General features: G+C 48.8%; 50 protein-coding genes (2 of these 50 only partly in view). 11 read left to right on the forward strand and 39 right to left on the reverse strand.

Annotated features, from left to right (window positions below; all coding sequences use genetic code 11):
* On the forward strand, positions 1–255 hold the final stretch of the coding sequence (locus tag AB3N00_RS14375; protein WP_413035093.1) for a TetR/AcrR family transcriptional regulator. 315 nt of this gene lie to the left of the window's left edge; 255 of the gene's 570 nt are visible here — the last part of the coding sequence; its start codon lies off the left edge, out of view; its stop codon occupies positions 253–255.
* Between the two features lie 91 nt (positions 256–346).
* Here the strand turns inward: AB3N00_RS14375 and AB3N00_RS14380 are convergent, their stop codons facing one another.
* Both AB3N00_RS14380 and AB3N00_RS14385 read right to left on the reverse strand, forming a co-directional pair.
* Complete coding sequence (locus AB3N00_RS14380) at positions 347–1,132, reverse strand: sirohydrochlorin chelatase (protein WP_413035094.1); 786 nt, start codon at positions 1,130–1,132, stop codon at positions 347–349.
* Position 1,133: 1 nt separating this feature from the next.
* Complete coding sequence (locus tag AB3N00_RS14385; protein WP_017690665.1) at positions 1,134–1,424, reverse strand: YerC/YecD family TrpR-related protein; 291 nt, start codon at positions 1,422–1,424, stop codon at positions 1,134–1,136.
* A gap of 457 nt (positions 1,425–1,881) precedes the next feature.
* Here AB3N00_RS14385 and AB3N00_RS14390 point away from each other — a divergent pair, with 457 nt between their 5' ends.
* From AB3N00_RS14390 to AB3N00_RS14405, 4 genes are all read left to right on the forward strand, one after another.
* Positions 1,882–2,520 carry a tyrosine protein kinase gene (locus AB3N00_RS14390; RefSeq protein WP_413035095.1) on the forward strand — a complete coding sequence of 213 codons (639 nt, stop codon included), beginning with the start codon at positions 1,882–1,884 and terminating at the stop codon, positions 2,518–2,520.
* Between the two features lie 191 nt (positions 2,521–2,711).
* Positions 2,712–3,800: a DNA alkylation repair protein gene (locus AB3N00_RS14395; protein WP_413035096.1), complete on the forward strand. Its 1,089-nt coding sequence runs from the start codon at positions 2,712–2,714 to the stop codon at positions 3,798–3,800.
* A 257-nt stretch (positions 3,801–4,057) separates the two neighbouring features.
* A complete protein-coding gene (locus AB3N00_RS14400; RefSeq protein WP_413035097.1) occupies positions 4,058–4,786 on the forward strand; it encodes an SDR family oxidoreductase in 729 nt (242 codons plus the stop codon).
* On the forward strand, positions 4,767–5,246 hold the full coding sequence (locus tag AB3N00_RS14405) for a MerR family transcriptional regulator (RefSeq protein ID WP_413035098.1): 480 nt from the start codon (positions 4,767–4,769) through the stop codon (positions 5,244–5,246). Before AB3N00_RS14400 ends, AB3N00_RS14405 begins: the two co-directional genes overlap by 20 nt.
* A gap of 114 nt (positions 5,247–5,360) precedes the next feature.
* On the opposite strand, the gene corA is transcribed toward AB3N00_RS14405, so the two are convergent.
* From corA to AB3N00_RS14425, 4 genes are all read right to left on the reverse strand, one after another.
* A complete protein-coding gene (corA, locus tag AB3N00_RS14410; RefSeq protein ID WP_413035099.1) occupies positions 5,361–6,320 on the reverse strand; it encodes a magnesium/cobalt transporter CorA in 960 nt (319 codons plus the stop codon).
* Between the two features lie 360 nt (positions 6,321–6,680).
* Positions 6,681–7,670 carry an inorganic phosphate transporter gene (locus AB3N00_RS14415; RefSeq protein ID WP_095288483.1) on the reverse strand — a complete coding sequence of 330 codons (990 nt, stop codon included), beginning with the start codon at positions 7,668–7,670 and terminating at the stop codon, positions 6,681–6,683.
* 14 nt (positions 7,671–7,684) lie between these two features.
* Positions 7,685–8,299 (reverse strand): DUF47 domain-containing protein, encoded by a 615-nt coding sequence (locus tag AB3N00_RS14420; RefSeq protein ID WP_095288482.1) that lies wholly within the window; start codon positions 8,297–8,299, stop codon positions 7,685–7,687.
* A gap of 271 nt (positions 8,300–8,570) precedes the next feature.
* Positions 8,571–9,638, reverse strand: coding sequence for a DUF3048 domain-containing protein (locus tag AB3N00_RS14425; RefSeq protein WP_413035100.1), 1,068 nt, complete (start codon positions 9,636–9,638; stop codon positions 8,571–8,573).
* Between the two features lie 342 nt (positions 9,639–9,980).
* Here AB3N00_RS14425 and AB3N00_RS14430 point away from each other — a divergent pair, with 342 nt between their 5' ends.
* Positions 9,981–10,520, forward strand: coding sequence for a DoxX family protein (locus tag AB3N00_RS14430; RefSeq protein WP_413035101.1), 540 nt, complete (start codon positions 9,981–9,983; stop codon positions 10,518–10,520).
* 129 nt (positions 10,521–10,649) lie between these two features.
* Positions 10,650–10,862: a hypothetical protein gene (locus AB3N00_RS14435; protein WP_175394062.1), complete on the forward strand. Its 213-nt coding sequence runs from the start codon at positions 10,650–10,652 to the stop codon at positions 10,860–10,862.
* A 153-nt stretch (positions 10,863–11,015) separates the two neighbouring features.
* Here the strand turns inward: AB3N00_RS14435 and AB3N00_RS14440 are convergent, their stop codons facing one another.
* Positions 11,016–11,801, reverse strand: a complete 786-nt coding sequence (locus AB3N00_RS14440) for a DODA-type extradiol aromatic ring-opening family dioxygenase (protein WP_413035102.1) — start codon at positions 11,799–11,801, stop codon at positions 11,016–11,018.
* Between the two features lie 169 nt (positions 11,802–11,970).
* The gene (locus tag AB3N00_RS14445) at positions 11,971–12,801 is read right to left on the reverse strand and encodes an alpha/beta hydrolase (RefSeq protein WP_413035103.1); all 831 of its coding nucleotides are present in this window, start codon (positions 12,799–12,801) and stop codon (positions 11,971–11,973) included.
* 383 nt (positions 12,802–13,184) lie between these two features.
* On the opposite strand from AB3N00_RS14445, the gene AB3N00_RS14450 reads away from it, so the two are divergent.
* Together AB3N00_RS14450 and AB3N00_RS14455 are read left to right on the forward strand one after the other, a co-directional pair.
* On the forward strand, positions 13,185–13,883 hold the full coding sequence (locus tag AB3N00_RS14450) for a response regulator transcription factor (protein WP_413035104.1): 699 nt from the start codon (positions 13,185–13,187) through the stop codon (positions 13,881–13,883).
* Complete coding sequence (locus AB3N00_RS14455) at positions 13,880–15,370, forward strand: ATP-binding protein (protein WP_413035105.1); 1,491 nt, start codon at positions 13,880–13,882, stop codon at positions 15,368–15,370. Before AB3N00_RS14450 ends, AB3N00_RS14455 begins: the two co-directional genes overlap by 4 nt.
* Here AB3N00_RS14455 and AB3N00_RS14460 read toward each other — a convergent pair.
* Positions 15,361–15,606, reverse strand: a complete 246-nt coding sequence (locus AB3N00_RS14460; RefSeq protein ID WP_175394057.1) for a hypothetical protein — start codon at positions 15,604–15,606, stop codon at positions 15,361–15,363. The two genes, AB3N00_RS14455 and AB3N00_RS14460, sit on opposite strands and share 10 nt — an antisense overlap.
* 417 nt (positions 15,607–16,023) lie before the next feature.
* Between AB3N00_RS14460 and AB3N00_RS14465 the strand changes: the two genes are divergently transcribed.
* Positions 16,024–16,830: a hypothetical protein gene (locus AB3N00_RS14465; RefSeq protein ID WP_413035106.1), complete on the forward strand. Its 807-nt coding sequence runs from the start codon at positions 16,024–16,026 to the stop codon at positions 16,828–16,830.
* A 139-nt stretch (positions 16,831–16,969) separates the two neighbouring features.
* On the opposite strand, the gene AB3N00_RS14470 is transcribed toward AB3N00_RS14465, so the two are convergent.
* The 22 genes from AB3N00_RS14470 to purM form a co-directional block, all read right to left on the reverse strand.
* Complete coding sequence (locus tag AB3N00_RS14470) at positions 16,970–17,875, reverse strand: helix-turn-helix domain-containing protein (protein WP_413035107.1); 906 nt, start codon at positions 17,873–17,875, stop codon at positions 16,970–16,972.
* 177 nt (positions 17,876–18,052) lie between these two features.
* Positions 18,053–21,265, reverse strand: a complete 3,213-nt coding sequence (locus AB3N00_RS14475) for a stalk domain-containing protein (RefSeq protein ID WP_413035108.1) — start codon at positions 21,263–21,265, stop codon at positions 18,053–18,055.
* 533 nt (positions 21,266–21,798) lie between these two features.
* On the reverse strand, positions 21,799–25,056 hold the full coding sequence (locus AB3N00_RS14480) for a hypothetical protein (protein ID WP_413035109.1): 3,258 nt from the start codon (positions 25,054–25,056) through the stop codon (positions 21,799–21,801).
* Positions 25,057–25,081: 25 nt separating this feature from the next.
* Positions 25,082–26,089: a zinc-dependent alcohol dehydrogenase gene (locus tag AB3N00_RS14485; protein WP_413035110.1), complete on the reverse strand. Its 1,008-nt coding sequence runs from the start codon at positions 26,087–26,089 to the stop codon at positions 25,082–25,084.
* 26 nt (positions 26,090–26,115) lie between these two features.
* Positions 26,116–26,979 (reverse strand): carbohydrate ABC transporter permease, encoded by an 864-nt coding sequence (locus tag AB3N00_RS14490; RefSeq protein WP_413035111.1) that lies wholly within the window; start codon positions 26,977–26,979, stop codon positions 26,116–26,118.
* Entirely contained in the window at positions 26,973–27,950 is a 978-nt protein-coding gene (locus AB3N00_RS14495) for an ABC transporter permease (RefSeq protein WP_413035112.1), read from the reverse strand. The genes AB3N00_RS14490 and AB3N00_RS14495 overlap by 7 nt, the downstream gene beginning before the upstream one ends.
* An 88-nt stretch (positions 27,951–28,038) precedes the next feature.
* On the reverse strand, positions 28,039–29,628 hold the full coding sequence (locus tag AB3N00_RS14500) for an extracellular solute-binding protein (RefSeq protein ID WP_413035113.1): 1,590 nt from the start codon (positions 29,626–29,628) through the stop codon (positions 28,039–28,041).
* A 70-nt stretch (positions 29,629–29,698) separates the two neighbouring features.
* Positions 29,699–30,571 carry a Gfo/Idh/MocA family protein gene (locus AB3N00_RS14505; RefSeq protein WP_413035114.1) on the reverse strand — a complete coding sequence of 291 codons (873 nt, stop codon included), beginning with the start codon at positions 30,569–30,571 and terminating at the stop codon, positions 29,699–29,701.
* Complete coding sequence (locus AB3N00_RS14510; protein ID WP_413035115.1) at positions 30,568–31,659, reverse strand: dihydrodipicolinate synthase family protein; 1,092 nt, start codon at positions 31,657–31,659, stop codon at positions 30,568–30,570. The genes AB3N00_RS14505 and AB3N00_RS14510 overlap by 4 nt, the downstream gene beginning before the upstream one ends.
* A complete protein-coding gene (locus AB3N00_RS14515; RefSeq protein ID WP_413035116.1) occupies positions 31,659–32,675 on the reverse strand; it encodes an NAD-dependent epimerase/dehydratase family protein in 1,017 nt (338 codons plus the stop codon). The genes AB3N00_RS14510 and AB3N00_RS14515 overlap by 1 nt, the downstream gene beginning before the upstream one ends.
* A 181-nt stretch (positions 32,676–32,856) precedes the next feature.
* On the reverse strand, positions 32,857–34,227 hold the full coding sequence (locus AB3N00_RS14520) for an extracellular solute-binding protein (protein WP_413035117.1): 1,371 nt from the start codon (positions 34,225–34,227) through the stop codon (positions 32,857–32,859).
* A gap of 305 nt (positions 34,228–34,532) precedes the next feature.
* Positions 34,533–35,141: a GNAT family N-acetyltransferase gene (locus tag AB3N00_RS14525; RefSeq protein ID WP_413035118.1), complete on the reverse strand. Its 609-nt coding sequence runs from the start codon at positions 35,139–35,141 to the stop codon at positions 34,533–34,535.
* Entirely contained in the window at positions 35,141–36,433 is a 1,293-nt protein-coding gene (ilvA, locus tag AB3N00_RS14530) for a threonine ammonia-lyase IlvA (protein ID WP_413035119.1), read from the reverse strand. The genes AB3N00_RS14525 and ilvA overlap by 1 nt, the downstream gene beginning before the upstream one ends.
* 62 nt (positions 36,434–36,495) lie before the next feature.
* Positions 36,496–37,386: an alpha/beta fold hydrolase gene (locus AB3N00_RS14535; protein ID WP_413035120.1), complete on the reverse strand. Its 891-nt coding sequence runs from the start codon at positions 37,384–37,386 to the stop codon at positions 36,496–36,498.
* 310 nt (positions 37,387–37,696) lie between these two features.
* Positions 37,697–38,302 carry an alpha/beta hydrolase gene (locus AB3N00_RS14540; RefSeq protein WP_413035283.1) on the reverse strand — a complete coding sequence of 202 codons (606 nt, stop codon included), beginning with the start codon at positions 38,300–38,302 and terminating at the stop codon, positions 37,697–37,699.
* Positions 38,303–38,316: 14 nt separating this feature from the next.
* A complete protein-coding gene (locus AB3N00_RS14545) occupies positions 38,317–39,267 on the reverse strand; it encodes a ring-cleaving dioxygenase (protein ID WP_413035121.1) in 951 nt (316 codons plus the stop codon).
* 254 nt (positions 39,268–39,521) lie between these two features.
* Complete coding sequence (locus AB3N00_RS14550; RefSeq protein ID WP_413035122.1) at positions 39,522–40,604, reverse strand: hemolysin family protein; 1,083 nt, start codon at positions 40,602–40,604, stop codon at positions 39,522–39,524.
* A gap of 176 nt (positions 40,605–40,780) precedes the next feature.
* Positions 40,781–42,121, reverse strand: coding sequence for a hemolysin family protein (locus AB3N00_RS14555; protein ID WP_413035123.1), 1,341 nt, complete (start codon positions 42,119–42,121; stop codon positions 40,781–40,783).
* A 698-nt stretch (positions 42,122–42,819) separates the two neighbouring features.
* On the reverse strand, positions 42,820–44,085 hold the full coding sequence (gene purD, locus AB3N00_RS14560; protein ID WP_413035124.1) for a phosphoribosylamine--glycine ligase: 1,266 nt from the start codon (positions 44,083–44,085) through the stop codon (positions 42,820–42,822).
* Between the two features lie 121 nt (positions 44,086–44,206).
* Positions 44,207–45,754, reverse strand: a complete 1,548-nt coding sequence (purH, locus tag AB3N00_RS14565; RefSeq protein WP_413035125.1) for a bifunctional phosphoribosylaminoimidazolecarboxamide formyltransferase/IMP cyclohydrolase — start codon at positions 45,752–45,754, stop codon at positions 44,207–44,209.
* Between the two features lie 336 nt (positions 45,755–46,090).
* Complete coding sequence (gene purN, locus AB3N00_RS14570; protein WP_413035126.1) at positions 46,091–46,708, reverse strand: phosphoribosylglycinamide formyltransferase; 618 nt, start codon at positions 46,706–46,708, stop codon at positions 46,091–46,093.
* Entirely contained in the window at positions 46,708–47,748 is a 1,041-nt protein-coding gene (gene purM / locus AB3N00_RS14575; protein WP_413035127.1) for a phosphoribosylformylglycinamidine cyclo-ligase, read from the reverse strand. The genes purN and purM overlap by 1 nt, the downstream gene beginning before the upstream one ends.
* Before the next feature lie 204 nt (positions 47,749–47,952).
* On the opposite strand from purM, the gene AB3N00_RS14580 reads away from it, so the two are divergent.
* Complete coding sequence (locus AB3N00_RS14580) at positions 47,953–48,111, forward strand: hypothetical protein (protein WP_413035128.1); 159 nt, start codon at positions 47,953–47,955, stop codon at positions 48,109–48,111.
* Between the two features lie 404 nt (positions 48,112–48,515).
* Here AB3N00_RS14580 and purF read toward each other — a convergent pair whose 3' ends face one another.
* The 8 genes from purF to purE form a co-directional block, all read right to left on the reverse strand.
* Complete coding sequence (gene purF, locus AB3N00_RS14585; protein ID WP_413035129.1) at positions 48,516–49,994, reverse strand: amidophosphoribosyltransferase; 1,479 nt, start codon at positions 49,992–49,994, stop codon at positions 48,516–48,518.
* Positions 49,979–52,222 carry a phosphoribosylformylglycinamidine synthase subunit PurL gene (purL, locus tag AB3N00_RS14590; RefSeq protein WP_413035130.1) on the reverse strand — a complete coding sequence of 748 codons (2,244 nt, stop codon included), beginning with the start codon at positions 52,220–52,222 and terminating at the stop codon, positions 49,979–49,981. The genes purF and purL overlap by 16 nt, the downstream gene beginning before the upstream one ends.
* Positions 52,200–52,889: a phosphoribosylformylglycinamidine synthase subunit PurQ gene (gene purQ / locus AB3N00_RS14595; RefSeq protein WP_413035131.1), complete on the reverse strand. Its 690-nt coding sequence runs from the start codon at positions 52,887–52,889 to the stop codon at positions 52,200–52,202. The genes purL and purQ overlap by 23 nt, the downstream gene beginning before the upstream one ends.
* Positions 52,890–52,893: 4 nt before the next feature.
* The gene (purS, locus tag AB3N00_RS14600) at positions 52,894–53,139 is read right to left on the reverse strand and encodes a phosphoribosylformylglycinamidine synthase subunit PurS (protein ID WP_175394040.1); all 246 of its coding nucleotides are present in this window, start codon (positions 53,137–53,139) and stop codon (positions 52,894–52,896) included.
* 551 nt (positions 53,140–53,690) lie between these two features.
* Positions 53,691–54,563 carry a phosphoribosylaminoimidazolesuccinocarboxamide synthase gene (locus AB3N00_RS14605; RefSeq protein ID WP_413035132.1) on the reverse strand — a complete coding sequence of 291 codons (873 nt, stop codon included), beginning with the start codon at positions 54,561–54,563 and terminating at the stop codon, positions 53,691–53,693.
* 233 nt (positions 54,564–54,796) lie between these two features.
* Positions 54,797–56,095 (reverse strand): adenylosuccinate lyase, encoded by a 1,299-nt coding sequence (purB, locus tag AB3N00_RS14610; protein ID WP_413035133.1) that lies wholly within the window; start codon positions 56,093–56,095, stop codon positions 54,797–54,799.
* On the reverse strand, positions 56,092–57,288 hold the full coding sequence (gene purK / locus AB3N00_RS14615) for a 5-(carboxyamino)imidazole ribonucleotide synthase (RefSeq protein WP_413035134.1): 1,197 nt from the start codon (positions 57,286–57,288) through the stop codon (positions 56,092–56,094). The genes purB and purK overlap by 4 nt, the downstream gene beginning before the upstream one ends.
* Positions 57,285–57,671, reverse strand: the 3' portion of a protein-coding gene (purE, locus tag AB3N00_RS14620) for a 5-(carboxyamino)imidazole ribonucleotide mutase (RefSeq protein ID WP_413035135.1). The gene runs 99 nt beyond the window's last position; the window shows 387 of its 486 coding nt (coding positions 100–486); its start codon lies off the right edge, out of view — the gene reads right to left on this strand; it ends in the stop codon at positions 57,285–57,287. The genes purK and purE overlap by 4 nt, the downstream gene beginning before the upstream one ends.

Consider the following 57,671-nt stretch of genomic DNA (forward strand, 5'->3'; position numbering starts at 1 on the left):
AAAGGGATTCCCGCATTTCGAAGCAAGCTGATGACACTTATGATTCAAGGCGTCGAGGAACAAATGGATGTGTGCGGCGTTCAGGAAAGCATGAGCAAAGAAGTCACTGTACAGTTTCTTGCTTCTGCTGCCGTGGGTCTCCTGGAATGGTGGATTATGAATGCCATGCCTTATTCTGCGGAGGATATGGTGGATCAGTTGATCGCGCTGCTGGAGCTCCATTTGAGCCTGCCTTCGTTGGTGGCAAAAGGTTAAGTACCTCCATAAAATGATTCCTAACAAACAGAAAAACCACGTCCAAGGACGTGGTTTCATTGTCTATACATTTAAAGTGCTAAGTCTCTTCTCAAGAAGAGGCCTTACCCTCATTACATTTTGCCAACAAAAATTGAATTTGACGCTCCAGCCAGTGCCCAAGCAATGGATGCGGCAGCAGCGTTTCACCACTGTACGCATAATCCAGTTCCTTCAACCTGCCCGGAATGACGTTCATCGTAAAATAACCGGCACTCAAAAACAGTGGCGCCACAATTACGCGGCTTCCCTGCTCCTGGCTCCAGTACTTCGCCTTGTCATACACACTCTCCGGATTGAGGAGTGCATAATCCGTATGGGCTACGCCACTAACCTCCTGCACTCGCTGTGCGAGCGAAGAAATGCCTGTTTCCCATCGCTGACGGAATCCATCGTGAATGCTCCCATGCCCTACAAGCAGAATCGTCTCCTGCTCCGGCTCTTGAGAGAGCGATTTGACTTTATCCCACACCATTACGGCAATATCCGGATCGTTATCCACAGGATAACCGAAGTGTACTTTTGCATTGACCCGAAATGGTTCCAGATCTGTTTCCCGTTCCGGTGCTTTCTTCGCCCCGATAGCATACTCAATTTCATCCACATGTGTACTGCCGGACGAAACGAAAAGGGGGACGACCAGAACATCGGTTACACCCTGTGCCTCCAGTCGGTCGATACCGTCCTGGATCAGGCGTCCCTCCACAAGTTCAAGAAATGAAGCCTCAACAGGCAATGGGTCAGGAAGAGTGAGCCGGGAGACCGCGTCATCGACGGATTCTACCCAGGTCTGCTCCTGAGAACCGTGACTAATGATGAGTACACCCGGTTTCTTCATCTTAGCGACCCAGACGTTCCAATGTCATTTTATATCCATCATTGCCGTAATTCAGGCAGCGTTTCACACGAGAGATCGTGGCCGTACTTGCCCCTGTCTCCGCTTCGATCTGATTATACGTATTGCCTTTGCCAAGCATGCGTGCTACTTCCAGCCGCTGGGACATGGATTGGATCTCGTTTACCGTGCAGAGGTCATCAAAAAAGACGTAGCACTCCTCAATATCTTTCAGAGTGAGAATGGCCTCGAACAGTTGTTCAATACTTTTATCATTTAGCTTTTTCAGCTGCATTTCATCATCATCCCCTAGCGGTTACTGTGTACCTTCATTGTACTCACCCTGAGTTGGTATTTCAAGCGTTAACGATTTCACGCACTACAGAATAAAAATACATGTTACCGCTTCCATCAGGTACTATTGTCCTCCATGCGTGGACAACATCCGATATTACTGCGATTTTTCCCATTTTTCACCTGTATATTCCCGATTACTTATGTAGGGATTTAGCCCTCCTAATTGTTACAATTTTGTGTACAAGCTTCTCTTTTACTATGAATAAAAACCTCACTTGTCCCCTGCGCCCAAATCCGCAAATATCCCGTTTTCCATGACACCCGCCTACGCCGTCTCTCCGCGAATGACATACAGTATAGCAAAAGGGAGTTCCAACTCGGTCTGTTATGCCCATTATCCTGACAGCTGAAGGAACGCAATTCCGAAATCCAACATAGAAGGAACGTGATCGTTCATGCCACAGCATTATTATCATCGCCAGCCTGCACCACGGCAGCGTCCGTCTTCCTATTCGCACAGACAGGCGCACACTTCTGCCTATATGCCTCCCGGTGCAGTACAGCGTTCATTGAATGAAACCCAGGTTCAGCCGCTGTATCCGGGCGTAGAGCCCTATTATCCGGGCTACGGTGAAGTGGAGGCCTCTGCACTTGTACCTTATGGGCAAGGCGCACCCGGCGGAAACTTTTTGGGTGGTGGTGCCCCTGTTGTTTCTCCAGTTCCGGTTGAGGCTCCTGCTGCTTCAGGAGGTTCCGGGTTCTCGCTGGCCAATCTCGGTGAACTGAAAGGAATGATCGACCGCTTCGGCGGAATCGACGGCATCATGAATGGCATTGGAAAAATGCAAAAGGTCGTTGGCGGCATTCAACAAATGGCCCCGATGATGAAGCTTGTTATGGGCATCCTGCCTTTTGGAAAAGGAAAAGGCAAGAACAGCAGCCCTGCAGAGACCGACTATGAGGAATATACACCGCCTCGCCGTCCGCGCAAGCGCCGCAAAAAGGTGACAGCCACCCCACGCCGCCGCAGCAGTAACTCGACTCGGCGCAAAACCAGTTCCACCAAGCGTCGTCCCAAAAGCAGCAAACATTAAGACTTCACCAGGCACCTCCCTTTATAGAAGGAAGGTGCCTTAACCTTGTATGTTATGCTGCAATCCCTATTATTGCCCTAAACCTTTCATCATTCTGTCTTCCTCTCTAAAAAGAAGAACTTTTTCCAGGAACTTATGTTCTTATTTCTGTAAATTGAGGTATACTGGGTAGTAGATAAAGGAGGCGGATTATGGAACTGTTTAAGGACAAATATACGCCCGCATTGATCGATCGAACCGGAGAACTGCTGCACCAATTCTACCCCGCTCTGGACAAGGCACATTTTCGCGACCTCGTGTTTGCCGAAGGCTGGGAGCAAGCGGAATTCAAGGCACGTATTCGCCGTATTACACTTGCGCTTACGGAAGTACTGCCTGATTCCTATGAAGAGGCCCTGCATGTGCTTGAACAGGCGGCGCCCCAGCTGCGCGGGGTTGAGTATTTGTTTGTACCTGATTTTATTGAAGTGAACGGTCTAGCACCGGAGCACTATGAATTATCCATGAAGTACCTGACGGTCTTCACACCTTATTCCAGCTCGGAGTTTGCGGTACGCCCGTTTATTGAACGTTATCCCATCGAAACGATGAAACAGATGATGGAATGGACAAGCAGTGAGAACGAGCATATTCGCAGGCTTGCCAGCGAAGGCAGTCGCCCTCGTTTGCCATGGGGTTCCAAGCTGCGAAGTTTGATTGCCGACCCAACACCTGCACTTCCCATTCTCCATGCGTTGAAGCAGGACGAGTCCCTCTATGTACGGAAAAGTGTAGCGAACCATCTGAACGATATCTCGAAAGATCATCCTGATCTGGTTCTGGACCTCGCCTCTACATGGCATGGTCAGCATCCGCATACCGACTGGATTGTACGTCATGCCAGCCGTTCCCTGTTGAAAAAAGGACATCCCAAAGCACTGGCTCTCTTCGGCTATACCGAACAGGACGCCGTACATATCGAGCATCTTCAGCTTGCACGGGATACGATTGCAATCGGTGAAGAGCTGGAATTCACGTTCGATGTGGTTAATGAGAGCGGTCAGCCTCAGATGCTGCGCATCGAATATGAGATCGGATATATGAAGTCAAATGGCAAGCAGGCACCGAAACGGTTCAAATGCTCCGATAAAACGTATCCTGCCGGGAGCAGCAAGGTAGCTACGAAGCAATCGTTCAAGGTAATTACAACAAGACGTTATTATGCCGGGTTGCACACGATAACGATTGTGGTCAATGGACAACCCACCTCCTCGGCAACTTTCGTTCTGGAACAAACATAGTACAAGATCATATTGTTATTAAAAGCCCGCAGATAAAAAGATATTCACATGTGGATGAATAATAATATTCCCCTTTAACCGAAGCACATGTCTGTTACAGACGCGCTTCGGTTATTTATTTTCCCCTTCCCCTTCATCCTCCCTGTCTTCATCATGCCCTCCAAAATCCCCTGTTGACTTGGAGCACACTCCAAGTTGTACCATTCGGAGATCATCACCCACATGCTTAACAATACTAGTGAAAAGAGGAATGACCGATGAAAACCAAAAAAAACGCCCTCATCACGGGAGCAAACAAAGGAATCGGCTTCGAAACGGCTCGGCAGTTGGGAAATATGGGTTATGTTGTTCTCCTCGGAACGAGGGACATACGCAAAGGTGAGGAAGCGGCACAGAGACTAATACAAGAGGAAATTGAAGCCTATGGAATCGAGCTTGATGTTACGGACCCAAAAAGCATAGAGACAGCTGTAAGTCACATTGAACATAGATTTGGCTCGCTCGACATTCTGATCAACAACGCAGGAATCTCTGTGGGCGGAGCTGCCCCACCAAGCTTAATCGCTATGGATGATATACGAGAAACCTATAATACAAACTTCTTCGGCATGATCTCCGTAACCCAGGCTATGTTGCCATTAATTCAGCAATCCCCTGCTGGACGAATCGTTAACCTGACAAGCGGTCTGGGCTCACTCGCCTATAATAGTGATCCCGAACATGAACATGCCCAATTTAATCTGCTCGCCTACAACAGCAGCAAAGCAGCCGTTAACATGTTTACTGTTACTCTTGCCAAGGAATTCAGAGATACGCCGCTCAAAATAAACGCTGTCGATCCTGGCTTTACTGCAACCGATCTGAACGGTTTTACAGGAATCAATACCGTGCAGCAAGCAGCGGCTACGGTTCTGGAGCTGGCTGTTCTCGGGGACGATGGCCCAACAGGAGGATTCTATGGGAATAATGGAGAAATACCTTGGTAAATTCATTACTGAGGAGTTGGATCAATTGTATGACAAATCGTATGACATACCGGACATCGTTACGTCCATTCGAGAAGCTGCTCTACTTACAGGCCTGACCGAAGATACGATCCGTTATTATGAAAAGGTAGGTCTGCTCCCCTATGCAGAACGCAAAACAAACGGCCATCGGCAATATAGCAAAGACCAGATTCTCGGCATTATCTTTTTGACAAGATTAAAAGCCACCGGGATGACAATTGAACAGATGAAACATTTCCGCGAGCTGTCTGAGCATGGTGCCGATACCCTTGAAACCAGATACGCCATTCTGGAGGAACATCAGCGTAAGATACAGCAAGATATAGCTAACTTGAATGAGACATCAAAGATTATAGCCTATAAACTCCAGCATTACCGGGAACTTTCGGAACATCCCGATCTTGAAGATACGAACTGTGATACCAAACCAAGAGCGTAATCCAATTTTGCAGACACCAAACGATGATCTTTTTTACGCAGCTGTAGCTGACAAAAAAAGTCATCGTTTGGTTACATCTTATTTATCCTTAGACCTTCTGTACAAGTAAATCTTCTACTTAAACCAGCCACGCTTCACAAACCACGCCACCATGCTTCCGCCAAGCACAAACATCAGAAGCAGCACCGCACCATATCCAAACTTCCACTGAAGCTCCGGCATATAGGCAAAATTCATGCCATAGATTCCGGCGATTAGCGTCAGCGGCATAAACACCGTCGTTATGACCGTAAGTGTCTTCATAATGGTGTTCATCCGGTTGGAATTCAACGAAATGTAACTGTCCCGCAAGTCTGCGGTCATCTCCCGATCCGCCTCAATCATATCCGTCAGCTTCAGCAGGTGATCATAGATATCTGTAAAATACGCGGTATGCTCCCCTGTCCGCTGCACATGTTGGGAGTTGATTACCCGGTAGAGCAAATCACGCATGGGCACTACGGTTCGTCTAAGCTTCAGCAGCCGGCTGCGCAGGTCAAACACTTGATTCATCAAGTCCTCTACCGACTCCTGACTGCCCCGGTTCTCCAGTTCAGCCAGTTCATCCTCAATCGCAAACAGCGACGGGAAATAGTGATCGACCAGCTTGTCCATCACCGTATACGCAGCGGCCACCGGTCCACGCGCCCAGATCGTTCGTTCATGAGCATGATGCAAAATCCGTTCCCAAGCTTCATCCACCTCTTCCAATACACCATGGTGAAAGGAAACAAGGAAGTTCGAACCGAGAAACAGGTCTACCTCCTCGGCTTCCAGTGTGGTAGGATTCAGCGCATGCAGCACAAGAAACTGCAAATTGTCGTAATAATCCAGCTTCGGGCGCTGCAGCACATGCAGACAATCCTCGATCGCCAAGGGATGAAAATGAAAATATGTATCCAGCAAACGGCTTTCGTCCTCCGAAGGCTGGTTGAAATCTGCCCAGACCCAGGCATAATCCTGCAGATCCAGCTGTGTCAGGGGTACATTAATGGAGACTTGATGATCTCGTGTAATGGCGAGTGTACGAATCATAAATTAGACCACGTCCTTGTCTTATATCCTTTACGCTATTGTATAACTTAATCCTCGAACCGTCTCCTATAACCGCCTCACAGCCTAATTGTCCACAGAGTTACCTGCGACAGGGACAACAAAAAAAGCCAACCCTGTTGGCTTCTCTCATTTCCTATCCACAGTTCCCTGTATCCACAGGATAATCTTACTTTTGGTTTATCATTCCACGGATGGCTATCCACATATCCAGCCTGTCCACACGTTCATGCACAGGCTTCTCTAGTTTATGATTGAAAAATTGTCCACATATCCCGATATTCACACAGTTATGAACAGATGTGCATGTCGGTCCCGAATACGCCTTCGGGATAACTTTTCTTAGAAAATGATCCAGTACAGCAAACCTGCCAGTACAGCGGTAATCGGAATTGTAATGAACCATGTAATAATGATCCGTCCGGCCAAGCCCCATTTTACAGCGGAGAAACGCTTAGCAGAACCTACACCCAGAATGGCAGATGTAATCGCGTGCGTGGTACTCACTGGAAGATGCAGCAATGTTGCCGTGAATATAACGGAAGCCGCGGATAAATCGGCAGCAAAACCGTTAATCGGTTCAATTTTGAAAATTTTGGTCCCCATCGTTTTGATGATTTTCCAACCACCAATGGAAGTACCCAGTGCCATCGCCGTTGCCGCCGAGATTTTAACCCACAGCGGAACTTCAAGATGATCCTGTACTCCTGCTGCTACGAGAGCAAAAGTGATAATACCCATGGCCTTCTGAGCGTCATTGGTACCATGTGTAAACGCCTGCAGTGCAGCCGTGAAAATCTGTACTGTACGGAAGCCTTTGTTCACGGTATGCGGACTGCGTTTGGCAAAAATATATTTGAGAATGGTCATGACCACATAACCTATGGCAAATGCAATCAGCGGGGATAACAAAAGCCCTTCGACGATCTCAATAAATCCGCCCCATTTGACTTTATCGGAACCTGCACCGACGAATACTGCCCCGGCAAGTGCTCCGATCAATGCATGTGAGGAAGATGAAGGAATACCAAACCACCAGGTCACGAGGTTCCAGATAATCGCGGCAATCAAGGTGACTATGACGACCTCTATCCCGTTATCCAGCTTCGTGGGGTCAGTAACACTTCCTCCAATCGTCTTCGCCACTCCCGTAAACATCATCGCACCGACAAAGTTCATGACCGCTGCAAGAATGATGGCCCGGCGCGGAGTTAGCGCCCGAGTGGACACCGAAGTCGCAATGGCATTGGCTGTGTCATGGAAACCATTGATGAAGTCAAACGCCAGTGCAAGGAAGACGACTATACCTAATACCCAAATCGTTGTTTCCATTATTCTCTGGCTCCTTAAGAATTACGCATAATGATGGATTCCAGCATGTTAGCTACGTCTTCACAAGCATCTGTTGTCGTCTCAAGACGCTCGTAAATTTCCTTGCGCTTGATCAACTCAATCGGATCAGACACGGTAGCAAAGAGATGCTTGATGCACATGCGCAATACTTCATCGCCCTGGTTTTCCAGATCGTTCAGACGAATCGTATATTCGCGGATCGCCAGCAATTTTTTCTGGGACAGCAAATGGATCGCTTTTTGAATTTCGTATGCCGATTGGCGCAAAATCTCAGCGAACTGCACGATGAACTCATCGGGGTCAGTCAGTTGGTACATATAGAAACGGGAAGCGGTTGCTTCAAGCCCGTCCAATACGTCATCAAGTGTTGTTGTCAATTCCATGATGTCATCACGCTCGATCGGCGTAATAAATGTTTTGTTGAGCTCCATAATGATCGTATGCACATAGTCATCGCACTTGGACTCGTATTTTTTCATTTCATTGGTAAACAGAGTTACATCCTGAAGGTTGGAAACATGCTCTGAGAAATAGTCAGCCGCTTGTACGACAGTATCCGCCATATTCTCTAATGTTTCGAAAAATATATCCTTCTTCTTTATCTTCATCGTCCTATCCCCTTTACGAGAAATTGCTGATAACCTTGAAACATGAAATGACAACCTTTGATATCTTATCATATTTGTTTCATGGTTTGTACAAAAGGTGCGATCCTTTTTTATATTCTTATCACATTAATCTGAAATGAATCTTAATTATTTGGAATCGATGGAAAAATGATGCTCAGATTTTACACTGCGTTTACAATTCATGAACTGACAGGATTCGACTGTCATTTTGTTCAGCATAATAATGAAGCAAGGCGAAGGAGTCTTCGTCTTAATTTTGGACCTCAATATGGCTTGCAAAGTCGGGTTGATTCGGAACGATACTGATAAAGGTTTGGCCGGGAACCAGAGCCGCCTCTGTCCCATTTTGCACAAAACGAATAATATCGCCCGGTTTCTTCACCCACTGTCCACGAATCATCTTGCCTTTCTGAAACAGTATCGCTTCTCCGCCCTGGTCCACATTAACGGATAGCCTGCCAACGTTGTCGAGCACCTTGTGGTCCGCACCCGCTACAATAATGTTCGCTGCTCCAATCTGCTCCCCATTATCCTGATCCTGATCGGGCTTCCCATTCACCAGTCTCATATATCGTCCGCTAACTTCATCATAATCATACGTCACCCGATAACTATCCAATAAATAATGAATATCAAATAGCGTTCCGGGTTCTCCTGCTGAGGTGGAACCTTCCTCATTATAGATATAGACGGGAGACTCGCTATCGTGGCTGTAGCCCTTGATGTCCGCTCCCTCTCTAAGCTTGTCCGCCGACGTGTACAGATTATGTGGTGCCTTGCGATCCGATGAACGCCAGAAATACGGGCCACTATTCGAGATTTCGTCCATGTGCTGCTTCTGCTGCTTTTGCAAAATGGAATAGGCATCCGGGCTGCCGCCCGCATGTACAAGCACACCATCATAGCTCTCGCCCAGTTCAATCAGATACGGACGAATGCTGCGCACAGGTCCTACAGTTTCTGCACCGCCCTGACTTTGGAAAATGGCAATAAACCGGGTAATTCCACCCTCTGCGAGCACCTCAATAATGATATCGGCGGAGCTCAGGCCGGACTGGGGCCGGGCCGCAGGCGCATTGTTTATCATGACCGCGAGCGGTCTCTGTGTAATGGCCTCGTCAACTGGCAGTCCAGTCAGCGGTGCGGTGTACAGTGGAGCAGCCAGTTCTTCCGGTTCTTGTTCTTCCTGTACAGGCGCAGGAACAGATTCCGGCTTCGGCGGCTGCGCTGCCTCCTTATTTTGACAAGCTACAAGACTTATGGCGAGAATCAGCAATGATGCAGCAGATGCTGCTTTATTCCATTTCAATGACTTCAATCGTTGTACCTCCTGTACAAATGGCCTAGGTCTAAGGTGCGGCATTTCTTGGATGCGGACAACCATTTAACGTTTTTCTTTCCATTTAATCACACGAATCATTATTTGTCTTCGATATAAAGGCGATTTTCTACCCCTGAATGATGGAAGTGAAACGACAAATTGGAATCGATTTATGTCTAACATGTGAACTCATTAAACCTTACTTAAAATTTAAACTAGATTGTGATTTTTATCACAAACAAAATGACTTTTGAACTATACAATAAAGACATCAAAGGTGATCACTTAGAAAAACAAAAAAAAATAACACACACTAGATTCCATGAAGGAGTGGTTTATATGTTCAGCTTCAACCAATGGCTTAGAGAAAACAAAGTGGCAATGTGGATTTTGACAGTACTTCGGGTGTATATCGGTTATGACTGGATGACTCACGGATGGAGCAAACTGACAGGCGGCTTCGAGGCTGGAGGCTTCCTCGCCGGGGCAGTGGAAAAAGCAACAGGTGATCACCCGGCAGTTCAGGCTTGGTGGGCAACATTCCTTGAAAAATTCGCAGTACCGAATGCCGGATTGTTCGACTTCCTTATCCCTCTCGGCGAATTCTTGGTAGGTCTGGGTCTCATTCTTGGCTGCTTCACAACACTGGCTGCGCTGATGGCCCTCGTGATGAACTTCGCGTTCCTCTTCTCGGGTACAGTGAGCACGAATGCACAATTGGTACTGATGCAAATCTTCCTTGTAGTCGCTGGTGCCAATGCTGGTAAAATTGGTCTGGATCGTTGGGTACTGCCTTACCTTCGCGGATTGTTCAGCCGTAACAAAGGCCACCATCCCAAAGATACACCAACCATAAATACAGCCCATAAAACAGCTTAACTTTCAAAACCAATATCAGGCCCTGCTCCCCATCCCCCGGGGAACGGGGCTTTTTCACGCCCGACTTGCCCCCGCACGGAATCACGTATTATGATGAACATATAGATTATGACCAAAGGAGTACTTCTAATGCCCACTCAACGCCGTCTTGAGACTGAAGCCGACTTCCAGGAAGCCATGGATATGAAGTACAAAGTCCGGGTGTTTCAGGATAACCACCAGATTGATTCCGGTGGTGTCATTATTCGTTTTGACAGCAAAACGATCGTTGTCCAGTCCAGTGTCAGTGACCTTGCTTATCATTCCCGCATGGATTGCGAGTTCTTCGAAATTCGAAAATAGACATATAGCATTGCACCAAAAAAAGGTTCCCGCCGCCAATGTATCTGGCCGCTGGAACCTTTTTGATTTTGTATTATACGTTATGTTATTCATGTGTTTCATCGTACAGGAAGTAATCCCTACCGTACAGATGTCTCTGTTGTCTGCTCCGAGTTACACGCTGTCACCGAATTGCCAGCAGTTTAAACTGAGCGTTCCATAGGGGTACGACTGGAACAGGCGCTTCGCCTTTCGAGACATATCGGCTGTGCCCATGGCGTAGAACAGTGGTGCCAGATGCTCTGTTCCATATGAAGGAACAGCAGTCCGAGCATTCGGGGCCTTTTTGTCATATTGAAACAGCTCTCTCGTGTTCCACTTCTCCAGCCGTTCCCCCATCCAGTTGTCAAACTCCACCGCCCAGTCCTCCGGTTCATCACTGCTTCCGAGCAAGCGCAGATTATGAACGGTACCGCCACTGCCTATGATCAGCACATTGTCATGACGCAGCTGCTCAAGCATCCGGCCAATATCATACTGTTCCTGCGGTGAACGCAGCGAATCTACAGATACAACAACGACAGGAATATTGGCCTGTGGATACATATGCAGCAGTGGCACCCACACGCCGTGATCCAGGCCTCTGCCTCGAATCGGTTGATACGGCAAATTGCTGCGGGCGAAGAGGGCACAGATCTCACTCGCGAGCTCTGAGTGTCCTGGCGCCGGATAATCGATTGTATACATATTGGAGGGAAATCCGTAGAAATCATGCAGCGTCTGATGTGAATCATCCATCGTTACGGACGGTTCGGGACAATCCCAATGCGCCGTAAAAACAACGATGGCTTTTGGAGCCGGCAGCCTGTCTCCAAGCTGTTTTAGAAATTGAGTGTAGTCATTGCTCTCCACCGCCAGAGCGGGAGAACCATGCGCAATGAAAAATGCGGGTAATGTCATTGCTGCCAACCTCCAGACACGGATAGAATGGTTACGCTTCTATACTACTCCTCTATTCTACCGCGTAGAAGGCGCTTTTCCAAGCTGACATACCGAAACTGACCCCATCACGCAATCTGGTTTTTCACTTCATTGTGCAATTGGTTACTCCAAACCTTCTTTCAGGCCATCAAATCATCCAGTGCTGCCAATCCTGCTCGATCTTCTGCCGCTCACCGAGCCAATCACGGGTACGCGTGATCAGCTGCTCCCGCTCTTTGCCGGAAGAGAAGGTATGATCACCCTGGAAAATAATCTCCTTGTCGCAGCGTCCTTCCTGACGCATCCAGAATACTTTTTGATATAGAAAAGCGTAGTCTACCGGGATGATATCATCCGATGTACCATGCACGACCAGAACATCACCGTTAAACTTGACGGCTTCCTGGAATGGTTGGTGCTCAGCCAGAGATTCGAAGAAAGCCGGCGTGAACTTGTAACCGAGATAATCGGCAGCGCCCTGCTTCACGCCTGCATCGTACACTTCACGTCCTGTAATCTTCACGATGTCATTGAACGGATATCCCACAGCAGACCACATCACCAGATTCTTGACACGCTTGTCACGAATGGCAGTCAGCAGAGCAACTGCGCCGCCCAAACTGTGACCGATCAATGTCACACGAGTTGGGTCCACATCACTGCAGTTCACCGCATAGTCCAGTACGGAACGGGTCTGGGCAATCATGGAATCCAGCCCTTCCGCTCCATACTCACCGCTGCTCTCCCCGCAGCCGATATAGTCGAAGCGAAGCACCAGGTATCCATCCTCAGCCAGTTCACGTGCAGTCTTCACAAACAGGCGATCCACACCAATCCGGCTGCCAACAAAGCCATGGCAAATAACTGCCAGAGGCACACGCTGCTGGTGGTTGCCCTCCTTGATATCCCTAACCACGGGATAATGAATTGTGGCGGTTAACTCTTCCTGTCCATGACGGATACTGATCTGACGCTCCATGCCGATTTCCCCTTTCCATTCTTGCTTTGCTTGTTCATTGTTTAATTATATATAAATCCGATAAGTTTAATGTGTATTAAGATGTTATTAGTATATTATCATCCTGGGAACTTCAAGTCAACGTGAGGAAAACATCTGTAGATGGCCTATTCCCCAGTCAAAAAAGAGGACATTATAAAATCTTTAGAATTGGCTTGTATCTTCAATGTATCGGCAAAATCATGCCCGGAGTGAATGAAAAAGTTTGGAATTCAATTCATATAACGTATTCTGTTTTTACGCTCATGGGAATTTTAGGTACAATGGAGACTCAACATTTTAAAGGAAACGGAGACGGCAGTGTAGGGTTACATTTGCCTGAATGATACTGCCAGGAAATCATCATGAATGAGAACATTTTGATTGTAGACGACGAAAAGGATATTGTGGCTCTGATTCATCAGACGCTATCACAGGAAGGGTATAAAGTATCCACCGCGTCAAGTGGCAGCGAAGCATTGCAGTTACTCAGCAGTAAACCGGATCTCATTCTGCTGGATATCATGATGCCCGGTATGAGCGGATTCGAGCTCTGCCGGCTGATTCGGGACGAGGTGAGTTGTCCCATCCTCTTTCTGAGTGCGCGGCAGGCCGAAATGGACCGGATCCAGGGGTTATCCATCGGCGGCGATGATTATATGACGAAGCCGTTCAGTCTTGGGGAGTTAAAGGCAAGAGTGGCCGCCCACTTGCGCCGTTCCCGTCGCGATGGCGTTCAGCCGCGTGTGAATGAGCCTGCGTTTTACAGATACGGAGCTCTGCAGATGGACCTTAAGGGCCGCAGTGTGATGATTATGCAGCACGCCATCCCGCTAACGCTTAAGGAATACGATCTGGTAGAACTGCTTGCCACGCATCCTGGACAGGTTTTCTCCAAGGAACAGCTGTATGACCGCATTTGGGGATTGGAAGCCACAGGGGACACCACCACGATCACGGAACATGTCAAAAAAATAAGGGCCAAGCTGGCAGCAGCTGACCCGGATCATGTGTATATCTCGACGGTATGGGGTGTCGGGTACAAGTGGGAGCCTGTACGATGATTAAGGAACGCTGGCCGATCAAAAAACAATTAGTCTGGGCGTTTGTACTCGTTATGGGCATCAGCATCGGATTGACGCTCCTGACCTGGGCTGCGGGCATATCCTTTCTCTTCTCTAATCAGTGGCTGCAGCCTGCAAACTATTACGAATCTCAAATCCCCAAAATCCAGCACACTGTACAGGAACAGGCGGCGGAGAATCATATCCCGTGGACCGATGCGGCCAATCAGGCCAAGCTGGAACAGCTGCTGCCTCCGGAAGGCATCACCTATCAGGTAGTGGATACCCGCGGAACCAGGAGATATGGAACAATTCAGGAACAGGTCGTAGAGAATGAAACGGACCTGCTGAGCAGGCTGAATAGCAAAACGGTCACAGATGGTACACTCGGTTTCGGGGGGCTGGTTACGCTCATCTCTCCACTAAGCGGAGAGCAAGGAACCTATTCCGGGGCACTTGTGCTCCAGTACAGGTTGGAAACCAGTCCCTCTCCCTCCGTGTCCCCCGTTTGGACGAATATGTTTCTCGTGCTCATGCTGGCTTCTCCATTTGTATATATTGCAGCTGCGACTTGGTTTATGGCAGGCAGAGTGGGTCGCAACGTGAACCGGCCGATTGAGGACCTTATTCTGGCTTCCAAACGCATCAAAGAGCAGGATCTGGACTTTACTCTGGATAATCACGCCCCCAATGAGCTCGGGCTGCTCTCTGCTTCCTTCGAGGACATGCGCAAAGAATTGAAAAGTGCACTGACTCGGGAATGGAAACTTCAGCAGGAACGGAGTGAACTGATGGGCGCCATCAGCCATGATTTCCGCACGCCGATGACGGTGATTCAGGGTCATGTGGAACTACTCAAGGATTCACCCAAGCATGTGGTACAGAACGCCGAAAGCATCAGCAATCATTTGGATGTCATTGATCATAATGTGAAACGAATTAATCGGCTGATCCAGGATATGACGGTAGCCGCAGGCACCGATTTTGATTATTTCCCGCTCCGCCGGGAACCGGTTGATCCATCTTCCTTCTGGGAGATGAAACAGCGTGAGCTCCGTTTTCTGTGTTCCAGCCAAGGTGTGCAATCCGAATTCAGATTCGTGGATCGACGGCCCCATACTTCTTCGCCTCTTTTACTGGACGTACAAAGGGTCGGTCAGGTACTGGATAATCTGGTGGCTAACAGTTTGCGCTATGTATCCCCGAAAGGGGAAATCAGACTGGATGTGGATATACAGGATCTTGGTATAATGCAGGTTACCGTTTGCGATACGGGTCCAGGCTTTACCGAAGCGGATCTGCCGCATTTGTTTGACCAGTTCTATCATGGACACCAGGGACAGACCGGGCTGGGCCTGTTCACGGCCAAACGCATCGTGGAGAAGCACGGTGGAACCATAAACGCCAGTAACCTGCCTAAAGGTGGAGCATGTATTACGTTTACACTGGATATCGGGCATTCATTGCCCGAAAGTTTCTACTCGTAACTCCGGCGGAACATCTCATGGGTCTCTACTTGACCTTCCCAGCGATGCTCACGGGCAAAATCGGAACTTTCCCAGAAGCTGCCCGTCTTATCAGGACCTTCGCCAAGTTCAACTGCAAATTCGGTATCCTCTGCTGCTCCCTGTCCCATGGGAACCACTTCATCTTTGACGCCACGGGAGTTGCTGTTCAGCAGCAGCTTCCGTGTTAATTCATTGTTTTTATTGGCTTGATTCATATCTGCACACTCCCATTACTGGTTTTTTTCCTTTGAAATGCTACTATTGTGTTGGAATCGGCCAACCTTTATTCATCCTTCACACAATCGTTGGATCTGGGTTCAGCCTATGCATATTTCACAGGAAAAATGGGGAAATTAATCGATAATATGTACATGCAAATTGACCTCGGACTCCTTCCGGCGAAAGGGATTGGATTCATGGAACTTCTGTTTGAATGGGTACGTGCTCACGGCAAACTGGTGTTGTTGTGCACTTGTGTCATTCTGGCCTGTATATGGCTCTGGATACATCACACTCAGCTATTTTATAAGGAATGACTTTGCGAAACGAGAGCCCTTCCCGTATACTAAAATACCGTCAGGGTCTTCAGGAAACTGGGGATCTGTAACGTGTTCAGACAGGGGGAGCAATCATTGGGGATTTCCTATAAAAAGCTTAAAGAAATACAAAACCGGCAAATGACCGAGATGAGCCGGATGACGCCTGAAAATGTAAAATTGTTCGACCAGATTAGCGGGATTGCCCGCAGAACACACGCAGATGAGAGAACGCAGGAAGAATGGATTCTGTCTGCAGGAAAAGCCATTGTACAAGCCCAGCGGGATGGCAAGTCTGCCCGGGAATTGTATGGAGCCGATCTGGAGCAGGACATCCACTCACGTCTGGAATCAGGTACAGGATCGGCGGGTCCTTCAACGGTCCCTGTGGGTATGAGCCAATCTAATAAATCAAAAGCTAATAAACAGGATACGCCTGCCCCAACAACTCGGGGCAATGGAGCTGCGAATGGAGAGACTACCGATCCAGTAAAGCGTACGCCCAAGTGGTACGTGATGATTGCCTGGGCGGCAATCTCCTTTGTCATGCTGATTCAGGGCGGAGCCGGATTATTTATCGGATGGAGCGGTGGAGATACGGAACCATTCAGTCATATCAGTCTGTTTTCGCTTATCATTACAGCTGTTGGCGGAATTGCACTGGTTGAAATGCTCCGTCGCCTCGCTGAACGGCCGGATGATCAGGGAAAAGATATGACGACCAAACCACAGGTTAATCTGCGCGGCATTGTGATTTATATCGTAATCGTTGTCCTTGTTCTGTTTGTGGGCTATCCACTGCGAGATAGTCTTCCGGTATTTACACTGGCCCCGTGGGTAAGTCTTGTTATCGGAATTGTAGGGCTTGCTCTGTTGAGGCCGCTCTTCGGGCAGAAGAAGTAAGATTGCCTGGTAAAGGATTCATATCACTTGAAATGCACTCGAAACAATTTGTTCTGAAAATTGCAATCAAAAAGGGGCCATGATGGCCCCTTTCTTCATATTCTGTGAATCCTACACAGATGTTCACGTAGTTAACCTTTTACAGTGTTGGTGCTGCATCCGTGTCGATGTTCTCACCTTTTAATTGATTGCGCTGTTTGATCCCCTTGCCAGGCGTTTCTCCGAATTCCCGTTTGAATATGCGGATAAAATAGTTAACCTCCATGCCAACTGTCTCTGCCGCCTCCCTTACACTTGCCCGAGGGTGCTCGTCCAGCCAATCGGATGCCTTTTGCAGTCTTAATCGCTGCATGTATTGGTGCCCGGTCACACCATGGCGTTGATGAAAGAGACGATTGAGATGCTGAACGGAATAACCCACCGCTTCCGCCACATGCTTCAGCAACAAGTCATCCTGATAGTGGGCATGCATTAAGGCTAGAGCTCGGGTAAAGGCCTCACTTCCCGGATCGGACTCACGATAATCAGGTGTCAAAGATAGGCTCTCCACTCCGGATAAATCTGTCTCGTTCAGAGTCGTCACGGATCGAGCCATATCCAGAATGAGCTGATAGATGATCGGTGAAGTATTCCATACGCCAAGCTTTCCATCATCCAGCGCGTGCCAGAGACCGGTCGTCCGCGACCAGAATTGTTCGAAGTCTGACAGGTCTCTAGGCCCCGTATGCAGCAATCCGGCGGACTGAAGCACTGATCCGGCTGAATCGCCTCCAATGCCGATATATCCGAGCTCCCCGTTTGTTCTGGAATGTGGATAAAATTCATTGGCAATCCCAGGTTCCATGACCCACAACTGACCTGCACCCACTGACCATGATCCCTTACCGGGAATCTTCAGTTCGCCTCCGGCGCTACGCGACAAAAAAAGCTGGTGTACCGGAAACCCTTCCGGCCTGAGCTGCACTTTCTGCTCGTGTGTTCCAATACAATACAGATACAGAGGCAGCCGGGAATCCGGCAGCCCGGTCAAGCGAAATGCAAGCATTCCATCATTCCTTTCAGGTCATGCTCTACTTCCCCTATTATCCCCCTGCTGGCCCGGACCAGCAACGGCCTAAGGAACCTTTTTGACGACAAAGAATTTGAGTGAACAACAAGAAAACTCCCTACCATTTCGGTAAGGGAGCTTTCAATACAATAATGATTTAGTTCATGATCTAGGTTAGTTTGATGGTAAAGTACTCGCACCTTGAGCAGAGTCAGCCGGACCGGCATTTGGGTCGGTCGTTTGAACTGGATCTGGAGCAGGTGCTACTGGAGCAGCTTGCGCAGCATCGAGTCTAGCTGCACCCGATGGAGCGGAAAGAACATTTGTGTATAACGATGGGTCACTTGATACAGAAAGGATATACACTTTGTACTCAGCTCCTAGCTCAATTGCCTTTCCACTTGAATCCACCGTATCTTTAGATAAGTTGAATTCTCCTGGAGAAACTACTTTAAAATTATTATTTGAGTTTGCAGAGGGCAAATCCAGACTGTCTTGAGCTTTTACTACAAATAAACGATATTCGCCAATCCCTTTATCGTCGGATGGTTTAGTAAAAGTTACCGTCAGGCCTGCATCCGTAGCTGTGCTGGCATTCTCAACTTTCGTTATATTTGCTGGCTGAACAGCAACAGGCTCTGCTGGTTTGGCCAGGATACTGAATTCGTTGGAAGCACCGGACAGATTGGAAGCACGCGTACCACTATCGGATACCGACAAAACAAATGCTCTGTATTTCTGACCTGCGACAAGAGTATTACCATTGATATCAACGTGGCCGTTATTCAATTGAATTGGATTGCCGGCATCACTTTTGGAAATTTGGACATATGATCTGATACCTAGAGCAGAATTCAAATCAAATCCAGTCACTTGACCAGATGGAACAATCAACACTCTATAATTCGCAATGCCGCTATCTGTTTTTGGTTTATTGAAGTTTACAGTCACATCCGACGCGTTTCCTGCTTGCCCTTGATTTTTGACCGTTACATTCACGTTGCTCACTGCTCCAACAGCTGTGTTGGAAGCGAGTGTAATCACATTTGAGCCTGATGACAGTGCATTCGCAAGAGAAGAATTACTGTTAACGGCCATGACATACACGCGATAACCCACACCGTTCTCAATTGAACTGCCATCCACTGTTTTCGAATTACTTGTGAAGTTCACCGTCTGATTGCTGCCATTCTTGCTTACATACGTGTAATTCGCACTGTTCACTGCATTTGCAGCCGACAGATTGAAGCTGTTATTCGTGGACTTCACAACAAATACCCGATAGTGATTCACATTGGTCTCATCCGCCGATTTGGTAAACGTTACGCGCAGGTCGCGTCCATCCTGGTTATCGCCGATATCACTTGCCGCAACATTGCTCGGAGCTGTTATCGCAGCATTCGGATTCAATGTAATCTGTGACGAGTACGAAGACAATGCATTCTGACTGGAATTGCCGCTTGAGCTGACCGACAGAACGAACACACGATAGGTTACGTTATTGGAAACTCTGTACCCATTCGTATCCACCATGCTGCTTGGGAGAATAACAGACAGATTACCACCGGTTTTGTTGACCTGATAGTAGTTGTTTGAAGCGTTAGCTGCGCTCAGTGTGAAGCTTCCTGCGTTACCGGACCGAACCACATAGACACGATAGGCCGAAACCTTCGACTCATCCGATGCTCTGTTGAAAGAAACCCGCAGATCACGTCCATCCCCATAGTCGCTTACATCCGTTACAGCCAGGTTATTTACAGCTCCTGCATTGCCGTTCGTTGTCAGTCTCAGCAGTGTGGACGAAGAGGACAGAGCATTCGTGTAGTTATTTTGCTGATTGCCCACAGCCATGACGAAAATCCGATAATCCTGCAGGTTCGTTACGTTATACCCGCTTGTATCCTTCATCGATGAAGGTAACGTTGTGGTAATGTTGCTGCCTGTTTTGTTCACGTTGTAGTAGAGACTGGAAGACAGATTGCTTGCCGTCGTCAGATTGAAGCTGCTCGCCACCGAGTTGCGCACAACGAAAATGCGATAGCTCGCGACCTTGGATTCATCAGATGAACGGTTGAAGCTTATTCGAATGTCACGCCCATCTCCATAATCCGAGTTATCCAGGACTTGAGTGATGACAGGCGCCTTTGCCGTATTTACGCCCAGTGTCAGCGATGATGATACAGCTGAGAGCTTGTTGTCCGCAGTTGCCGCATTGGAGCTGACCGACATAATGTAGACGACATAGGATGTTCCGCTGCGAATCAGCTCTCCGGAAGTATCACGTGTGGAAGATGTCAGCTGGCTTTTGACCGCTGTGCTGTTCCCTTTATATATGATCGTTGAGTTGGAACTGGAGACTTTATTCGCCGCAGTCAGATTGAACGATGAAGCATCCTTCGCTTTGACGACAAACGCACGATAATACGTAATATTCGAGGTGCTGCTTGGCTGGGTGAAATTAATCTCCAGGTCACGGCCATCCCCATAGTCACTGATGTCTGCAATGCGAAGACCTGTGACAGGCTGAACTGTTGTTTTAACATTGTTTAATTTCAAAGACTGGGCAGACCAGGCGAGTACGTTTTTGTAATTGTTGCTGCTGTTGCCCATGGTCAGGACGTACAAACGATAGGTTTCACTGGCGTTCAGCAAATCCCCGTTTACGTCACGTGTTTGAGCGTTCAGCGTCAACCTTGGGTTGCTGCCATTTGGAGAAACCGAAGTATAATTACCGGATGGTACAACCGATGCTGCCGACTCGTTGAAGCTGTTCACATCACGGGTTTTTACCAGCATAATGCGATACTCGGAAACAGCCTTCTCGGATGTAGGGCGTGTAAAGCTGACAGTGAGATCCCGTCCATCCCCGTTACTTCCAGAGACCGATCCATAGATGTTCCATGCCGCATATTTCGTATCATCCACAGGAGGCGTGGACGTTGTTTTGATATCCACCCGCTGATTGCGGGAGTTCCAGAATACCTTTTCTCCAAATGCTTCGCTTACAAAGCGAATGGGAACCATCGTGTTTCCCTTGATGGTATTGGCTGGCACGTCCAACGTGACCGCTTCCCCATTAATGTAGGCCGTCCTGGAACCAAGCTTCAGTGAAATTTCCTGATCTCCACGACTGGCTGTGATGGTTTTGGTTTTGTTGGTATAGCCCACTTTGGCATCCAATCCTTCAAAAATGGATCGCAGCGGAACCAATACACGTCCAGCCTTCATCACAGGTGCCTGTGCAGATGACAACTCGGCATCATTGATATATATGCTTATTCGCGCTGCCGCGTCCATGACCGACGTTGGCAAGGCAGACATCAGCATGGCTGATACGGCCAGTGCGGACATAACCTTTTTGACTTGAAGTCCTCCAGCTTTTTTCATATTGAATATCCCCATTCTCTTCTTAGTTAAATGTATTAGAGCATAATGGACTTGATTTTATTCCTGTAATTTCCTGTGCACATCTAAGACGTCTGGACCTGAACAAAAGTTTCCAATCACTCAAAAAATATTTTCGCAGAAAAGTCCTTCCATCATCCACCTGTGAAAGGTTAAAAATAACAGAACATTTTGTCATTATTCCTAGACCACAACGTTCGCCAAAGTAACCACCAGCAGTTCGACCGCTTTATATAACATATTTTAGTCCATGCTCAAAAAAAGAACGGCTTATTCGCCGCTGACACCTATCTGGAATCCAATATCAATAAAATGACACCCCATCACCGTTCCTTAGCCAACCGAGTAGGAGCATCATTATTGGGGCCGAAAAAAAGACGTTGTCATTCGCTATGACAACGTCTTTTTTATAGTTTACAAATTTCGCTATCCTCTGCTTCAAACCTATATTGAGGCATAACGCATTCAAGCCTGGTCGAGATCCGGACGTGGAAGGACTCCTCTTTCAAATAAAGTTAAATTCGGGACCCAAACTTTACCAACAGCTCAGCATGTTCTTGAGCTAATTCCTTACCACTTTTGGCTTGCACTTCATGGATAAATCCGTTTATTGCGCCTTTTTTTCCTCCCTCGTTGCCCGATTCCTCTGCCCTTTGTATTTTGATCAATTGTTCCTTCAGTCTCTCGGCCAGCTCTTGATCTTTAGAGAGAAACTTATCAATAAGTCCTGCTATGCCCTCATAGGTAAGAATTACTTCATAAGAAAAAGATGAGTTTTCCGCGTTCCCTGCTATATCATTCACGGATGCATTAACCAAATGCACCCCCAGACCCGTCAAATAGGCGGGGCTATCTGCAAGCACAGCATCGCAATCACTTTTGGCTACACCTGATAATGCATCTTGAGCCGAGCATTCTATCCGAATCACATCATCCACTTCATAGACGGATTTTCCTGAAAATTCGATTACGGGGGCTGTTTTGTCTATCTTGAGTTCGGTAATAGAAGGCACCCCGAATACGCCATAAGCCGATTCTGCCCAATACGTTACTGACGTTACGCCTTCTGCGCTTACTGTAAACTCTGTGGAACTGCCTGCGGTCTCATGCTGATCAATCCTCTCAGCCCCCGTAGTCTCGTAGAAGAGTGAGGATGCTCCTTCCGAGTTCAACGTTATGGAAACATCTCCATTGTGCCAGCCCTGCTCATTTGCCTGTGGATTAAAGGTAACTTCAGTCAAGGGAGCAGTATTATCCTTAACAGTTACGGAAAAATCGTCATAGTACGCTGTTGAAATATTATAGCGGCTGGTTACAGCGATCAGTCTGGCATAAGCCGTTCCTTCCGGTGCCGTACCTTTGAGGGTTACTTTTTGCCATTGGTGGAGTCGCGATTCATCCAGATGAGTTTCCAAAGTGGACAAACTCTGCCCTTCTGCATTATAAAATCTGAACATGAACCCAGGCTGGCCGGATTCAATATAAATTTGGGTGCTTGCGGTATACTCTCCTCCAGGCGATACTGCGATAGGATCGCTTTGCACCGCGACGGAGGCGGTACGGATGAGATCCGTTGTTTTCAGGCTGTAATCACCCGCATAGCTCTTGTCGCCGCTTCGCTCAAAATAAGAATCCCCGCTGGTTGCAAACATCGAGTTCCAGCCCGGCAGCTTTCCGCTCTCATCCGGCGCCAGCTCCACACCGGGATTGTTTACCGGCAAAGACAGCCCCGGCGGTTCGGGTACAATCTCTCCATCGATATGGATTCTATAGAGAACCGTATTCGTTGCGAGATCGGTGAAATACAGATTTCCATCCATTCCAAGATCGAATCTCGATGCATCCGTTAACGTTCTGAAATCCAGCGTTTCCGGATCTATCACCGTAAGCTTGTTATTAAACAGCACATACAAAAGTCCGTCTTCCGACCAGCGTATCGGATGATGGTGCCACTGGGTGTAATAAAGTTTTGGATAGATTTTTTTATATTTTACAAGTTTGTACGTGTCCGGATCGATCGCAAAAATATATTCATAGGATGCCCCCCAGATCAGTCCATCCGGTCCGAGAGACAGGTCCCCAATGAAGATAGGATCGATAAGTTCGGGAATATCCAGGGTAAACTCCGTAATTTTTTGCTCATTCTGGACATCCCATACGAAAATTTTGGCCTCCTGCTCACTTGGCGTGGAGCCCAGTCCGCCCCTGATGGTCGTAGATCCAAAAATCTTTCCGTCCACATATGCGGTACTGAGCACACTCTGATTCTGGACCACGTTACGATGGACCTTGGTTTCCCCTGTCGCTGTATCATGGACCGTAAGCGATCCTCCCAGTGTACCGTATCCGGAGATGGTCGAAATAAACAGTTTACCGTCCCCTTCAGACATATGCACAAGCCGTTCCTGATCGTTCCCGAGCACCGCGAGACGCTGCGGATTCGTGCTTCCAGGCTCTTGATTCAGATCATAAACGTACAAGCCACCTTCCGGATAGACACCCATATAGACTTTGTTCCCAATCGGGTACACACTGTCCGCCTGACCTATACTGAAAGGTTTTGCCGTCATGGTCTCCAAGTCAACCAACGAAGACCTGGCTTGAGAACCTGTTGTTATCAGCTGTGTATCCGATACGCTTTGAAGCCGGTTGACAACGCCCGGCAATCCCGGGATAATCGGCGGCTTTACAATTACTTTTTTTGTCTCGATATTCAGCATGGCTACCCCGCCATCATAACGGACCGTAACGAGCGTTTTACCTGGCAGTTCCGGATTGTTCTGAAACTCTACCCAGTCCGCCCCCCTGAATCCACTCTCATAGGTCATGCCGGTTTCCTCTACTTGATGCGTCCCAAGGTCAAAGGTTTTCAGTTTTTTCTCTGACATGTAATACAGCTTTCCATCCACCGAGTCGGTCGCATGAAGGCCAGTTACCTGCTGGAGCTCCACATCAAGCCATGATCCTGTTGTCGTATCGTAGATGTAACCTTCACCCGGTATACCGCTTCCGTCCGTATAACGGGCGAACAAATAACGGTTATCAATCGTACTCAAATCGTATACCGTATCGTTTTTGACGGCAAGCGAAGCGGCGATATTCGTTTTTTCACCTGTAGCCAGATCCACACGCACGATCTGTTCGTGGGCGGTACCGGCATAAATATATCCTCCCTGGTAAGCAATGGAGCGAACATATTCCTGATCCAGCGCACCAATAACGCGGCCGTAATCCCTCACTTGCTTGGTAGCAGGGTCATACTGCCAAACTTTGCCCCCAGGATAAGTCCCGACGTATACTCTCCCCTGTTCATCCGTCGTAATGCTGTTGGAGACGGACTGCCCCTCAAATTCGGCCACTTGCACGGCCTCATGGGTGACTGGAGAATACTCCCATAATCGTGCGCCCGATCCTTCGGCCGCCACATAAAGCGTACCGTTCGGCGCAACGGTATGAGCCCATGAGCTTTCGGATGGCGCAAGAGAAACAGTCCGAAGCAGTTTGTAACCTTCGAGGTCAATCACATTAAGGAAGCCTGGCTTCCCTTTGCTCGTGGCATACATCACGGGTTTGCCATCTTCGTAACCTACGGTTCCGTTAAAGACAGCTACCGTGTAGTTGTTGGGAACAAGCAGTTTTTCGGGTTCGCTGAAGTTTTTTTGAGAAAGTTTGGATTCCTCCGCTGCGGCAGGAGCGGGCTGTACGGGAAACATCACAAAAACAAGTAAACAACTCATGAACATGGTGATCAGGTTGAAAAAAGATTTTTTCATCACTTATCTCCCCTTCTTCATGTCATTAAAAATACTTGATCAACGTGGCTAGGGCTCCTTGAGCCGAGTCGGATTGGTAATTTCCGTAGGCTTCAAACGCCTCTTCCAACGCAAACATATGCGTGATGGCAGGACTTACCGTGATTCGCTTATCGGCAAGCAACCTTACGTACTCGTCCATATTTCTTCCTTCCGTCCACCGCACGAAACCGATGGGATAATCCTGATTATCCTTCTCGTACTGTTTATCGTACCTTCCCGGCCCGCCCGCTCTCGAGATAAGGACCTGGGCTTCTTTGCGAAACATCAAATCTCTTGAAAACTCCATGGACAAATCACCGACGATCACGACTTTTCCCCGGTCACGAAGCCACTCAAGCGACTTGTTAATCAGCGTTTCTCCGGGTCCGCCAGCACATAAGAGGATGGCATCAAATCCGAATCCCCCCGTTTCGTTCATCACAAAATGTTCCACTTCTTCTTCACTTGAAAAGCCCGCTTGAATGCCCATCTGGTTCCGAAGCAGCTGAACCCTCGCTTCGCTCAGATCGTATGCAGCAGTGTGGCATGCACCAGCAGCGGCAATTTGGGCCACAAGATTACCGAGAATACCCAATCCTACGACAAGTACTTTGTCGCCGAACCTCACGTCGGCTGTACGCAGTGCATGTATGGCAATCGCTCCGAGCCCTGTAAATGCGGCTTCCTCAGGTTTGACATGATGAGGCACTTTGGTTACCAGATTGGTCGGTACCGAAATCACTTCTGCATGTCTTACGTAAGGCACACCGTAACAAGCCACTCGGTCTCCTGGAATAATATCTCTGACTTCACTTCCCGTTTTTTCCACAATGCCAACTGCACTATAGCCAAGATATACGGGATTTAAGCCAGATCTCTTAATAGCACTCATCTCCGTACCGGGACTAATGCCCGAATATTCGGTTCTCACTTGGACATGTCGTTTGTTCAGTTCGGGTATATCCGCTTCCAGTATCGCGACTTTTCCTTCCTTGGCAGCAACGGTTTTCATTCGATATGGCTCCTCCTCATGTCTATTTAGCCTTTTTCCGAACCGAGCATCACCCCTTTAGCGAAATACTTCTGAGCAAACGGATAGATGAGCAGAACGGGAATCATGGAAAGCACGATGGTTGCGTTTTTGATGGACTGAGGGGCCAGAGCCGAACGATCCACGAGTCCCGCGTCGTTTTCTGCGCTGTAGATTAGCATATCCCGCAGCACGACCTGCAAAGGGTATTTATCGGGATCGTTTAAGTAAATTAACGGCAGGAAAAAGCTGTTCCAATGGCCCATGAAATAAAAAAGACCGATGGAAGCAAGCGCAGGCTTGGATAAGGGAATAACAATGTTGAACAGAATCCGGTATTCGGAAGCACCGTCAATCAGGGCCGCTTCGCGTATCTGGGAAGACATGTTTTCGTAAAAGCTTTTTAGAATGATCAGCTCCATTGTCCAGATGGCATTGGGAAGCACGAGGGCCCAAACCGAATCCGTTAGCCCCAGCTGCTGCACGACCACATAAGTGGGAATAATGCCGGGATTCAGGAACATGGTTAGAACAATGGTCAACATAAAGAACCTACGTCCGAAAAATCCTTTTTGGGACAAGGGATAAGCAGCGACAGCCGTAAAGAGTAAATTCACAAACGTGCCGAATGCCGTATAAAAAATAGAATTCAGATAGGCTCTTGGAATCGTGTCATTCTTAAGCACCTCGACATAAGCCTCCAAGTTAAGACCCTTCGGAAAAAGGAACACCTTACCCTGAACGACCGCTGCTGTATCGCTTAAAGAAACGGCCGTAATGTACACGATGGGATAGAGTGTCGCTACAGCAACGAGAATGAGTACCAGCGTGTTAATGACTCCAAAAATAGATATTCTGCGCTCTCCTACCATAAACCGTTTCCTCCCAGCCGTTTGCTGATCGCATTAGCGGATAATAGCATCACCATTGCCACCAGCGCTTCGAAAAGCCCTACAGCAGCTGCGTAACTGTAATTCGATTCAAGCAGTCCTTTACGGTACACATATGTTGAAAATACGTCAGCAACGTCATAGGTCATCGGATTGTAGAGCAGCAGTACTTTCTCATAGCCGACACGAATCAAGGAGCCGGTTTTCAATATAAACATGATGAGCATCGTGGGAAATAGTCCGGGAAGTGTAACATGGCGGATCATATGGAAACGACTGGCCCCGTCCACCTTGGCCGCTTCATAGAGCGTCGGACTGATCCCCGCAATCGCCGCCAGATAAATGATCGATTCGTATCCCACGTTCGCCCAAATTTCCGAAATGACATAGATCGGACGGAACCACCCCGGATCAACGAGAAAGTATTTTTTCTCGAAACCGAACGCAGCCAGCATTTGATTCAAAATACCATGGTTCGGAGACAGAAAATCGATGATCATGCTGCTGATAATGACGACGGACAAAAATGCCGGCAAATAGCTGAAGGTTTGAACGGATTTTTTAAACCATTTGTTTCTGACCTCGTTCAGCAGAAGGGCCAGCATGATCGGAAAAGGAAAACCGAAAATGAGCGAATACAACCCAAGCAGCAGCGTGTTCCGAAACAGCATCCAGAAGTCTTGGTTCGTAAAAAACGTGATGAAATGCTCAAATCCCACCCATTCACTGCCAAGCACTCCCGTAAACACACTGTAGTCTTTGAAGGCAATAATCAGTCCATATAGTGGCCCGTAACGAAAGATGACGTAAAATAGGATGCAAGGAAGAAACAGCAGAAGAAGCTGCCTGTCGCGCTTGATATGATTCCACGTTTTTCTAAGACGGCTTCTGAGGCTCTTCTTTGGCACTGCTTTATGGTAAGCTGTCGGATGTTCCGTGCCGATGTCTGCCATAAGATTTTCGCCTCCAATTCCTTTTCCCATAAGGAGAGAACCGTTCCATGCATCGTCCCCTCCTGTTGATTCACAGGCTTAAGGCCTTTTATTTGGACTCATCGTATCTTTTTTGAGCTTCATTATAGATCGCCATCAGTTCCTCCACGCCGCCTTTGCTGATTTGGGCTTTGAAATCTTCCCACTTGGCATCTCCGTATTCAGAGTCAAGAATATATTTCGCGTTAAATTCTTCAGCTGATTTTTGCAGCGAGGTCTGCAGCTCGGCAATCTTGGACGTTTCTTCGTCCGTAAAATTAAGGATGGGATCAAGCGGTTCGAAACGATCCTCGTTCACGATTTTATCTTGTGCCTCCTGCTCTTTTTCCGAGAAACGATAATAAATGCTTCGATGGTCCGGTCTTAGGTAAGCTCCTTCCAACCACATGGCATAACGATCCTCAAGCACGGTAATATCCACAAGTGGAAGATCCTTCAGTTCAGGGTATACCGGATATCCATCTTCGCCCCATTCGAAGTTAACCCCTTCCACCCCGATGGTCATCAGTTCACTTCCGGATGGGCTGGTCAGATAGTCGAGCAGTTTGAGCGAGGTTTCTGTATTTTTGTTCTTGGCTACGGCAACGCTGAAATCCGAAACTTCTGGCAGGGTTCTGATATTGCCGGTCGGTCCGACGGGATTCGCATACCTGAGATCATAGTCTGGATTTTGCTCTTTGATCTGGTTGTAAAAGAGATCCAGGCGTCCAATCCAGTCAAAAGTGACAAACGATTTGTCCGTTGTCATCTTCGTCGTCCAGGAATCTTGCGTATCCGTCAAAAATTCCGGATCAAGCAGTTTCTCGTTGTACAGCTTCTTCATGAAATCGAGCATGTCCTTATGCTCTTGCTGTACTGCGGCGTACTTCCAGGTACCGTCTTTTTCATCGTAATAGGCCGGGTACTGATCCGTGTTGCCGAGCCCCCAGCCGAAGGCCCAATCCCTGAAGATATTGGCCAAGCTTTTTGATGCGTAGGGGTAAGAATCGGGATAAGCTTCTTTTACTTTTTTCAAAGCTTCGTAAAACTCGTCCGTGTTCGTCCATTCCTTAATACCAAGCTCATCAAAGATATCCTTCCTGTACATGAATCCGTGATTCACTTTGCGATTCAGATTGTAAATAGGCCAGGTATAGACATTACCGGTTTCATCGCCGAAGGATTTGATGACCCAGTCGTTTTCTTCCATATATAACTTTTTGAAGTTAGGAAGTTGGTCAGCGTATTCATTGATGGCAACTACACCATTTTGTCTACCGATTTTTTTGAGTTCGGCCGGTTTTAACCCTGTAAAAATGTCCGGCAGCTTACCGGATGCGACAATAACTTTTAATTTATCCTGATAGGTTTGTGGGGAATAGGTTTGAAAGTTAACTTTAATGCCGGTCCGTTTTTCAAGCTCCTGGACGACCAGTTTGCTCGGACCGAGATCTTTCGCGTTGCTTGGCAGCATGTAAGTGATGGTAGTCGGTTCATCTACAAGGGGCAAAGTCAAGCCGCCGGTATCACCGTACTGTCCGGGTTCCTGGGGCGGCAAGGTGGCAGAACCGCCTTTGTCCGTACCGCTGCTGCATGCGGCAAGGATTGAGGTTAACAGCGTGGTCGCAAGCAGCATGGAAATCCTCTTTTTCAGCTTCATCAAACATTCCTCCTTCAGATAGGTGGATCTGATTAACTAGAATACAAGGGTTACCCCATATAAGGCTTTATCACATTTCCATGAGGGCGGTGCGTTTTTGTAAACGGCTTTGCTCTGCACATTCCAAAAACCGGATGACTTCCAGCGTTTCAGAGGGATGAACAGTGCATACACCGTTTTTGAACAAATTCATGACAGACTTTAAAAGTTCTTTATAACTCGGTTCAATCGGGACATGCTTGGTGGCATTTCTGGTGTGCAGGCTTAGTCCAAAAGACTCTGCGCCACGTTGGATTCCGCGGATCGTTCCCATTCTCCCCTCTTTCCAGGTTCCGGTAATGAGATCGCTGTGATCTGTGGAAAAGGCGGTCACTTCCCTGCATCCGTGGCCCATGATTCGAAACAGCAGTTCTGCCGCATGGATGCCGTACCAAAAATAATGCCCCTGTGTCGATTCAACGTGCATTGGGCCATATACGTCGACACCCAAGATGTCCCCTCTTGTGCATTCAGGCAGGGCTTCTGCATAACGTAAGCTTGAAGCACTCATTAACGGGGTTTGATACTCTTCTGCAAGTCTGATGATTTGACTTGCGTCTGCCGTTGTCAATGCAAAAGGCTTATCGATAAATACAGGCTTCCGGTAAAGGCAGACTGCCCTGAATTGATCCAGATGCACCCTTCCGTCAGCACTCAAGATAAGGATGGCATCGGTGCTTTCCGCAACTTGCTGAGCGGTGGGCATCAATCTCACTCCGTATTCTTGCGCCATCCGGGCGGCAAAAGTGTTAACACGGCTCACGCTGAGTGGAAAATCCGGAGATCCGCCCGCATAAGCAGCCGTCACGGTCACATCTGAAAAAAGAGACTCCTGACTTTCGTGAAGAATACGGGTAAATGCCAGGGCATGAGAGCTGTCAAGCCCGATGATTCCGATATTCATGGCTGAGAAGCAAGCCTAAGCCACTCATCCAGATGCTGCTTCACAAAATCGTCATCATGGAGGTGAGGATACTGGCGGTATACACGATCGATTTCCTCTTTTTGCCCTTCGGATAAGGTCTCCTGCGGATTCAAGCACCAGATCCCTCTCATAAGACCCTGCCTTCGAAGAACCTCGTGTATCCCCGGTATGCAGCCGGCAAACTGATGGGCGGGATCAAAAAAAGCGGCATTGGCATCCGTGATCTCCACGCTGCGCGTGAGCCATTCCGGTGACAACGGCGATCCCTCCTGCTTGCGGAGACGTTTCACTTCTTCCAGCAGCTGGACCGCTTTATGTGTCCATACAGCGAAGTGACCCAGCAGCCCGCCCACGATCTGTTTCTCCATGGTGCCTTCTTCCGTTTCGAACCGATAGGTTGTGAGTAGATCAATGAGGATGTTGTCGTCGTTTCCCGTGTACAGCGCAATTTCATCCCGACGGCTTGAGCAGCAAACCGCTCGCACGACATCGATGGTTTGATATCGGTTAAAAGGAGCCATTTTGATGGCGACGACATTATCGATTTCGGCAAAAGCCTGCCAAAAAGCGAAGCTCAACATACGGCCGCCGACGGAAGGTTGAAGATAAAATCCGATCACCGGCATGATTCCGGCTATCCTTTCCGTACGTCGAAGCAGGTCCTTCTCGCTCCATCTGTCAAGTCCACCCATGCTCAGCAGGGCAGCATCATATCCGAGGCCTTTGCTGATCTCAGCTTCTTTCGTCGCCTGTTCCATGTCCCCGCAGATGCCTGCCACTTTAATGAATGGCCGTTGCAGGCCGGCTTGCTCCGCTTCCTCCGCGGCCAAGCGGAGCACCCGTTCATAGAGGTTAACGCTGGGATCCCGAATCTCGAACTGGGTTGAATGCACGCCAACCGCAATTCCGCCAGCTCCTGAAGCGATATAGTATTTTGTCAGCAGTCTTTGATAGACTTCATCCAGCTCTCTGCGTTCATTCAAGGCCAGCGGATGAGCCGGGATGACCAGGCCTTCATGGAGAGCAGATGCCTGCTCCGGGGTAAGTGATGCTTGTGTTTTGTGCACTAAAACCTCCCCTTCCTTTCTGAAAAATGGGTTGGTTTGTTCCACGTATGTCCGCCTGATTCAACCCATTCGGCAATGAAATCAATCATTTCCAGCAAACTTACATTCGGATAACCGAATTCGCGATACGCCTTGGCTGCATTGCTGAGCAGAGCCGTTTCGGATTCGCTTCCTTCAAACGATGGTGCAAGACCGAACCGTTCGGCAAACTGCTGCGCTGCCCAGCGAACCGACATGGTTTCAGGGCCGGTTACATTCAAAATTTCGGGAGGGCTCTGGCACTTGAGCAGACTTCTTAACGCAATTTCATTGGCATCTCCCTGCCATATTACGTTGGCATGCCCCATCTCAAGTGACACCGGCTTGCCTTCGTGCACCTTTTTGGCAATTTCGAGCAGCACCCCATAGCGTAAATCAATGGCATAGTTCAAACGGTACATCAGCATCGGCGTGCCATACTTATGAGAGAAGTATTCAAATATCCGCTCTCTCCCCAGTGTGGATTGTGCATATTCACCGAGAGGTTCAGGGGCTACCGATTCATCTACTCCGCCGAGACCCACTGGGGAGAAGGGATAAACATTCCCTGAAGAAAAAACGACGATCCGCGAATCTTTATACTTTTCTGCCACTCTTCCGGGCAAGTAAGTATTCATTGCCCACGTAAAATATTCTCTACCCGTTGTACCAAATTTGTTGCCTGCCATGTATATGACGTTGTCCGCTTTAGGCAGCTGCATTAACTCTTGATCGTCTAAAAGATCACAGGAAATCGTCTTTATTCCTGCGTTTTCTAGATCGTTCTTCACCTCCTGATCCTGAAATCGGGATACAGCTGTCACCTTCTTGTTCATTCCTCCCGCCTTGATGGCTTCCGCGGCCAATCTAGCAAGACTTGGACCCATCTTTCCACCTGCGCCTAAAATAAGAAGATCCCCGTCCACTTTATGTAAGTCGTTGATTAGCCGGTCTGATGCCTCCGAAAGCTTTGCTTCCAATTCAGCCACGGTCTTCATCCGAATAAAGTCACCTCTCCTTGTTAAATTCTTATGATTGGATCATATGTGGTACTTATTTTCAATAAGAAATTAGCATATGCCACATTGTCTGTCAACTGGTTCTTTTGTAGTTCATATAAAATCAAAAAAAGCACTTCCCAATGTCAGTGCTTTTTTGAAACTGCTATGTGGTTTTTTATCAATTGAGACTTTTGGACGGAAGCAACGCTTCAGTAAGTCCCTCTTCATCCGTTAAATAGGACATGTACTGCTTCAGACTTTCTCCGAAACGGATCTGGGTTTGCATGGAAATCGACAGATCGCGATACGTCGTATATTTGGAACTATAATCTCGATGAAGCTCCAACCTGGACGGTTTGTTTTTAAGCTCTACGGAAAACGTTTCCGTAATATATCTGCTTGCAGGTAAACTGTATGTGTGCTGCCTGATATAGGTCTGTGCCTCGTCTGAAGTGAGATAATTCACAAAGCAGGCTGCCGTATCCTTATGGCTCGATTCTGCACTGAGAGCAAGGGCTGTAGACAGAAGGAGTGTCCTATCATTCTTAAAATGTGGCAGCTGAGCGATATCAAAGGAAAAATTTGCATTCTTCAGCTCGTTCAGCATGTAATATGTGGTTAGCATGACCGATACCTTCTGCTCCTTGAACAATTTCTCAGCTTCGAATTCACCTTGAGCCAGGGCAAGCGGAAATATTCCTTCCTCTGTCACAAGATCCCTGAGCCAGCGTAATCCTTCTGTGGGCAAGGTAGTTCCGTTCTGAGCTGGATTGTAATCGAATGAAGAAGAATCGTCCTCATTTTGCATCCAGAAAATTGGCCACCGGTTCATGGAAAATAACTGAAATGCGATGCTGTAGCGATGAGGCGCCTTGAGCTCTCTGAGCAGTGTTGCCAGCTCATCCCAGCTCCAGCTGCTGTTTGGTTCTCCAAGTCTTTTCTCCCTCAGATGCTCCTTGTTGTAACACAAAATAACGGGTGAGTACACGAAAGGCTGGGCTGCCAAAACACCGGATTCCTTCTCAAAATAAGGTGTGAGAAAAGGATATATATTTTCGTGCCGTTCCTGGTCGACAAACAAATCAAGGTAATTTTTTTCCTGGAATTGGTACATATCCTGCAGGTTGATGGTTAACGCATCCACAATCCCAAGTTTGATGAGATTGGCGATACTGTCTGAATTCATGTAAGGAAGCTCAATCGTTTCCACATGAATATGTGGATGTTTCTCGTGGAATCGCTTAATTAGTTCCTCCATCCCCGCTTCCATATATAACGAGGGATATACGCCAAAACGGATGGTTTCCTTGGCAATAGGCTTTGCCACCTGTGTGCCTACCCGAGGAATTTTAATAATCAATCCCTCTTGAACAAGCTCATCCAGAACGTACCTTACGGAATTTTTGCTTAGTTTGTACAGCTCTGTTAGTGCCAACTCGGAAGGCAAGTATTCTCCCGGACTGTAAGCTCCGGAGTTAATTTTTTGCTTCAGATCGGCAGACATATGTCTGGTTTTGGTCTGAAAAGTATGACGATCTATTTTCGCCATTGGCCGTTCCACCTATCCTCTTCATCTTTTTATGTTTAGCTGTAATGAATCTATTTCCTAATTATTATTTTTTATTATACCAGATATGAACCAGTTTTCCACTCTGTGAGTAAATTAATTCATTTTAAGATTCTGAACCAGGCATTGAATCGAGAACGTAATTCCGCTGTCGAAGAGTGGCTGGATCAAAAAGTTCCGACCATGGACTATACCGGATTCTGAAGCGTTAATCCCATGAATGTTGTATTTGATCGAAAAAACAAAACCGCCACAGGATAAGCTCCTATGGCGGTTTTTCGTTGCGATCATACCTGTTGCAGCGGCTTGATCATATGGTTATATTCATGTCCTGCAATCACGAGTACATCGTCCTTCGTGTATCCCTGCCGTTCATACAGCATCAAGGCACGCCCATTATCGCGTTCAACAATAAGTGCTGCTTGAGTGTGTCCGAGTTCCCTTCCCTGCTGCTCAAAAGCAGCCATCAGGGCTCGCCCGATGCCCTGTCCCTGATACTTTTCACTTACCGACAATGTATCCAGATAATACTCACCGGGACGGGTTTCTTTGACCAATACATACTTCTCATCCTGGCTGCGTCCAGGCCGATCCAGAATCGGCTGGTCCAGACGATCCGCCTCACTGCCGTCATAGGCTACGAGAATTCCGGCAACTTCCTCACCTTGTACCATCACCGTTACATGACGATAGCTAATCCGGTTATCCTCCTGCATATAAAACTGCTGTAGAATTTGCATCGCCTGCTCATGATTGGCCTCACCCGCCAGAGCATATGCGATGTCTCCAATCGCCTGATAGAGCAGCGGGATGACCTGATCTGCATCCTCTCTGCGAGCTGGGCGCAGCTGGAACTGGGGCTCATTCGTATTTGGCTGCATTATGGAATGATTCATCAGATTAACATGTTGAACAGGTTCAGGTTTTTGTTCAGCTCGGTATAGGCAATGCCTTTGCGATTCATGCGTTCAATCAGAGGCTGATAATCTTCCTTGTACATCAGCTCAATGCCAACCAGGGCAGGGCCATTTTCTTTGTCGTGCTTCTTCGTATACTCAAAACGGGTGATGTCATCGTTCGGGCCGAGCACTTCCTCCAGGAATTCACGCAAAGCGCCTGCGCGCTGCGGGAAGTTGACCATGAAGTAATATTTCAAGCCCTCATAAATCAGGGAACGTTCCTTGATCTCCTGCATCCGGTCGATATCATTGTTCCCGCCGCTAATTACGCAGACAACAGTTTTGCCTACAATTTGCTCGCGGTATTGCCCCAGTGCGGCAACAGCCAGTGAACCGGCAGGTTCGACCACGATCGCATTTTCATTATATAACTCCAAAATGGTGGTGCAGGCTTTGCCTTCAGGCACTTTCACAATATCATCCAGCGTGCTGCTGCAGATGTTGTAGGTCAGATCGCCTACCCGTTTCACCGCAGCTCCATCCACGAATTTATCGATATCATCCAGCGTAACAACCTGTTTGCGGAACATGGCCTCGCTCATTGAAGCTGCGCCAAGAGGCTCGACACCAATCATGCGCGTTTCCGGGCTGACCGTCTTCATGTAGGTTCCGACCCCAGCAGCGAGCCCCCCGCCGCCAATGGTGACAAATACGTAATCTGCATTCTCATCCAGACTCTCCATGATCTCCATCGCTACGGTACCATTGCCTGCAATAATCTTCGGCTGATCAAACGGATGAATGAACGTCATGCCCTGTTCGTCACATGCACGCATGGCTTCTGCATAAGCATCATCATACGTATCCCCGATCAATACCACTTCCACGTTGCTGCCGCCGAAGCGCCGTACCTGTTTCACCTTCTGATTCGGCGTGGTGCTCGGCATGAAGATTTTGCCGTTAATTCCGAGCGCATTACAGGAAAAGGCAACACCCTGGGCATGGTTGCCTGCACTTGCACAGACAATGCCTTTCTCCATCTCATCCGGGGTCAAACTGCGAATCATGTTGTAGGCACCACGGATTTTGAAGGAGCGCACCACTTGCAGATCTTCCCGCTTGAGATACACATTGCAATTATATTTGGCCGACAAAACAGCATCGCGCTGCAGTGGCGTTCTTACAATAACTTCACGCAGCACATGATGTGCGCGTACGATATCTTCCATGCCAACACCGGCATGGCCGGAAATTTTGTTTCCCGTTGATTCTTGTTCCACTGGTTTCATCTCTTCTCCACACTCCGCTTGTCTTGGTTGGCAATGCAAGCATTGCTTTTTTATTTATTGTATCACTTTTGCCCTGCGCTTGCGCCTCGGGGTGAATCATTTGCCATTCGCAATATCTCATCAATAATAATCTGTGGTTCGCTAAATATGACCATGTGACCGGATTGATCCGCTTCAATCCAATTGGCATTGGCGAGCCCGTCAACGGTCTGTCGGTGAGCTGATACAACGGCAGGTCTTATTTTTTGCTCTCCCTTGCCCGCTTTTGTACCTGAGATGATACTGACTTCCAACCCCCCCAGCTCAAGAGGGGTATGTCTTAGTGAGGCCAGATCATTCAGAAACGGTACCGACTCTGCGGCCATCGTTCGTGCCGCCTGTACTGTAAAGTCTTCCTTGTAATGGTCCTGCGCAACATCCTCCGGTTGCACAAGCCCGAACTTGCTGCCCATTTTTCGATACATACCTGTACGTGCCATCAAGGGCATTAAAAAACGGTTCATGGCAAAACTGGCTCTGGCCAGAGCTGAGAAATACAACTCACAGTTCTCGTCCGAAGGATCCACCAGAATGATTCCTCGAATACGCGACAGATCTGCAGCAGCTGCGGCCCTTACAACCGGACCTCCCCAGCTGTGTCCCACCAGAATAAACGGACCTGGTCCGAGTTCGGTCAACAGATCTCCCAGATCATCTGCCAACCTGCGCAGATTCCGCTGTTCCGAATCGGCCTCACTCCGGCCTAGACCCGAGCGGTCATAAACGACAGACTGTGTCTGCTCAGCCACGTGTGGTGCCACGAGACCCCACGTGGATCTGGAGAAGCCCATCCCTGACTCAAATACAATGGTCGGTTTACCGGTTCCTTTGGACATATAATGAAGTTTGCGGCCATCACGTGTCTGAAAAAATGCACTTGAACCATACGAGTGGTTGGAATGATTAGAGTTCATGGTCTCCTCCTGATTACGCACATCGTCATTTCAATAACGTTCTAATTGAAAATGATTATCAATTACTTAAGTATAGGGTATACCCTCCTGTAAAAGCAAACCAAAAACCCGAACCATTTAAGGATCGGGCACCCTATTTTGGACTAATGAATCAGCCTCTTGAATTCAATACCGGCATTTGCATAACACCAGCCATTCATTCGTTTAATAAGCAAAGAAGGACAGCCTGATCCTTTCAGATCAAGCTGTCCTGTTGTCTTAGCCGATGCAGCCTTGCTCCGGATTCATCGCCCAAATCCCTAAATGAGGCTTACGCCTGGGATTTAAACCATGCTGCCGCAGCTAGTGCTTCGGTACGGGTCAACTGGTGGCCTTGACGCTCCCAGTGAGTCTGTACATCTGCGCCTGCACCACTGAGGAGTGAAGCAAGTTCTTCCGTTTCCCGTCTCGGCACGATCGGATCGTTCTCTCCTGCACCGATGAAGACAGGCAGACCTTTAAGATCAGGCAGTTCCAGTCCGCGCAGTGGTACCATTGGGTGATGCAGAATGGCTCCTTTGAATACGTCAGCCTGATGGAACATCAGACTTGCTGCAATGTTAGCACCATTGGAGTAACCCAGTGCAAAGACATTGGAACGATCGAATCCATACTCTGCAGCAGCTGCATCCACAAACTCACCCAGCTCCGCTGTCCGTGCAATCAGATCCTCTTCGTCGAAGACCCCTTCGGCCAGGCGGCGGAAGAAACGGGGCATCCCGTTCTCCGACACGTTACCGCGTACGCCCAAGATACCTGCTCCTGGGGCAATCATCTCGCCCAGCCCAACCAGATCATTCTCTGTTCCACCTGTGCCATGAAGCAGCAGCAGTGTTGGGGAGTCAGGTTGTGCACCTGCTTTATAAATATGTTTCATCGTATTGGTCGTGGTCATGATTTGGACTCTCCTTTCCATTCACGTACTTCGATCGGTGGCAGCAGCTGTTCAATCTGCTCACGCTGTGGTTCATACCAATCAGGCAGCATCAGTTTCTCACCCATGCTCTCCTGTGGTTCATCCCGTGCAAATCCCGGAGGATCGGTAGCCAGTTCGAACAATATGCCTCCCGGTTCCCGGAAATACACGGCATTGAAGTACTGACGGTCAATTACAGGGGTTGGATGGTAGCCTGCTTTCTCCAGATCCCGCTGCATTTGTTCATGCTCTGTATAGTCTTTTGCACGCCAGGCAATGTGGTGCACCGTACCCGCTCCACCAATGCCCCGCTGGAATCCGGTAGATTGAACGTCGATGATTTGCCCGATGTCACCGCTCGCACGGAGGCGAATCAATCCATTCTCTTCCCCTACCTGTTCCAGGCCGAGCATTGAAACCAGTACGTCCGTGGTTTTCTCAGGAACATGGCTGAACAGTACTGCGCCGCCAAAACCTTTGATGGCATGCTCAGGCGTTACACCGTTGAATGTCCATTTACTTGGCTGGCCTTCTTCGCGTTCGACCAGTTCAAGCAGCAGGCCGCCTTTGTCGAAGAAGCGAATATATTGCTCGCCGAATCTTGTTTTATTTTCAAACGGAATATCGAAGGAAGCGAGACGTTCTTTCCAGAATGGCAGACTTCCTACCGGAATCGCATATACGGTTACCCCGGTCTGTCCGGAACCAATAACACCTCTCATCGCATTTTGGTGCGGGAAGAAGGTGATGATTGTACCTGGCGCTCCATCCTCGTTTCCGTAATACAGATGGTACACATCTGGTGCATCGAAGTTAATTGTTTTTTTCACCAGTCTCAGAGCCAAAACCCCTGCATAAAAGTCAACATTTTTCTGTGCGTCATCTACAAAAGCCGTAACGTGGTGGATACCTGAAGTTCTGAACATAATCTCCACTCCCTTGGTTTTATTTTTATCATGGTTGGTTTTAGCAGCTAGTTATTCATTGTGGTTTGTTTTTTATTTATCTTTAATTTAAGATTCTTTAAATTTATATTAATCCATTGGCGATCGAATTGCAAGCTTTTGTTTTAAAATTAAGATTGTTCTGCTGTTGATATTGTTAAGACTTTGTTAGGAGAAAACAAAAACGAAAAAACAGGTTCCCGAATGAATCGGAAACCTGCTCTCTTGAGTCCTATTTAAGTCAATTTCAATCTCTTAGGTGGATTCACCAGATCCTTGCGGTCATATTCGTCCCGAATATCCCCTACGATTTCTTCCAAAATGTCCTCCATCGTAACCAGACCTATGGTTGCACCCTCTTCATTACTCACAATCGCCATATGCACACGACTCTGCTGCATTTGGATCAATACATCTTTAATCGGCGACTTTTCCGAAAAAGCAGGCATGTCATGAATGTAGGCATCCATGCTGAACGTTCTTCCTGCAGCAACACTGGTCAGCATTTCTTTCGTATTAATAAAGCCGATAAAGTGAGCCGCATCCCCATTGGCGATGACAGGGTATCTTGTATATTCATGCCGGTTCAGTACTTCAATAACCTGATCAAGCGGCATTTCCTTATTCAGCGTAACTATTTTTTCTTTACGAATCATGATTTCCTGAAGCAGACGCTCATCAAACGCAAAAATGTTTTTCAGATAGTCCAGCTCGGTCTGATTGATCTCCCCGCTCTCATAACTCTGGGCTACAATCAGCTTCAGCTCCTCCTCGGAGTGAACGGTATCGTGTCCGGCAGGCTTGATGCCAAAAATACCGAGCAGCAGCCGTGCAGCTCCATTGAGTGCATAGATAAACGGATTCATGATCTTACCAAACCAGTACAGCGGCGGTGCGAGCATAAGTGTCATTCTTTCTGCAAATTGAATCGCCAGCGTTTTGGGTGCGAGCTCACCAATAACTACATGCAGAAATGTGATGATCGCCAGGGCAATCCCGTAGGAAAGCACTGTGGACACTGCTGCCGGCACTTCAAGGCGCTCAAACAGCGGATGCAGCATTTTTTCAACCGTAGGTTCACCCAGCGCCCCCAGAACGAGAGCCGTAATGGTGATACCCAGTTGACATGCCGACAGGTAATAGTCCAGATTGTGAGCCACTTTCTTCGCCATGGCCGCCTTTTTGTTGCCTTCCAAGATCAGCTGATCAATTCGTGACATCCGCACTTTCAGAATGGCGAATTCAGCGCCGACGAAGAAGGCTGTGAGCCCTATAAATACGGCTACTAAAAATAAATTCAATGCTATTATTCCGTCCAATGATTTCCCTCGGGTGAGGGATTCACCTCCAAGTTGAACATTTTAATGGTTATAAATTTCAGATGAATCTTACATTGGTCCACTCCGATGACAGAACAACCTTCCGATCGCTGTTATCCCCAGGTTTTTCTGTCCCCTACACTACTACGCAGCCATATTAATATATAGAAACCGATTTAGTTCGCCAGATCGCTCGTTGCTTCTTCAACCCCGGCTCCACTCACTCGTTCAAGTAGAACCTGCTTAATGTGATAATTGTCGGTATCCACTACGGTCCAGACATAATCACCGTGTACCACCGTATCACCATTTTCCACACCTACACCCTTCTGGAACTGAATCCAGCCGGCGACGGTATCCATCTCTTCGTTACCTTCAAAAATCAGTCCAAACTGCCGTTCCACTTCATCCAATAGTACACGGCCGTTAATGAGATATTGATTCTCTCCGGTCTCCTGAATGTCGGCCACTTCATCCGCATCGAATTCGTCACGGATTTCACCGACAAGCTCCTCCAAAATATCCTCCATAGTGAGAATACCCGAGGTACCGCCGTATTCATCCACCACCACAGCCATGTGCACACGTTCCTGCTGCATCTTGATCATGGCTTCCTGGATCCGTGTAACTTCGGAAACGAAAGGAATTTCACGGACAAAATCGGCGAGTTGGTATTGCTTTTGGGCAACCATGTCAGGCAGTATCTTTTTGACATTGACCATACCGATAATTCGGTCCTTATCCCCTTCCTCAATGACAGGGTATCGGGAATAGTTATGCTCATCGAGTAACGGAATGATATCGTCGTAGGTCATTTTCTGATCAAGTGTCACAAGCTCCGTCCGCGGAACCATAATATCCTTCGCAACCCGTTCATCAAACACAAATACGTTTGCCAAGTAAGACAGCTTGGTTTGATTGGTCTCGTCACCTTCATAACTCTGGTTCATGATGATTTTGATCTCATCCTCAGAGTAGGCTTGATCATGTTCTGCAGGTTTCACACCGAACATCCGCAGAAGGACACGGGATGCACCATTTAGCGCCCAAATAAAGGGATACATCACTTTCCCGAACCAGTAAAGTGATGGTGAGAGCATCAGTGTCAATTTTTCCGAAAATTGAATCGCCATGGTTTTGGGTGCCATTTCACCAACAACCACGTGAAGGAACGTCACGAGGATAAAAGCGATGGCATAGGAGGCAACAGACGAAATCGATGGCGAAATACTCAGGTAATCAAATACCGGATATAACAGCCTCTCGACGGTCGGCTTACCTAATGCTCCAAGTCCAAGAGCCGTTACCGTAATACCAAGCTGACAGGCAGACAGATAGTAATCGAGATCTGAAACGACCTTTTTGGCGAGTACAGCCTTTTTGTTACCTTCGGCAACCAGTTGATCCACTCTTGATGTACGAATCTTAACTACCGCAAATTCGGATGCCACAAAAAAAGCGGTCAATGCAATCAAGAGAACAAGTAATGCTAAATTCAAGATGGTAATTATGTCCAATGATTTCCCCGATTCTCAGGGATTCACCTCCAGAAATAGTTACAGCGCTGCTCGTTAACAACGTTAACGGTTGCACGGCTGATTGTTGTTGAATTGGGCGTATGCATCTATGAGATCAATACATGATATAGATTGTCTATGCTGCATACAGACCTTGTAAGTTGCAAAACAGGAATTCAGGATGAAGTTAATCACAACAAGAAACCACTTCACTTTATTAGGGCTAACCCTTATGCTGTCAGGCTGTTTCTCCGATTTACTCCACCTTAATTCTCCATTTGGACAGTTTACAATATCGCCTTCCCAATAGATATCCACCTCCCCTCTTGCTCATTCCTGTTTCAGAAAAGTATAACATGTTCTGATCCAAACCATCCAGTTGCACGTCATGGTTTGATCACCTTCATCGTATATTAATGAATATTTTGTTCACAAATAGCTTTATTCATGTAATCGAGCAAATTGTATATATCCAATAAGTGCCTTCGAATCAGGCAAAATACAGCGATAAGTTACTTATATTTCTAACAACTTTATGTATAGAATAGACCAATTTTATAACACTACTACCCGTGGAGTTAACCAGCTGAAACATATTTTTAATAAGATTAACAAACCAAAAAGCCCGTTGAATGAATGCTATGCTTCGATCTGAAGGCATTCGTTCAACGGACTCTATGTTCCTTATTCAATTATACTTACACCAAAGCTTTGGCAGCAATATCCGAACGCTGATGTTTACCTTCAAAGCGGATTCGTTCTGCCTGTTCATATGCTTTATTTCTCGCTTCCGCAATATCGGCTCCAAGACCCACAACCCCAAGAATACGTCCACCACTCGTGACCCATTCTCCAGATTCGCTGCGTGCCGTTCCTGCATGGAAAACGACAGCGTCGCTAACTTGATCGAGCCCTTCAATGGCTACACCTTTTGCATACGGTCCCGGATATCCTCCGGACGCGAGCACCACACAAACAGCGGCCTCTTCACTCCACTCAATTTCAATGTCTGCCAGTTTACCATGAACAGTGGCCCAGAAGATATCGAATAGATCCGTTTTCAGGCGCGGGAGTACGACCTGTGTCTCGGGATCACCAAAACGAGCGTTAAATTCAATCGTTTTGGGTTTGCCATCCGGTGAAATCATGAGTCCGGCAAACAATACGCCGCGGAATGGACGTCCCTCGGACACCATCGCTTTGGCCGTTGGTTTGATGATCGTTTCAACGGCCTCTTCAATAATTGAATTCGGGATATGTGGCAGTGGTGAGTATGTACCCATACCACCGGTATTAGGCCCCTGATCATTGTCGAAGACCGGCTTGTGATCCTGTGCAGCAGCCATTGGACGAACCGTCTCACCATCCACAAAGGCCAAAATGGACATTTCCTGACCTGCGAGGAATTCCTCAATGATGACTTTGGCGCCAGCTTCCCCAAACACTTTCTCCACCATAATACTGCGCAGCGCCTGATTTGCTTCCTCGCGGGAATAAGCTACGGTTACGCCCTTGCCAGCTGCCAAACCATCAGCTTTGATGACAACGGGAATCGCCTGAGCATCCAGATAAGCCTGTGCCTGTTCGTAATTGTCGAATTTCTCATAGGCTGCAGTTGGGATATTGTACTTGTGCAGCAGGTCCTTCATGAACGTTTTACTGCCTTCAATCTCCGCTGCATTGCGACGTGGTCCGAAGACCGGGATGCCTGTGGAATCAAACGCATCCACAATCCCGTCCGCCAGCGGATCATCCGGCCCGATCACCACGAGATCCACCTTAAGTTCCACGGCGAGAGCCTTCAATTTATCGAATTCATTCACTGCAACCGGGTGACACTCGGCGAGCTGTGCAATGCCTGCATTTCCCGGCGCACAGTGAATCTTGCCTGCTTTCGGACTTTTCGCCAGCGCCCAGATGATCGCATGTTCCCGGCCGCCGCCACCCACTACCAGAATATCCATTCGTTCCGTTCCCCCTCATGAATTTCAGGATTCATTTCAACATTCTTTCTCAATAGCTGAAAAAGAGGATGAACAAGCTTATTCGCTTGTTCATCGACGTGTGATGCTTTGGTTTTGACGCTTAGTGTTTGAAATGACGGACGCCTGTGAAGACCATCGCAATGCCATACTCGTTAGCCACTTTGATGGACTCTTCGTCCTTAATGGAACCACCTGGTTGGATCACAGCTGTAATTCCTGCCTTCGCTGCCAGTTCCAGCGTATCACCCATCGGGAAGAATGCATCGGATGCCAGAATGGCACCTTTGGCTTGCTCGCCAGCTTGTTCAATGGCAATTTTGGCTGCACCTACGCGGTTCATTTGTCCAGCACCTACGCCTACCGTCATGTCATTCGCCGCAAGCACGATCGCATTGGACTTCACGTGTTTAACGACCTTCCAACCAAACAGCAGCTGTTTCAATTCTTCTTCGGAAGGCGCACGGTCTGTAACCACCTTCAGTTTACTCGCTTCAATGGAATGTACATCGCTCTGCTGTACGATCATACCGCCATCAATAGATGTCACTACGAATTGGCTCTCCCGATTGCGAGCTGCGCTCAACTCGCCGGTTTTGAGCAATCGGATATTTTTCTTCTTCGTCAGGATATCAAGTGCCTCTTGCGTAAAATCAGGAGCCAGTACGATTTCCAGGAAGATCTCGCTCAGTTTGGCCGCTGTATCGCTGTCGATAATGCGGTTGGCTGCGACGATACCACCAAAGATGGACGTTGGATCAGCAGCGTACGCTTTGCTGTAAGCTTCGTAGATGCTTTCGCCAATTCCCACACCGCAAGGATTCATGTGCTTAACTGCAACAACAGCAGGCTCTTCAAATTCTTTTACAATCTGCAATGCTGCATTGGCATCGTTGATGTTATTGTAAGACAACTCTTTGCCGTGCAATTGCTCGGCTGTTGTCAACGTATCTTGTGCTGCAAGCGGTTTACGGTAAAATGCCGCCTGTTGGTGTGGATTTTCGCCATAGCGCAAATCCTGGAGTTTTTCGTAAGTCACCGTCAGACGCTCTGGCAGCGGATCGCCGTTCAGGTTGGAGAGATAATCAGAAATAACTGCATCGTAAGCCGCCGTATGGCGGAAAACTTTTGCCGCAAGCCGTTTGCGTGTTTCCAGTGTGGTATCCCCACTGCTGCGGACTTCTTCCAACACTTTGCCATAATCTGCAGTGTCTACAACGACACTAACAAAGGCATGGTTTTTGGCAGCGGAGCGGAGCATTGTTGGACCACCGATATCGATGTTCTCGATTGCATCTTCATACGTTACGTCCGGCTTTGCAATGGTATCCTGGAATGGATACAGGTTCACGACAACCAGATCAATATAACCCAGTCCATTCTCTTCCATCTGGCGTTTATGCTCTTCGCTGTCACGAACAGCCAGCAAACCACCATGAACTGCCGGATGCAGGGTTTTGACACGTCCGTCCATAATTTCCGGGAAGCCAGTCACATCCGAAATACCGATGACGGGCACGCCCTCCTTCGACAACAGGCTGCTTGTACCTCCTGTCGAAATAATCTCCACTCCCATTTGCGACAGCTCGCGGCAAAAGTCCACGATGCCTGTTTTATCCCATACACTGACCAAAGCTCTTTTGATACTCACAATATGCTCCTCCTTTAATGTCCCATGGCCCCGCGTTTCATGACGAAACACAGCCGATTTATTTCCCGAGAAATATCACAAAATGCGTACCAATTTTCGACTTCTGTTATACAAGTTGAACCAAGATGTTTACACGGGACACTCCGATGACAGAACAACCTTCCAATCGCTGTTATCCCCAGATTTTTTGATTCCCTTTTCTTAAAGGGAAAATCCGGTGATAAAGCGTATGCTTACGATGCAGCTTTCTTTCAGAAAGCTTTTAGGCGAACGCTTCGCTTTTTCAGGTTTTTTCTGTCCTCTCCGTTAATGTGTAAAAAAAATTTTCAACTTATATCAATCCGGTTTCAGCACCGTAACCTGACGGCCTTCCAACTGGACCAATCCCTGAGCGAACCAGGAAACAACTTCCGGGTACAACTGCTGTTCTGCAGCATGAATGGAGCGGCTGATCGATTCAGCCGTATCCTCTGGCAGTATAGGTACAGGATGCTGAGCAATAATAGGCCCAGTGTCCATCCCGCCATCCACAAAGTGCACCGTTACTCCGGTAACTTTAACGCCATAGTCCAACGCCTGGCCGATCGCATCCTTGCCTGCGAATGCTGGCAGCAAGGATGGATGGATATTAATCAACCGTCCTGCATACCGATCCACTACGACAGAAGTCAGCAATCTCATGTATCCGGCAAGGACAACCAGATCAATATTTTTGGATTCAAGCACTTCCACGATTTCGGCCTCGTAGGCCTCTCGGGAATCATAATTTTTCGGTGTGAACAGATGGCAATCCACGCCTGCATCCTGGGCCCGCTGCACAACGCGTGCAGCCGGCTTGTCGCATACCAGCAGATCTACGGATGCATCCAGTCCTCCGTTCCGTGCTGCATCCACCAATGCCTGAAAGTTTGACCCTTCACCAGAGGCAAATACGGCAATCCGGTAGTTCGCCATTAAACATCCGCTCCCGTGAAGGTTACTCGTGCATCTCCTTCAGTCACACGTCCAATGATGTACGCTTCTTCACCAGAGGCTTTCAACTGCGCCAGAGCTTCACTTGCGTCTGCTTCGTTCACAACCAGCACAAGTCCGATCCCCATGTTAAACGTGGTGAACATATCGCGGTTCGAGACCGATCCTTTCTCCTGCAGCAGGCTGAAGATCGGCAGAATCGGCCATGAGCCGTAATCAATATCTACATTGACGCTGCCAGGCAGCATCCGTGGAATATTCTCGATGAAGCCTCCACCCGTGATGTGTGCCATGCCTTTAACGTTGACCTTTTCCAGCAGGGACAGGAGTGGTTTCACATAGATTTTCGTTGGCTCCAGAAGTGCATCACCCAGCTTGCCGCCCAGTTCGGTTACTTCATCATGCAGGTCCAACCGGGCTTCCTCCAACAAAAGTCTGCGTACCAGCGAGAATCCGTTGCTGTGTACACCGCTGGAAGCCAGTCCAATCACCGTGTCGCCTGGAGAGATGGTCGTACCGTTGATGATTTTGGCTTTGTCCACGATCCCCACCGTAAATCCGGCTATATCGTATTCCCCTTCGCTGTACATGCCCGGCATCTCAGCTGTCTCGCCGCCGATCAGTGCACAACCGGACTGGTGACATCCTTCAGCAATTCCGGCAACGATAGCTTCGATCTTCTCGGGGATGACTTTGTCACATGCCAGGTAGTCGAGGAAAAAGAGCGGCTCAGCGCCCTGCACCACAATGTCGTTCACACACATGGCCACGGCGTCGATTCCAATGGTATCGTGACGGTCCATGGCAAACGCGATTTTCAGCTTGGTTCCTACGCCGTCAGTACCGGAAACGAGTACCGGCTCATCATATTTATCTTTGTTCAAACCGAACAGGGCTCCGAATCCACCCAGATCTGTCATCACTTCCGGACGGAAGGTACGCTTCACGTGTTTTTTCATCCGTTCAACCGCTTCATTACCTGCCGCGATATCGACGCCGGCCTTTTTATATGCTTCGGACAAGTGGAATCACTCCTCAATGATTTTCGCCCCTCCTAAATCCTCCCACCCGGGAGGACCCCAAAGGACCTTGGCAGGCCCTCTGGACACCCGCCAAACAAGCGGTGCTGAGGTGGCTGGTATGATCTTGCTATGATTGGTTCGTTCATGTCTCGCGTGTTTGTTCGCCATGCCGCTGGCTTTTAGCCGCGCCTAGGCGAACCACGCTTGGCTGCGCTGCGGGGCAAGCCCGCTTGGGCAGCTGCTTCGCCTTGCTGCCTGGCCCCTGTTGCTCCGCAAGGCGGGGCTAAGGACTCGGGCGGTGCACCGCGGCAGCTGCTTCGCTGCGCTGCCCAGGCCCCTGTTGCTCCGCAAGGCGGGGCTTAAGGGCTCGGGCGGTGCACGGGGGCAGCTGCTTCGCTGCGCTGCCCTGGCCCCTGTTGCTCCGCAAGGCGGGGCTAAGGGCTCGGGCGGCGCACGGCGGCAGCTGCTTCGCTGCGCTGCCCTGGCCCCTGTTGCTCCGCAAGGCGGGGCTTAAGGGCTCGGGCGGTGCCCCGCGGCAGCTGCTTCGCCTTGCTGCCTGGCCCCTGTTGCTCCGCAAGGCGGGGCTTAAGGGCTCGGGCGGCGCACGGCGGCAGCTGCTTCGCTGCGCTGCCCTGGCCCCTGTTGCTCCGCAAGGCGGGGCTAAGGGCTCGGGCGGTGCACGGGGGCAGCTGCTTCGCTGCGCTGCCCAGGCCCCTGTTGCTCCGCAAGGCGGGGCTAAGAGCTCGGGCAAACCTGGCTGCAGCTACTTAGCAGCTGCAGCCGAATTTCTCGTCGCCGCCGAAGTCGAGGTTGGTTGGGTAATCATTATCGAAACATGCGAGGCAGAGCCCGCCTTTATAGTCATCCTGATTGTCTCCCTGAATCGATGCAATCAGTCCATCGGGACTGAGAAAAGCCAGGGAGTCCGCGTTGATCTCACGACAGATCTCTTCCACCGAAAGCTGTGAGGCGATAAGTTCGCGGCTGTCGGGCGTATCAATACCGTAGAAACATGGATTTTTGAACGGAGGCGACGTAATGCGTACATGCACCTCGGTTGCTCCGGCATCACGCAGCATGTTCACGATTCGGCGGGATGTCGTACCCCGTACAATGGAATCATCAATCATGACAACGCGTTTGCCTTCAACCACACGGCGCACGGCGCTCAGCTTCATCTTCACGCCCTGCTCACGCAATTCCTGACTTGGCTGGATAAACGTACGTCCGGTGTATTTGTTCTTGATCATGCCCATCTCATATGGGATACCGGTTTGCTCAGCATATCCAATTGCTGCGGAAATACTGGAGTCCGGTACACCTGTTACCAGATCGGCATCCACAAATGATTCGATCGCCATGCGTCCACCCATCCGCTTACGAGCAGCATGCTGGTTGGCACCATTCATATCACTATCCGGACGGGCAAAATAAATATATTCCATCGCACACAGCGCCTTGCGGTGTTTGTGATGATCGAAGCGGTCTTCGTGCAATCCATCTGCGTCCAATACCAGCAGTTCACCCGGTTCAATATCGCGGATCAATTCCGCGCCGATCGTTTCAAGCGCACAAGTCTCGGATGCGAACAGATACGCATCCCCCAATTTGCCCATCGTCAGCGGACGCAGACCATGGGGATCAGAAGCAACGAGCAGCTTGTCGTTGGTCATGATCAGAAACGCATAACCACCGACAATACGCTGGAATGCATCCTTAGCAGCTTCCACCAAACCCTTAGATGAACGTGCAATCAGATGCGCGATGACCTCCGTATCACTGGTTGTCTGGAAGATCGATCCGCTCTGTTCCAGTTCACGACGGATAGTCGGTGCATTCACGATATTCCCGTTGGTTGCTACGGCCAGATCTCCGTCACGGTACTTGAAAACCAAAGGTTGAGCGTTTGTCAGTTTACTGTCACCGCTTGTGGAATACCGAACGTGACCTATGGAAATATCACCGGACAGGGTCTGCATCAGATCTTTGGTGAACACTTCCTTCACCAGACCCATACCGCGATGATAATGGAATTCATTGCCGTCACTTACACACATGCCTGCACTTTCTTCGCCTCGATGCTGCAGGGCGTGCAAACCATAATAGGAGAGCGATGCTGCGTCAGGGTGTTTGAATACCCCGAACACTCCGCATTCTTCCTTCAATTTGTCGAGTCCTTCCTTGCCAGACCCTTCGTTATAATAATCGCCTGTCCACCACTGTCCTGTCGTCAGTTCATGAGACATGGAATCGCATCCTCCCAGACCTGAGCCAAACCTCCTACAGGTTCGTTCACGGCTGATGTTCCGTTCAATTCGATCGTCAGGTTACTTCCTTCTACACGTCCAATCACAGCTACAGGTACCCCACGCTCACGTACAAACGCTTCAAGTTTGCCCGCTTGCTCCGGCGAAGCCGACAGCAGGATACGGGACTGGCTCTCACTAAAGAGCGCATGATCTGCACGCAGTGCAGTTTCCACATTGACCTGTGCACCCACGTTGCCGCTGATACAGGATTCTGCCAATGCCACAGCCAGACCGCCTTCAGACAAGTCATGTGCCGAGCGAACAAGTCCGGATTGGATGGCTTCCAGCACGGTGCTGAGCAGCGCCTTCTCTGTGTTCAGATCGAGCTGCGGTGGACGGCCTTCCGTTTTGCCATGAACCGCGTATTGCAGCTCGCTGCCGCCCAGCTCAGCTTTGGTCTCACCGAGGAGGATAATCACATCGCCTTCGGATTTGAATCCTTGTGTCGTGATATGATCCGTGTCATGAACGAGACCTACCATACCGACCACTGGCGTTGGATAGATCGAGCCTTTGGCGTTTTCGTTGTACAGACTCACGTTACCACCAATTACCGGTGTATCCAGCACGCGGCAAGCTTCTGCCATACCGTCTACCGCTTTTTCCATTTGCCAGAAGATATCCGGCTTCTCTGGGTTACCAAAGTTCAGGTTGTCCGTAATCGCCAGCGGCTCTGCACCGGAACATACAATGTTGCGCGCTGCTTCACTCACGGCAATCCGTCCGCCTACTTCAGGATCCAGATAGACATAACGTCCGTTACAGTCCGTTGTCATCGCCAGACCTTTGCGAGTTCCGCGAATGGTAATAACTGCTGCATCCGAGCCTGGACGAACTGCAGTGCTGGTACGCACCATATAATCGTATTGATCGTAAACCCACTTTTTGCTTGCTACCGTAGGCGAAGCCAACACCTGTTTCAACGCGCCGCCGAGATCCGACACTTCATCGTAACGCAGGGTGTCGACTGAAGCGCTTTGCTCGTAGTAAGCCGGTACCGAAGATGGCTTGTTGTACACAGGACACTCGTCCACCAGTGCTGTAACTGGCATGTCACCAACCACTTCGCCGTGGTGGTACAGCTTCAGACGTCCGTCATCGGTAACTTTACCGACTTTTGCACAGATGACGCCCCAACGTTCAAAAATCTCCATTGCCTGCGCCTCATCCTTCGGCTCAACAACGAACAGCATCCGTTCCTGGGACTCGGACAACATCATCTCATAAGGCGTCATGCCTTCTTCACGCTGTGGTACCTGATCCAGATACAGTTCCAGACCGTTACCCGCTTTACTTGCCATCTCCGCACTGGAGCATGTCAGACCTGCCGCACCCATATCCTGAATACCAAGCACGATCCCTGTGTCAATCAGTTCCAGACAGGATTCCATTACGAGTTTCTCCATGAACGGGTCACCGACTTGAACCGCTGTCTTCTTGGATTCGGATTCTTCCGTCAGTTCTACCGATGCAAACGTTGCGCCGTGAATTCCGTCGCGGCCAGTTGGAGGACCAACATAGTACACCGGATTTCCTACGCCCTTGGCTACACCGCGCTGGATTTTGTCGTGATCGATCAAGCCTACGCACATTGCATTTACAAGTGGATTGCCTTCATAACTTTCGTCGAACATAACTTCCCCGGCTACCGTTGGAATTCCGATACAGTTACCATAACCGGCAATACCGGAAACGACATGTTCAAACAGATATTTCACGCGGTCACTCTCCAGCTTGCCGAAACGAAGCGAGTTCAGCAGGGCTACCGGTCTGGCACCCATGGAGAAAATATCACGAATGATGCCGCCCACACCTGTTGCCGCACCTTGGTAAGGCTCAACCGCGGAAGGATGGTTATGGCTTTCAATTTTGAATACAACCGCCTGGTTGTCACCGATATCCACGATCCCGGCACCTTCACCCGGTCCCATCAGGACACGTGGTCCACTGGTTGGGAAACGGCGCAACAACGGCTTGGAGTTTTTGTACGCACAGTGCTCGGACCACATGACACTAAATACACCGATTTCCGTATAATTCGGCTTGCGTCCCATGAATTCACAGATCAGCTCATACTCGCTGTCCGACACGCCCATTTGTGCGTAAAGTTTATGTTCTGCGACCTGTTCTGCTGTCGGTTCCTTAGCGGATAGCTGCTGCGTCATGCCGATCCCTCCATGCTTTCAAAATAGATGTAAACATACGTTTGCCGTCTTCCGAGCCCAGCAGCGAGTCCACTGCGCGCTCCGGATGCGGCATCATGCCGACCACATTTCCGCCCTCATTACAGATTCCTGCGATATCGCCCAGGGAACCGTTCGGGTTGCTGCCATACGTAAATACAATCTGGTTGTTTGCCTGCAAACTCGCAAGCGTCTCCTCGTCGCAGTAATAGTTTCCTTCACCGTGAGCAATCGGGATGATAATTTCTTCACCAGGTGCATAGTCACGTGTAAATGGTGTATCTGCATTCGTCACTCTCAATACCGTATCGTGACAACGGAATTTCAGTGACATATTGCGGATCAATGCCCCCGGAAGCAGTCCCGCTTCGGTCAGGATCTGGAATCCGTTGCAGATACCGAGAATATATTTGCCTTGTTCAGCAGCTTTGGCTACCTCATTCATTACTGGTGCGAAGCGGGAAATCGCCCCACAGCGCAAGTAGTCTCCATAGGAGAAACCACCCGGAACCAGGATACAATCATACGCCGAAAGATCCGTTGCCGTGTGCCATACATAATCAACCTCTTGCCCAATGGCATCTTCTACTGCTTTGTAACAGTCAATATCGCAGTTGGAGCCAGGAAACACAAGAACTGCAAATTTCATGGGATTAACCCTCCAATTCGTAGCGGTAATCTTCAACAACGGTGTTGGCCAGCAGCTTCTCGCACATCACAGTCAAACGTTTTTCCGCTTCTTCACGATCTGTCGTATCCAGGGTCAGTTCCATGACTTTACCGATCCGTACACTTTCCACTTCATTGAATCCCATCGAGTGCAGGGCGCCTTGAACGGCTACTCCTTGCGGGTCGAGTACGCTTTGCTTAATAGTGACATAGACGGTTGCTTTGATCATGATCCTTATGTTCCTCCTCAGTAATGAACGGGATAAATGCTTTATGCTGTTAAAAAAGTGGTTTGGAGCTTGCTCCGGGGCGGATTGTTCTTCCGGTCGCTTGTTGTCCCCAGGTTTTTGGATTGTTTTGAACCGCAGTGCGGTTAAAACCCGGGGACAAAGGCGAACGCTATCGCTCCTTTAAGAACAATTCCGCCCCTCCGCTAGTCCATGCGACGTTTTTTAAAGGCCTAAACCTTTTACGTTGCACGGTGTGTAATGGTCGATACTGACCCTTACGTGAAAGCAGCTAATGGTCTTTACGTTACATGAGTGTCCAATGAATTTGAATCTCGCAATCTATCAGAGCTTCCCTACCAGTAGGAAGCCACCGCTATTAAATTTCATCCACCAGTTTGATACTGGCGGAGGGAAAGATTGAGCTGGAGAAGCGGAGCGTTCGCCTTTGCAACCGGAATGTTTCCTTTAGAAAAAGGATCCCAATCAAAACATTCCGGGGGCAACAGCGATCGAAAGCCAAACTTTTCCGCAGCTCACCTCAAACTTTCCATTTATTTCGTTAAACGTTTATAAATATCGACGTATCTTGCGGTTGTTGCCTCCACCACCGCTTGTGGCAGCGGATCGGGCTTACTGTTCTTGTCCCAATCGGTTCCTGCCAGATAGGTGCGCACCGGTTCTTTATCCATGCTGTCGATCTCGATGTCGAGTGTGTAATTTTCTTTGGCCCAGAAGCGTGAAGCATCCGGGGTGAAAATTTCGTCGATCAGAATGACCTTGCCGTCCACGATACCGAACTCAAATTTGCAGTCTGCGAGGATAATCCCACGCTGGTTGCAGTAATCACGGGCGAATTCATACAGACGCAGGCTTTTTTCCTGAAGCTCCATTGCCAGCGTATCCCCAACCAGTTCTTTCATGCGGTCCATCGAGATGTCTTCGTCATGACCTACATCATTTTTGGCTGCCGGGGTGAAGATGGGGCTTTCGAGCTTGGCGTTTTTGCGAAGTCCTTCCGGCAGTTTGATGCCGTTGACCTCTCCGCTCTTCTCATACTGTCTCCATCCGCCTCCGGTAATGTACCCACGCACAACACATTCGATATCAATGCGTTCAGCTTTGCGGGTCACCATAATCCGATCTTTCAGAAGTTCCGGGTCCACAATCAGGTCACCCAATCGGTTCACGTCCGTGTGCACCACATGATTGTCCATCATGTCCCTCGTCAGTTCAAACCAGAAGCTGCTGAGTTTATTCAGCACATTGCCCTTCTCGGGAACCGCCGGGTCCAGCACGTAGTCAAAAGCCGAAATTCGGTCCGTGACCACGATCAGAAAATGTTCCCCCAGGTCGTACAATTCACGTACTTTTCCTTTATATAACAGAGGTGCTTTAACGAGATCTGCCGCTGTGGACAGTGCCATGGAGGCTCACCTTCTTTCAGGAGATATAAAATATAAGTTCAATTCCCCTCATCACGCTAACCACTCCGAATTCAGAACAACCTTTCGATCGCTGTTACCCCCGGATTTTTTGATTCTACTTTTTCCAATGTGAAAATCCGGGGATAAAGGCGAACGCTCTGCTTCTGCAGATTTGCTCTGTCCTCTCCGTCCTTGCTGGCCCATCATTCTGTTCTCTAGCCTTATTGGAGTAATTAGTCGGTCAAACCAAGCTTTTTAAAGATGGTATCCACGTGCTTCAGGTGCCAGGACGGGTTAAATGCATCTTCGATTTCCTCTTCACTCAGCACTTCGGTGATTTCCGGTGTCGATTTCACGATATCCTTGAACTGACGTTGTTCTTCCCATGCCTGCATGGCACGTGGTTGAACGGTATCGTACGCCTGTTCACGGCTGAAGCCTTTGTCGATCAGTTTGGTCAGCACACGGCCCGAGAATGGCACACCGTATGTGCGCTCCATGTTGCGTTTCATGTTCTCAGGGAACACCGTCAGGTTTTTCACAATGTTACCGAAACGGTTCAACATGTAGTTCAGCAGCATCGTTGCATCCGGGAGGATGACACGTTCTACGGAAGAGTGTGAGATGTCACGCTCATGCCACAGGGTTACGTTCTCATATGCCGATACCATATGTCCGCGAATGACGCGGGACAGACCGGAGATATTTTCGCTACCGATTGGGTTACGCTTGTGCGGCATCGCGGATGATCCTTTTTGACCTTTGGCAAATGCCTCTTCCACTTCACGGAATTCACTCTTTTGCAGTGCACGAACTTCAGTAGCGAACTTGTCCAGGGATGTTGCAATCAATGCCAGTGTGGCCATGTATTCCGCGTGACGGTCACGTTGCAGGGTTTGGGTTGAAATGGGCGCAGGCTTCGTGCCCAGCTTCTCGCATACAAATTCTTCAACAAACGGATCGATGTTGGCGTAAGTTCCTACCGCACCCGAGATTTTACCGTACTGCACGTTGTCTGCCGCATGGCGGAAACGCTCCAGGTTCCGTTTCATCTCTTCATGCCACAAAGCCATTTTCAAACCAAAGGTTGTTGGCTCGGCATGCACCCCGTGTGTACGCCCCATCATCGGCGTATGCTGATAAGCGAGTGCCTTTTCACGCAAGATCTCGATAAAGTTCACGATGTCGCGTTCCAGAATTTCATTTGCCTGACGCAGTACGTACCCCAGAGCCGTATCTACGACATCCGTGGAGGTCAGTCCGTAATGCACCCATTTCCGCTCCGCACCCAGACTCTCGGATACTGTACGTGTGAAAGCAATAACATCATGACGTGTTTCCTGCTCGATTTCATAGATGCGGTCGATATCAAAAGAAGCGTTTTGGCGAAGCAATGCTGCTTCTTCCTTAGGGATGACACCGAGTTCAGCCCATGCTTCACATGCACAAATTTCAACTTCCAACCAGGACTTGAATTTGTTTTCCTCCGTCCAGATGGCTCTCATTTCGGGTCTGCTATAACGTTCGATCATGAATTTGTATTCCTCCAGATATTAGTTTGTTCAATCCATTGCAATGCTTCTTCAACATCCTGACAGAGCAGATTGACATGCCCCATTTTCCGTCCTGTTTTCGCTTCGGCTTTGCCATATATATGAAGCTTGGGAATGACACCGAGTTCCATCGCTTCGGTATCCGGTTGACCCGTTCTTGCGATGATTCCTTCCAGATGTTCTCCAAGCACATTGACCATAACGACCGGACTTAACAGTGTAGTGTCTCCAAGCGGCAATCCGCAGATGGCACGAATATGCTGCTCGAATTGTGAGGTCGCACAGGCTTCCATCGTGTAATGACCGGAATTATGCGGCCTTGGAGCCAGCTCGTTCACATACAGTCTTCCATCTGCCGCAACAAACAGCTCCACCGCTAGCAATCCAACCGCCTGCAAGGATTCGGCCACAGCCGCTGCGAGCTTCTGTGCTTCTATCTGTATATTCGTAGCCACTCTTGCCGGAATGATCGAGGCATGCAAAATGTTATTCACATGAATGTTCTCCGCCGGCGGAAATGTCTTGATCTCTCCATTGGTACTTCGTGCAACGACAACGGAGATTTCGCAGTCAAACTTGATAAATTGCTCTAGCACCAGTTCCGCTCCGGTTGCTGCAAGCTCATCGTAAGCTGATGCTGCCTGGCTTGCTTCCCGGATGACCCGCTGTCCTTTGCCATCGTATCCTCCGGTTACTGTCTTCAGCACACAAGGTACACCAAGTTCGCTTACTGCGGCTTGCATGGTGTCCTTGCTTGTAATTTCCCGATAAGGCGCCACTCTTACGCCGGCAGCTTCAATGGCCCGTTTCTCACGCAACCGATGCTGGGTCGTATACAATAACGCACTTCCTTGCGGTACATAGGATTCACGTTCCATCAAGCCCGCAACACCTGCATCCACATTTTCAAACTCATACGTAATCACATCACACTGACGGGCCAGCTCAAGTGCTGCAGCTTCATCGTCATATGCCGCCTCAATCTGACGTGCAACCTGTCCGCAAGGTGAATCCGCCGCCGGATCCAGAGTGACAAAACGGTATCCCATCGCTGTCCCGGCTAACGTCAGCATTCGTCCAAGCTGTCCGCCTCCCAGAATTCCAATGGTCGTTTTCCCTGGCAGCAGGACGCGTTCAGCCATCCCTGCAGCATTCAACTCCGTTTTACTCATAGCTCATCACTGCTTTCAATTACTTCACGTTTGATGCGTTCTCTGCGAGCTTCGCAGCGATTGCGGACATCCTCATCGAAGGCGCCAATCATCTGGGCCGCAAGCAGCCCTGCATTGGTTGCTCCTGCCTTCCCAATGGCTACCGTTGCAACAGGGATTCCACCAGGCATTTGAACAATGGATAACAGGGAATCAAGACCATTCAATGCCTTGGACTGCACAGGTACTCCGATTACCGGAAGCATCGTTTTGGAAGCAACCATACCTGGAAGATGTGCTGCTCCGCCTGCACCTGCAATGATAACCTTGAATCCACGCTCGGTGGCCTGCTCGGTATATTCAAACATCAGATCCGGTGTGCGATGCGCGGATACGACCTTTTT

Source organism: Paenibacillus xylanilyticus (assembly GCF_047246825.1).
Taxonomy (GTDB): domain Bacteria; phylum Bacillota; class Bacilli; order Paenibacillales; family Paenibacillaceae; genus Paenibacillus; species Paenibacillus xylanilyticus_B.

Coding starts and splice junctions, on each gene's coding strand:
- AB3N00_RS14415 (WP_095288483.1), bottom strand. CDS start 7,670: ATGGAAACAACGATTTGGGTATTAGGTATAGTCGTCTTCCTTGCACTG.
- AB3N00_RS14390 (WP_413035095.1), top strand. CDS start 1,882: ATGCCACAGCATTATTATCATCGCCAGCCTGCACCACGGCAGCGTCCG.
- AB3N00_RS14395 (WP_413035096.1), top strand. CDS start 2,712: ATGGAACTGTTTAAGGACAAATATACGCCCGCATTGATCGATCGAACC.
- AB3N00_RS14440 (WP_413035102.1), bottom strand. CDS start 11,801: ATGACATTACCCGCATTTTTCATTGCGCATGGTTCTCCCGCTCTGGCG.
- AB3N00_RS14430 (WP_413035101.1), top strand. CDS start 9,981: ATGTTCAGCTTCAACCAATGGCTTAGAGAAAACAAAGTGGCAATGTGG.
- AB3N00_RS14455 (WP_413035105.1), top strand. CDS start 13,880: ATGATTAAGGAACGCTGGCCGATCAAAAAACAATTAGTCTGGGCGTTT.
- purF (WP_413035129.1), bottom strand. CDS start 49,994: ATGTCTCATGAACTGACGACAGGACAGTGGTGGACAGGCGATTATTAT.
- purQ (WP_413035131.1), bottom strand. CDS start 52,889: ATGAAATTTGCAGTTCTTGTGTTTCCTGGCTCCAACTGCGATATTGAC.
- AB3N00_RS14535 (WP_413035120.1), bottom strand. CDS start 37,386: ATGAACTCTAATCATTCCAACCACTCGTATGGTTCAAGTGCATTTTTT.
- AB3N00_RS14445 (WP_413035103.1), bottom strand. CDS start 12,801: ATGGAGCGTCAGATCAGTATCCGTCATGGACAGGAAGAGTTAACCGCC.
- AB3N00_RS14470 (WP_413035107.1), bottom strand. CDS start 17,875: ATGCTTGCATTTCGCTTGACCGGGCTGCCGGATTCCCGGCTGCCTCTG.
- AB3N00_RS14380 (WP_413035094.1), bottom strand. CDS start 1,132: ATGAAGAAACCGGGTGTACTCATCATTAGTCACGGTTCTCAGGAGCAG.
- AB3N00_RS14545 (WP_413035121.1), bottom strand. CDS start 39,267: ATGTTCAGAACTTCAGGTATCCACCACGTTACGGCTTTTGTAGATGAC.
- AB3N00_RS14480 (WP_413035109.1), bottom strand. CDS start 25,056: ATGAAAAAATCTTTTTTCAACCTGATCACCATGTTCATGAGTTGTTTA.
- AB3N00_RS14525 (WP_413035118.1), bottom strand. CDS start 35,141: ATGAATCATTCCATAATGCAGCCAAATACGAATGAGCCCCAGTTCCAG.
- AB3N00_RS14435 (WP_175394062.1), top strand. CDS start 10,650: ATGCCCACTCAACGCCGTCTTGAGACTGAAGCCGACTTCCAGGAAGCC.
- purN (WP_413035126.1), bottom strand. CDS start 46,708: ATGGCGAACTACCGGATTGCCGTATTTGCCTCTGGTGAAGGGTCAAAC.
- purS (WP_175394040.1), bottom strand. CDS start 53,139: ATGATCAAAGCAACCGTCTATGTCACTATTAAGCAAAGCGTACTCGAC.
- AB3N00_RS14460 (WP_175394057.1), bottom strand. CDS start 15,606: ATGAATCAAGCCAATAAAAACAATGAATTAACACGGAAGCTGCTGCTG.
- AB3N00_RS14490 (WP_413035111.1), bottom strand. CDS start 26,979: ATGGTAGGAGAGCGCAGAATATCTATTTTTGGAGTCATTAACACGCTG.
- AB3N00_RS14520 (WP_413035117.1), bottom strand. CDS start 34,227: ATGGCGAAAATAGATCGTCATACTTTTCAGACCAAAACCAGACATATG.
- AB3N00_RS14540 (WP_413035283.1), bottom strand. CDS start 38,302: ATGAAACATATTTATAAAGCAGGTGCACAACCTGACTCCCCAACACTG.
- purK (WP_413035134.1), bottom strand. CDS start 57,288: ATGAGTAAAACGGAGTTGAATGCTGCAGGGATGGCTGAACGCGTCCTG.
- purB (WP_413035133.1), bottom strand. CDS start 56,095: ATGATCGAACGTTATAGCAGACCCGAAATGAGAGCCATCTGGACGGAG.
- AB3N00_RS14385 (WP_017690665.1), bottom strand. CDS start 1,424: ATGCAGCTGAAAAAGCTAAATGATAAAAGTATTGAACAACTGTTCGAG.
- AB3N00_RS14400 (WP_413035097.1), top strand. CDS start 4,058: ATGAAAACCAAAAAAAACGCCCTCATCACGGGAGCAAACAAAGGAATC.
- AB3N00_RS14485 (WP_413035110.1), bottom strand. CDS start 26,089: ATGAAAACCGTTGCTGCCAAGGAAGGAAAAGTCGCGATACTGGAAGCG.
- AB3N00_RS14495 (WP_413035112.1), bottom strand. CDS start 27,950: ATGGCAGACATCGGCACGGAACATCCGACAGCTTACCATAAAGCAGTG.
- corA (WP_413035099.1), bottom strand. CDS start 6,320: ATGATTCGTACACTCGCCATTACACGAGATCATCAAGTCTCCATTAAT.
- purL (WP_413035130.1), bottom strand. CDS start 52,222: ATGACGCAGCAGCTATCCGCTAAGGAACCGACAGCAGAACAGGTCGCA.
- AB3N00_RS14450 (WP_413035104.1), top strand. CDS start 13,185: ATGAATGAGAACATTTTGATTGTAGACGACGAAAAGGATATTGTGGCT.
- AB3N00_RS14420 (WP_095288482.1), bottom strand. CDS start 8,299: ATGAAGATAAAGAAGAAGGATATATTTTTCGAAACATTAGAGAATATG.
- AB3N00_RS14475 (WP_413035108.1), bottom strand. CDS start 21,265: ATGAAAAAAGCTGGAGGACTTCAAGTCAAAAAGGTTATGTCCGCACTG.
- AB3N00_RS14405 (WP_413035098.1), top strand. CDS start 4,767: ATGGAGAAATACCTTGGTAAATTCATTACTGAGGAGTTGGATCAATTG.
- AB3N00_RS14500 (WP_413035113.1), bottom strand. CDS start 29,628: ATGAAGCTGAAAAAGAGGATTTCCATGCTGCTTGCGACCACGCTGTTA.
- purD (WP_413035124.1), bottom strand. CDS start 44,085: ATGGATATTCTGGTAGTGGGTGGCGGCGGCCGGGAACATGCGATCATC.
- AB3N00_RS14505 (WP_413035114.1), bottom strand. CDS start 30,571: ATGAATATCGGAATCATCGGGCTTGACAGCTCTCATGCCCTGGCATTT.
- AB3N00_RS14515 (WP_413035116.1), bottom strand. CDS start 32,675: ATGAAGACCGTGGCTGAATTGGAAGCAAAGCTTTCGGAGGCATCAGAC.
- ilvA (WP_413035119.1), bottom strand. CDS start 36,433: ATGAAACCAGTGGAACAAGAATCAACGGGAAACAAAATTTCCGGCCAT.
- AB3N00_RS14605 (WP_413035132.1), bottom strand. CDS start 54,563: ATGGCACTGTCCACAGCGGCAGATCTCGTTAAAGCACCTCTGTTATAT.